Origin of the sequence: Actinosynnema sp. ALI-1.44 (assembly GCF_001984155.1) — a bacterium.
GTDB lineage: Bacteria > Actinomycetota > Actinomycetes > Mycobacteriales > Pseudonocardiaceae > Kibdelosporangium.
Genome location: NZ_MTQO01000033.1, coordinates 113,845 through 171,515, shown reverse-complemented (window position 1 = coordinate 171,515; position 57,671 = coordinate 113,845). Strand labels below are relative to the sequence as shown.

At 67.2% G+C, this 57,671-nt stretch carries 48 protein-coding genes and 3 pseudogenes (2 of these 51 only partly in view); 23 read left to right on the top strand and 28 right to left on the bottom strand.

Annotated elements, in window-relative coordinates; translation table 11 throughout:
* The 10 genes and pseudogenes from ALI144C_RS07560 to ALI144C_RS07515 all read right to left on the bottom strand — a co-directional run.
* Positions 1–305 carry the start of a non-ribosomal peptide synthetase gene (locus ALI144C_RS07560; protein WP_076986276.1) on the bottom strand. The gene continues 5,305 nt to the left of window position 1, outside the view, so 305 of the gene's 5,610 nt are visible here — the first part of the coding sequence; the start codon lies at positions 303–305; its stop codon lies off the left edge, out of view.
* 2 nt (positions 306–307) lie between these two features.
* Positions 308–520, bottom strand: coding sequence for an MbtH family protein (locus ALI144C_RS07555; RefSeq protein WP_076986275.1), 213 nt, complete (start codon positions 518–520; stop codon positions 308–310).
* Positions 521–540: 20 nt separating this feature from the next.
* A complete protein-coding gene (sbnB, locus tag ALI144C_RS07550) occupies positions 541–1,524 on the bottom strand; it encodes a 2,3-diaminopropionate biosynthesis protein SbnB (protein ID WP_076986274.1) in 984 nt (327 codons plus the stop codon).
* A complete protein-coding gene (gene sbnA / locus ALI144C_RS07545; protein WP_202818880.1) occupies positions 1,518–2,534 on the bottom strand; it encodes a 2,3-diaminopropionate biosynthesis protein SbnA in 1,017 nt (338 codons plus the stop codon). The genes sbnB and sbnA overlap by 7 nt, the downstream gene beginning before the upstream one ends.
* 39 nt (positions 2,535–2,573) lie before the next feature.
* Positions 2,574–3,602, bottom strand: coding sequence for an isocitrate/isopropylmalate dehydrogenase family protein (locus tag ALI144C_RS07540; RefSeq protein ID WP_076986273.1), 1,029 nt, complete (start codon positions 3,600–3,602; stop codon positions 2,574–2,576).
* Between the two features lie 13 nt (positions 3,603–3,615).
* On the bottom strand, positions 3,616–4,779 hold the full coding sequence (locus ALI144C_RS07535; RefSeq protein WP_202818879.1) for a pyridoxal phosphate-dependent aminotransferase: 1,164 nt from the start codon (positions 4,777–4,779) through the stop codon (positions 3,616–3,618).
* Positions 4,776–5,392: pseudogene (gene leuD, locus ALI144C_RS07530) on the bottom strand (3-isopropylmalate dehydratase small subunit). The gene ALI144C_RS07535 and the pseudogene leuD overlap by 4 nt, the downstream one beginning before the upstream one ends.
* Complete coding sequence (gene leuC, locus ALI144C_RS07525; protein WP_076986272.1) at positions 5,376–6,803, bottom strand: 3-isopropylmalate dehydratase large subunit; 1,428 nt, start codon at positions 6,801–6,803, stop codon at positions 5,376–5,378. Before leuC ends, leuD begins: the two are co-directional and overlap by 17 nt.
* A complete protein-coding gene (locus ALI144C_RS07520; RefSeq protein WP_076986271.1) occupies positions 6,803–7,987 on the bottom strand; it encodes a LeuA family protein in 1,185 nt (394 codons plus the stop codon). The genes leuC and ALI144C_RS07520 overlap by 1 nt, the downstream gene beginning before the upstream one ends.
* A gap of 281 nt (positions 7,988–8,268) precedes the next feature.
* Complete coding sequence (locus ALI144C_RS07515; RefSeq protein WP_076986270.1) at positions 8,269–9,192, bottom strand: ArsR/SmtB family transcription factor; 924 nt, start codon at positions 9,190–9,192, stop codon at positions 8,269–8,271.
* Between the two features lie 970 nt (positions 9,193–10,162).
* Here ALI144C_RS07515 and ALI144C_RS07510 point away from each other — a divergent pair.
* Positions 10,163–12,238, top strand: a complete 2,076-nt coding sequence (locus ALI144C_RS07510) for an AfsR/SARP family transcriptional regulator (protein ID WP_076986269.1) — start codon at positions 10,163–10,165, stop codon at positions 12,236–12,238.
* Positions 12,239–12,267: 29 nt separating this feature from the next.
* Here the strand turns inward: ALI144C_RS07510 and ALI144C_RS07505 are convergent, their stop codons facing one another.
* The 4 genes from ALI144C_RS07505 to ALI144C_RS07490 all read right to left on the bottom strand — a co-directional run bounded on the left by ALI144C_RS07505 (position 12,268) and on the right by ALI144C_RS07490 (position 17,182).
* On the bottom strand, positions 12,268–12,450 hold the full coding sequence (locus ALI144C_RS07505; RefSeq protein WP_076986268.1) for a hypothetical protein: 183 nt from the start codon (positions 12,448–12,450) through the stop codon (positions 12,268–12,270).
* Positions 12,451–12,485: 35 nt separating this feature from the next.
* A complete protein-coding gene (locus ALI144C_RS07500; RefSeq protein ID WP_083752821.1) occupies positions 12,486–15,086 on the bottom strand; it encodes an FtsX-like permease family protein in 2,601 nt (866 codons plus the stop codon).
* The gene (locus tag ALI144C_RS07495) at positions 15,083–15,859 is read right to left on the bottom strand and encodes an ABC transporter ATP-binding protein (protein ID WP_269086657.1); all 777 of its coding nucleotides are present in this window, start codon (positions 15,857–15,859) and stop codon (positions 15,083–15,085) included. The genes ALI144C_RS07500 and ALI144C_RS07495 overlap by 4 nt, the downstream gene beginning before the upstream one ends.
* A 387-nt stretch (positions 15,860–16,246) precedes the next feature.
* Positions 16,247–17,182, bottom strand: coding sequence for an ornithine carbamoyltransferase (locus tag ALI144C_RS07490; protein WP_076986267.1), 936 nt, complete (start codon positions 17,180–17,182; stop codon positions 16,247–16,249).
* Positions 17,183–17,481: 299 nt separating this feature from the next.
* Between ALI144C_RS07490 and ALI144C_RS07485 the strand changes: the two genes are divergently transcribed.
* Positions 17,482–17,781 (top strand): hypothetical protein, encoded by a 300-nt coding sequence (locus ALI144C_RS07485; RefSeq protein ID WP_143230485.1) that lies wholly within the window; start codon positions 17,482–17,484, stop codon positions 17,779–17,781.
* 329 nt (positions 17,782–18,110) lie between these two features.
* On the opposite strand, the gene ALI144C_RS07480 is transcribed toward ALI144C_RS07485, so the two are convergent.
* Complete coding sequence (locus ALI144C_RS07480; protein WP_076986306.1) at positions 18,111–18,827, bottom strand: PIG-L deacetylase family protein; 717 nt, start codon at positions 18,825–18,827, stop codon at positions 18,111–18,113.
* A gap of 39 nt (positions 18,828–18,866) precedes the next feature.
* Here ALI144C_RS07480 and ALI144C_RS54185 point away from each other — a divergent pair, with 39 nt between their 5' ends.
* The gene (locus ALI144C_RS54185) at positions 18,867–19,163 is read left to right on the top strand and encodes a hypothetical protein (RefSeq protein ID WP_143230484.1); all 297 of its coding nucleotides are present in this window, start codon (positions 18,867–18,869) and stop codon (positions 19,161–19,163) included.
* A 165-nt stretch (positions 19,164–19,328) separates the two neighbouring features.
* Here the strand turns inward: ALI144C_RS54185 and ALI144C_RS07475 are convergent, their stop codons facing one another.
* Positions 19,329–19,973 (bottom strand): maltokinase N-terminal cap-like domain-containing protein, encoded by a 645-nt coding sequence (locus ALI144C_RS07475; protein ID WP_202818878.1) that lies wholly within the window; start codon positions 19,971–19,973, stop codon positions 19,329–19,331.
* Between the two features lie 219 nt (positions 19,974–20,192).
* Here ALI144C_RS07475 and ALI144C_RS07470 point away from each other — a divergent pair, with 219 nt between their 5' ends.
* Genes ALI144C_RS07470 through ALI144C_RS07455 form a run of 4 tightly spaced genes read left to right on the top strand, consistent with a single transcriptional unit; the run spans position 20,193 to position 25,442 of the window.
* Complete coding sequence (locus tag ALI144C_RS07470) at positions 20,193–20,777, top strand: isochorismatase family cysteine hydrolase (RefSeq protein WP_143230483.1); 585 nt, start codon at positions 20,193–20,195, stop codon at positions 20,775–20,777.
* A 5-nt stretch (positions 20,778–20,782) separates the two neighbouring features.
* Positions 20,783–21,808 (top strand): hydrogenase expression/formation protein HypE, encoded by a 1,026-nt coding sequence (gene hypE / locus ALI144C_RS07465; protein WP_076986304.1) that lies wholly within the window; start codon positions 20,783–20,785, stop codon positions 21,806–21,808.
* A gap of 2 nt (positions 21,809–21,810) precedes the next feature.
* On the top strand, positions 21,811–24,111 hold the full coding sequence (hypF, locus tag ALI144C_RS07460; protein WP_076986303.1) for a carbamoyltransferase HypF: 2,301 nt from the start codon (positions 21,811–21,813) through the stop codon (positions 24,109–24,111).
* Positions 24,108–25,442 (top strand): diaminobutyrate--2-oxoglutarate transaminase family protein, encoded by a 1,335-nt coding sequence (locus ALI144C_RS07455; protein WP_076986264.1) that lies wholly within the window; start codon positions 24,108–24,110, stop codon positions 25,440–25,442. The genes hypF and ALI144C_RS07455 overlap by 4 nt, the downstream gene beginning before the upstream one ends.
* Before the next feature lie 124 nt (positions 25,443–25,566).
* Here the strand turns inward: ALI144C_RS07455 and ALI144C_RS07450 are convergent, their stop codons facing one another.
* Together ALI144C_RS07450 and ALI144C_RS07445 are read right to left on the bottom strand one after the other, a co-directional pair.
* On the bottom strand, positions 25,567–26,115 hold the full coding sequence (locus tag ALI144C_RS07450; protein WP_237774027.1) for a VOC family protein: 549 nt from the start codon (positions 26,113–26,115) through the stop codon (positions 25,567–25,569).
* Entirely contained in the window at positions 26,112–27,020 is a 909-nt protein-coding gene (locus ALI144C_RS07445) for a sigma-70 family RNA polymerase sigma factor (protein WP_076986262.1), read from the bottom strand. The genes ALI144C_RS07450 and ALI144C_RS07445 overlap by 4 nt, the downstream gene beginning before the upstream one ends.
* An 82-nt stretch (positions 27,021–27,102) precedes the next feature.
* On the opposite strand from ALI144C_RS07445, the gene ALI144C_RS07440 reads away from it, so the two are divergent.
* The 4 genes from ALI144C_RS07440 to ALI144C_RS07425 all read left to right on the top strand — a co-directional run bounded on the left by ALI144C_RS07440 (position 27,103) and on the right by ALI144C_RS07425 (position 29,157).
* Positions 27,103–27,516 (top strand): VOC family protein, encoded by a 414-nt coding sequence (locus tag ALI144C_RS07440; RefSeq protein ID WP_076986261.1) that lies wholly within the window; start codon positions 27,103–27,105, stop codon positions 27,514–27,516.
* Between the two features lie 86 nt (positions 27,517–27,602).
* On the top strand, positions 27,603–27,995 hold the full coding sequence (locus ALI144C_RS07435) for a VOC family protein (RefSeq protein ID WP_076986260.1): 393 nt from the start codon (positions 27,603–27,605) through the stop codon (positions 27,993–27,995).
* Positions 27,996–28,062: 67 nt separating this feature from the next.
* Positions 28,063–28,527: a YdeI/OmpD-associated family protein gene (locus ALI144C_RS07430; RefSeq protein ID WP_330359574.1), complete on the top strand. Its 465-nt coding sequence runs from the start codon at positions 28,063–28,065 to the stop codon at positions 28,525–28,527.
* Positions 28,528–28,731: 204 nt separating this feature from the next.
* A complete protein-coding gene (locus tag ALI144C_RS07425; RefSeq protein ID WP_076986258.1) occupies positions 28,732–29,157 on the top strand; it encodes a DoxX family protein in 426 nt (141 codons plus the stop codon).
* 85 nt (positions 29,158–29,242) lie between these two features.
* On the opposite strand, the gene ALI144C_RS55355 is transcribed toward ALI144C_RS07425, so the two are convergent.
* Positions 29,243–32,530, bottom strand: coding sequence for a glycosyltransferase family 2 protein (locus ALI144C_RS55355; RefSeq protein ID WP_083752820.1), 3,288 nt, complete (start codon positions 32,528–32,530; stop codon positions 29,243–29,245).
* A 1,737-nt stretch (positions 32,531–34,267) separates the two neighbouring features.
* Between ALI144C_RS55355 and ALI144C_RS58650 the strand changes: the two genes are divergently transcribed.
* Together ALI144C_RS58650 and ALI144C_RS07410 are read left to right on the top strand one after the other, a co-directional pair.
* On the top strand, positions 34,268–34,501 hold the full coding sequence (locus tag ALI144C_RS58650) for an IS3 family transposase (protein WP_330359573.1): 234 nt from the start codon (positions 34,268–34,270) through the stop codon (positions 34,499–34,501).
* A gap of 153 nt (positions 34,502–34,654) precedes the next feature.
* Entirely contained in the window at positions 34,655–34,906 is a 252-nt protein-coding gene (locus tag ALI144C_RS07410; RefSeq protein ID WP_143230482.1) for a GntR family transcriptional regulator, read from the top strand.
* A 204-nt stretch (positions 34,907–35,110) separates the two neighbouring features.
* Here the strand turns inward: ALI144C_RS07410 and ALI144C_RS07405 are convergent, their stop codons facing one another.
* Positions 35,111–35,782, bottom strand: a complete 672-nt coding sequence (locus tag ALI144C_RS07405; RefSeq protein ID WP_143230481.1) for a hypothetical protein — start codon at positions 35,780–35,782, stop codon at positions 35,111–35,113.
* A gap of 489 nt (positions 35,783–36,271) precedes the next feature.
* Complete coding sequence (locus ALI144C_RS07400) at positions 36,272–36,871, bottom strand: TetR/AcrR family transcriptional regulator (RefSeq protein ID WP_076986255.1); 600 nt, start codon at positions 36,869–36,871, stop codon at positions 36,272–36,274.
* Positions 36,872–36,981: 110 nt separating this feature from the next.
* Between ALI144C_RS07400 and ALI144C_RS07395 the strand changes: the two genes are divergently transcribed.
* From ALI144C_RS07395 to ALI144C_RS07360, 8 genes and pseudogenes are all read left to right on the top strand, one after another.
* Complete coding sequence (locus ALI144C_RS07395) at positions 36,982–37,752, top strand: ABC transporter ATP-binding protein (protein WP_076986254.1); 771 nt, start codon at positions 36,982–36,984, stop codon at positions 37,750–37,752.
* Positions 37,737–39,641 carry a hypothetical protein gene (locus tag ALI144C_RS07390; protein ID WP_076986253.1) on the top strand — a complete coding sequence of 635 codons (1,905 nt, stop codon included), beginning with the start codon at positions 37,737–37,739 and terminating at the stop codon, positions 39,639–39,641. The genes ALI144C_RS07395 and ALI144C_RS07390 overlap by 16 nt, the downstream gene beginning before the upstream one ends.
* A 306-nt stretch (positions 39,642–39,947) precedes the next feature.
* Positions 39,948–40,262, top strand: a complete 315-nt coding sequence (locus tag ALI144C_RS55350) for an STAS domain-containing protein (protein ID WP_168211203.1) — start codon at positions 39,948–39,950, stop codon at positions 40,260–40,262.
* Positions 40,259–41,194, top strand: coding sequence for a sensor histidine kinase (locus ALI144C_RS07380; protein ID WP_076986251.1), 936 nt, complete (start codon positions 40,259–40,261; stop codon positions 41,192–41,194). The genes ALI144C_RS55350 and ALI144C_RS07380 overlap by 4 nt, the downstream gene beginning before the upstream one ends.
* A gap of 1,105 nt (positions 41,195–42,299) precedes the next feature.
* Positions 42,300–42,887, top strand: a complete 588-nt coding sequence (locus ALI144C_RS56625) for a tyrosine-type recombinase/integrase (protein ID WP_202818877.1) — start codon at positions 42,300–42,302, stop codon at positions 42,885–42,887.
* Positions 42,888–43,967: 1,080 nt separating this feature from the next.
* A pseudogene (locus ALI144C_RS57320) lies at positions 43,968–44,894 on the top strand (tyrosine-type recombinase/integrase); the annotation flags it as partial.
* Between the two features lie 296 nt (positions 44,895–45,190).
* A complete protein-coding gene (locus ALI144C_RS57315; RefSeq protein WP_237774025.1) occupies positions 45,191–45,505 on the top strand; it encodes a hypothetical protein in 315 nt (104 codons plus the stop codon).
* The gene (locus tag ALI144C_RS07360) at positions 45,502–46,137 is read left to right on the top strand and encodes a DUF6262 family protein (protein WP_076986249.1); all 636 of its coding nucleotides are present in this window, start codon (positions 45,502–45,504) and stop codon (positions 46,135–46,137) included. Before ALI144C_RS57315 ends, ALI144C_RS07360 begins: the two co-directional genes overlap by 4 nt.
* 20 nt (positions 46,138–46,157) lie before the next feature.
* Here the strand turns inward: ALI144C_RS07360 and ALI144C_RS58965 are convergent, their stop codons facing one another.
* The gene (locus ALI144C_RS58965; RefSeq protein WP_441297542.1) at positions 46,158–46,649 is read right to left on the bottom strand and encodes a peptidase inhibitor family I36 protein; all 492 of its coding nucleotides are present in this window, start codon (positions 46,647–46,649) and stop codon (positions 46,158–46,160) included.
* A 1,393-nt stretch (positions 46,650–48,042) separates the two neighbouring features.
* Here ALI144C_RS58965 and ALI144C_RS58960 point away from each other — a divergent pair.
* Positions 48,043–48,324 (top strand): annotated as a pseudogene (locus ALI144C_RS58960) (DUF6192 family protein); the annotation flags it as partial.
* A gap of 83 nt (positions 48,325–48,407) precedes the next feature.
* On the top strand, positions 48,408–48,665 hold the full coding sequence (locus tag ALI144C_RS58955) for a DUF6192 family protein (RefSeq protein ID WP_441297540.1): 258 nt from the start codon (positions 48,408–48,410) through the stop codon (positions 48,663–48,665).
* Positions 48,666–48,757: 92 nt separating this feature from the next.
* Here the strand turns inward: ALI144C_RS58955 and ALI144C_RS07340 are convergent, their stop codons facing one another.
* The 6 genes in view from ALI144C_RS07340 to ALI144C_RS55345 are tightly spaced (at most 14 nt apart) and all read right to left on the bottom strand, a layout consistent with a single transcriptional unit that may run on beyond the window.
* Positions 48,758–52,900 (bottom strand): non-ribosomal peptide synthetase, encoded by a 4,143-nt coding sequence (locus tag ALI144C_RS07340; RefSeq protein WP_076986246.1) that lies wholly within the window; start codon positions 52,898–52,900, stop codon positions 48,758–48,760.
* Positions 52,900–54,330, bottom strand: coding sequence for an AMP-binding protein (locus ALI144C_RS07335; protein ID WP_076986245.1), 1,431 nt, complete (start codon positions 54,328–54,330; stop codon positions 52,900–52,902). Before ALI144C_RS07335 ends, ALI144C_RS07340 begins: the two co-directional genes overlap by 1 nt.
* Entirely contained in the window at positions 54,327–54,563 is a 237-nt protein-coding gene (locus ALI144C_RS07330) for a phosphopantetheine-binding protein (protein WP_076986244.1), read from the bottom strand. The genes ALI144C_RS07335 and ALI144C_RS07330 overlap by 4 nt, the downstream gene beginning before the upstream one ends.
* A gap of 14 nt (positions 54,564–54,577) precedes the next feature.
* Positions 54,578–55,084 (bottom strand): flavin reductase family protein, encoded by a 507-nt coding sequence (locus tag ALI144C_RS07325; protein WP_076986243.1) that lies wholly within the window; start codon positions 55,082–55,084, stop codon positions 54,578–54,580.
* A complete protein-coding gene (locus tag ALI144C_RS07320; RefSeq protein WP_076986242.1) occupies positions 55,081–57,180 on the bottom strand; it encodes a tetratricopeptide repeat protein in 2,100 nt (699 codons plus the stop codon). Before ALI144C_RS07320 ends, ALI144C_RS07325 begins: the two co-directional genes overlap by 4 nt.
* Positions 57,177–57,671, bottom strand: partial view of a hypothetical protein gene (locus ALI144C_RS55345; protein WP_076986241.1) — the 3' end only. 735 nt of this gene lie beyond the right edge of the window; 495 of the gene's 1,230 nt are visible here — the last part of the coding sequence; its start codon lies beyond the right edge, outside the window; it ends in the stop codon at positions 57,177–57,179. Before ALI144C_RS55345 ends, ALI144C_RS07320 begins: the two co-directional genes overlap by 4 nt.

The window sequence follows — 57,671 nt, the reverse complement described above, 5'->3', positions numbered from 1 at the left end:
CCGCCCATGAGTTCGGTGAAGGGCATATCGGGGCCGACCTCGCGGGTGGTGATCGCGACCGCGCCGGACCGCACCGTGCCCACCACGACAGCGGACTGCCCGGTGTGGCGGTTGACCAGTACCTCCAGCACCGTCAGCAGGACCTCCGACACCGTGGTGTCCTGGCGCGCCGCCAGCGCGGCCAGGCCGCCTGCCACTTTCGGCCGCACCGTGGTGCCCACCTCGCCGGTCGGGCCGGTGCCCGGCCAGTCCGCGGGTGAGCCGGCGGGATCATCCGTGACTGTGTCGATGCTGTCGACGCTCATCGTCAGTCCCGCCCCGCTGCCCGTAGGCTCAGCGGCCGCATGTCCGTCCACACGACCTCGATGTGCTCAAGGCATTCCTCGCGGCTCGCGACGGTGCCCTCCTCGCGCCAGCCCACGGGTAACGCCCGGCCGACCGGCCAGATCGAATACTGTTCCTCGTGGTTGACCACGACCCGGAACTGCTCTGTGTCGCCGACCACTTGGCTGATGTCCATTGGGGTACCCCTCTTGTCTGTCAGGACAGGAATCCGTCGATCCACGTGCCAAGGCCCTTCGCGCGGGCCTGTGCGCAGACCTCGGCGGCCAGCGCCACGTCCAGCGCGCCCAGCCCGAACGGCGAGACAACGGTCACCGCGGCCGGGTCCGCGTGCCGGGCACCGTCTGCCAGCAGCTCGCCGATGCTCGGGCCGATGAAGTCGCGGTTGTCCACCTGCTGCTCGGCCAGGTGGATCGACGTGCCGGCCCGGCACACGTGGTCGGCGTCGTCGACCACGTTGCGGCTGCCGAGGATCGAGTTCGCAGTGAGGTCGCGCAGTGATACGTGCAGCACCACGCTGCCGGGCCGGCAGGCACTGGCGTCCATGTGCGGACGGGTCGCGGTCGTGGCCAGCGACACCAGGTCGTGCCGGCCCATCGCGGCGCCGAGGTCGTCTTCGGTACGGCAACGCAGCCGGGGCCACGCCTGCTCCACCCGAACGCCGAACACCTCGGCACGGCCGGGGTCCTGGTCGTACAGCGCCACCTGGCGCAGGTCCGGGCACGTGCTGGTGAGGTACCGCAGCACCTCGAAGTTGATCACACCGCAGCCGACGAGCAGTACCCGGTCGACGCCGTCGGGCGCCAGTACCCCGGCGGCCAGCGCGGCGCTCGCCCCGGTCCGCCGTGCCGAGATCGCGCTCGCCGCCAGGAAGGCCTCCGGCTGGCCGGTCCGCGTCGAGTTGAGCGTCATCACCGCGGACGCTCGTGGCATGTTCCTCGCCAGGTTGCCGGGGAACGACGCCACCCACTTGAACCCGGCGGCCTGCTCCTCGCCGCCGACCCACGCGGGCAGGCCGATGATCCGGTTGCGGTCGTCGTCGCCGAACCGCAGGAACACCGAGTGCGGCACCACGGTCTTGCCCGCGGCGTGCCGGACATAGGTCTGCCGCACGACATCGAGGACGACGGAGTCGTCGTCATCCAGAAGGGACCGAACTTGCTTCTCGGTCAGGATCAGCACGGCACAGCCTCCGCCCAGTCGGTCACGCCCACCGCGGCGTCCACACCGAACTGGTACGACACCCAGTCGTCGGAGTAGACGGTGTCCAGGTACCGGTCGCCCCGATCGGGCAGCACCAGCACGCAGGTCGCCCCGGCCGGGATCCGTTCGGCCATCCCCAGCAAGGCCGACACGATCGCGCCGGACGACCCCCCGGCGAGGACGGCCTCACGCTGCACCAGCAGCCGGCAGCCGCGGACGCAGTCGAAGTCCGTCACGTGCACGACTTCGTCCGCCAGGCCGTCCCGGTAGAGCTTCGGCCGAACCGAGGCACCATGCCCGGGGATCAGCCGTGCGGCGGGCCTGCGGCCGAAGATCGCGCTGCCTTCCGCGTCCACCGCGACGATCCGGGTGGACAGGCCGTTGGCTTCGACGTACTGCGCGCAGCCGCGCAGCGTCCCGCAGGAGCTGGTGGCGCAGAACAGATAGCCGACCCCCTGGTCGAGCTGCGTCATGATCTCGCGCATGGTTCGCTCGTGCGCCAACGCGTTGAGCGGATTGCCGTACTGGTTGGGCCAGTAGGCGTGTGGGATCTCCTCAGCCAACTGCCGCACCTTGCGCAGCCGGGCTGGCAGGTACTCGCCGGTGGCCGGGTCGAGCTCGGTCACCACGTGCACCTCGGCCCCGTACGCCCGCAGCACCGCCAGGTTCTGCGGGGTGGTCCGGGCGTCCACGACGCAGACGAACGAGAGCCGGAAGTACCGGCACAGCTGGGCCAGGCCGATACCCAGGTTGCCGGAGCTGGACTCGACCACGACCGACACGCCGGGCACCAGCTCGCCGCTGTCGACGAGTCCGGACAGCATCTCGCGGGCCACCCGGTCCTTGATGCTCCCGCCCGGGTTGAGCGCCTCCAGCTTGCCGTACACCGAGAACTGGGCGTCCGGCACGAGGTTGCGTAACGCGACCAGCGGGGTGGAGCCGATGACGTCCACCACCCCGTTGGCTGGTACTTCCTTTCTGATGACCACTCCAGGTTCCTTCCGTGAGCCCACGGGATCGCCGCGGTGCTATACCAGTTCGGCGCGGATCGCGGCGCCGCTGTCCTTGGTGGTGAGTTCTCCGCCCACGTCCGGCGTGCACCGGCCTGCCGCGACCGCCGCCGACACGGCGTCCCGCACGGCGGCGGCCTCGCGGTGGTGGCCGAGGCGCTCGATGAGCAACGCACTGGTCAGAATCGCGCCGATCGGGTTGGCGATCCCCTTGCCCGCGATGTCCGGAGCGCTGCCGTGCACCGGCTCGTACAGCCCGAATCCGGTGGTGTCGTTGATGTTCGCCGACGCGGCCGTGCCCAGTCCCCCGGCCAGCTCCGCGGTGAGGTCGCTGAGGATGTCGCCGTAGGAGTTGTTGGTCACGATGACGTCGAACGCCGTGGGATCCGAGATCAGCTTCATCGCCGCGGCGTCCACGTACAGGTGTGAGGTGGCGACGTCCGGGTGCTCGGCCACTGCCGAACGCCAGCACCGCTGCCACAGCTGCCCGCCGGAGCGCACGGCGTTGGACTTGTCCACCATGCACACACCTGTACGGGCCGCCGAGAACGCGAAGTCGATCACCCGGGAGACGCCGAGGTGCGTGTTGACCTCGGCGTCGATCGCCACCTCATGGGGCGAGTGCGGGCGAAGTGTGCCACCTACGCCTGTGTACAGGCCTTCGGTGTTCTCCCGGACGATCACCAGATCGACGGCGCGACGGGTGGCGTCGCGCAGCGGGCTGAGCCGGTCGTGCAGCAGCTTCACCGGCCGGTAGTTGACGTACAGATCGAGGTCGAAACGCAGGCGCAGCAACACACCCCGGGCGTACTCGGACGAACGCACCCGTGGGTCGCCGACCGCGCCCAGCAGGGCGGCACAACTGGCGCCCACCCGCTGGAAGTCTTCATCGGACAGCGCTACACCGGTACGCAGGAACCGGTCCGCGTTCACGTGGTCCAGCACGTCGAACTCAAGGCCGATGCCCAGTTCGTCCACTGTGGTCAACGCCTCGCCGATGACCTCGGGCCCGATCCCGTCTCCGGGGATCACACTGATCGGTGGCAATGCGGGCTCCTTGTCAGGACGAACCGAGCAGCTTGCGCTCGGCTGCTTGGACGGTCTCGAGTGAACGGTTGAAGGCGATCCGCACGAACTGCCGTCCGTCGGCCTCGTCGGCGAAGAACGAGCACCCGGGCACGAGCAGCACACCCGACTCGCGTAGCAGCCGATGGACGTAGGTCTCGCAGTCGTCCCGCGTCACGGCGCTGATGCCGGCCAGGAAGAAGCAGCCGCCCTGGGCGGGCACGCAGTCCAGTCCCAGGCGAGTGAAGATGGACTGGACCGCGTCCCGCCGCGCGGCGAGCGTCCCGGCTGGATTCCACCGGTTGCCGGTGAACAACCCGGCCTGTGCCGCCGCGATCTGCAACGGTGCGGCGGTTCCGTTGGTGGTGATCTCGTGCACCCGCCGGAACACCTGGGTACGGGTCGCGTCGGCACGCAGGTAGCCCAGGCGCCAGCCGCTGACCGCGTGGCTCTTGGACAGCGACCCGATCACGACGTTGCGGTCGCGCAACCCCGGCACGTCCGCAGCCGAGACGTGTGGCCTGCCGTCGAAGGCGAACGACGAGTAGACCTCGTCGGACACCACGGTGACGTCCCACCGCTGGCAGAGCTCGGCGATCTCGGCCCACTCCCGCGCCTGCAGCATCTTGCCGGTCGGGTTGCTCGGGGTGTTGGTCAGGACCACCCTCGTGCGCGGGCCGAAGGCTGCGCGCAACTCCGCGGAGTCGTAGCTCCAGCCGGGTGGCCGCAGCCGGACGAACTTCGGGATGCCGCCTGCCATCGTGATGGCGCCGAGGAAGTTCTCGAAGAACGGCTCGAACACGACGACCTCGTCGCCGGGGTCCACAAGGGACAACAGTGCGACGCACAGCGCCTCGGTGCCACCCACGGTGATGGTGATCTCCGATTCCGGGTCGGCGGCCGCGGGCAGTGACCGCGCGATCCGGGTCCGCATCACCAGATCGCCGGAGGGATCCAGATACTGGTTGCGGCCCATACGCATCGCGTTGCACGCCTGGTCCACCATCGACACTGGTGTGTCCGGGAAACCGGGTGTGCCCACCGCGAGGTCGACAGCCTTCTCGGCGAATCCGAGGCGCAGCAGCCCGGCCAGCTTGCCACCGGTCAGCCCCGCCGCCCTCGCCGAGAACATCCCCCGGTCGGCGAGTGTCCCGGTCACCGTCCGGATCCAGCCGTGTCCACGGTCATCCTGACCACCGGAAGCCAGGGATGCCTGGTCTTTTCGTACAGCGAGATCAAGTCGTCCTTCTCCATCGTCACGCCGATGTCGTCCAGACCGTTGAGCAGCAACCACCTGGCGCGGTCGTCGACCGGAAAGGCCTGCCGCAGGCCGTCTCCACGCACCTCGCGGGCGACCACGTCGACGGTGAGCTCGGCCCGGACGCGGCGTCCGCGCGGTCGGCGAGGTCCGCGACCACGTCCTCGGGCAGCCGGACCGCGAGCAGCCCGTTCTTCCACGCGTTGCGCAGGAAGATGTCGCCGAAACTGGAAGCGATCACCGCCCGGAAACCCCAGTCCCGCAACGCCCATACCGCGTGCTCGCGGGAGCTGCCGGTGCCGAAGTTGTGCCCGGCGACCAGCACCGTGGCTCCGGCGTGCGCCGGGTCGTTGAGCACGAATCCCGGATCCTTGCGCCAGCCCGCGAACAGTGTGTCCTCGTAACCGGTCTTGGTCAGCCGCTTGCAGAACTCGGCGGGGATGATCTGGTCGGTGTCCACGTCGCTGCGGCGCAACGCGACGCACCGGCCGGTGTGCTCAGTGATCGGCTGCATCGGATTCCCTCCCGGGCAGGTCGGCGGGCGCGGCGAGATGACCGGCGACCGCGGTGGCCGCGGCGACAGCGGGCGACACCAGGTGCGTACGGGCCTGTGGACCCTGGCGGCCCTCGTAGTTGCGGTTGGACGTGGACGCGACACGTTCGCTGCCCGGCAGCCGGTCGGCGTTCATGCCCATGCACATCGAGCAGCCCGACAGCCGCCATTGCGCGCCCGCCGCGAGGAAGACCCGGTGCAGGCCCTGTTCCTCGGCCGCACGCCTGACCTCCATCGAGCCGGGCACGACGAGCATCCGGACATTCGGTGCCACCCGTCGGCCGGCGAGCACCGCCGCGGCCTCCCGCAGATCTTCCAACCGGCCGTTGGTGCAGGAGCCGATGAAGACCGTGTCGACGGCGATGTCCCGCATCGATGTGCCTGGCACGAGATCCATGTACGACAGGGCACGCTCCGCTGACGCCCGCTCCGCACCGTCCGAAACAGACGAAGGATCCGGCACGGCACCGGTCAACGGCACAGCCTGGCCGGGGTTGGTCCCCCAGGTGACGAACGGGGTGAGCGCGGAGACGTCGATCGTCACGATCCGGTCGAACACCGCGCCGGGATCGGTGCACATCGACCGCCAGAACTCGACCGCCGTGTCCCAGTCGGCACCTCGCGGCGAGTGGGGCCGGTCGGCCAGGTAGGCGAAGGTGGTGTCGTCCGGGGCGATCATCCCCGCCCGCGCGCCGGCCTCGACGCTCATGTTGCACATCGTCATGCGGCCCTCCATGGACAGCCGCCGCACGGCCGGGCCGCGGTACTCGATCACGTGGCCGTGCGCGCCGTTCGCCCCGATGTGCGCGATCAGTGCCAGGATCAGATCCTTGGCGGTGACGTCCGGCGACGGCTCGCCGGTGAACTCGACGGCCATCGTCTTCGGCCTGGCCAGCGCCAGTGTCTGAGTGGCCAGCACGTGCTCGACGTCGCTGGTGCCGACTCCGAACGCCAGCGCGCCGAACGCGCCGTGCGTCGAGGTGTGGCTGTCCCCGCAGATCACTGTCATCCCTGGCTGGACGAAACCGCGCTCCGGGCCGACCACGTGCACGATGCCCTGCCTGCTGTCGCCGAGCGGGAAGATCTCGATGCCCTGCTCCGCGCAGTTGCGGCGCAGCGTCTCGACCTGGTGGCGGCCCATCAGATCGGTGATCACGGTGGTGTCGGTCGGGACGTTGTGGTCCTCCACCGCCAGGGTCAGCTCCGGTCGGCGGACCCGGCGCCCGGCGGACCGCAGGCCGTCGAACGCCTGCGGCGAACTCGCCTCGTGCACCAGGTGCAGGTCCACGTAGAGCAGATCGGGCTCGTTCTCGGCCTCGTGCACCACGTGGGACTGCCACACCTTCTCGGCCAGTGTGTACCCGGTGGCCATCAGACGGCTGCCTCGGCGAGCGCCACCCTGGCGTCGAGGATCGACCGGAGTTCGGCCAGTTCGATGGACCGGCTCTCGGCACGGTTGGCGATGTACCGCTCGTAGAGTTCCTCGACCAGGTCGGAGTCACTCGGCAGGTTCATCTTCCGCATCAGGAAGCGCAGGATGTTGCGCCCGGAGTGCCTGCCCACGACCAGCGAGCGTTCCCGGCCGAACCTGGCAGGCTCGATGTACTCGTACGTCAACGGGTTGCGCAGCATGCCCGCCTGGTGGATGCCCGCCTCGGTGGCGAAGGCGTTGATGCCGAAGATGGCCTTGTTGCGCGGCGGGGTGACCGAGATGATCGATGCCAGCAGCTGGTACGCCTCGTAAAGGCCCTCACTGCGGATCCTGGTGGACGCCCCGATCTCCTCGCTCTTGTACGCGAGCACAGCCACGAACTCCTCCAGCGAGGTGTTCCCGGCGCGCTCGCCGATCCCGCCGAGGGTCACCTGGACCTCGTCGGCGCCGTTGCGCACACCGGCCAGGGTGTTCGCCAGACCGAGCCCGAGATCCTCGTGGCAGTGCGTGGACACCACCATTCCGGCGGGCACCCATTCCCGCACCGCGGCGATCAGACGGCCGTACTCCTCGGGAACCATGCAGCCGGTCGTGTCCGCGACGGCGAACGTGGTCGCCCCGGCCGCCATGCTCGCCTCGATCAGCTCACGCAGATAGCCGTGGCTGCCCCGGCTGGCGTCCTCGATGCCGACGGAGATGTCATCGACCCCCAGCGACGCGGTGAACTCCACGGCGTCCACCAGTTCCCGCACGCCTTCGGCACGGCTGATCCCCCGTTTGTGCTCCAGGTGCACCTCGCTGCCGGTGGCCATGATCTCCACCTGGTGGTTGTGCACGCCGCCTGCCTCGACCGCGACCCGGATGTCATTGCGGTCGGCCCGGCTGAGAGTGGAGATCCGTGCCGTGGTGACGGCCTCGGCGATCAGCCGCGTCGCCTTGAAGTCACTCGACGACGAGCTGGGGAAACCGGTCTCGATGACGTCGGCGCCGAGCGCCTCGAGATTCAGTGCGAGCTCCAGTTTCTGCTCCGGCTGCATCGAGTTGCCCGGCGCCTGCTCCCCGTCCCGGAGTGTGGTGTCGTAAATGGATATGACGCGCCGCGCTAAGTTCGGTTCTGATGACATGACAAGTGTGCCCTTCTCCAGACTTTCGACACTGGTCTTCCGTCCGCAGCCGTGTCGAAGTGCCGACGACCGCGTGCCGTCCAGTGAGTAACCCCAATAAGCAATGCCTTGGCGTTGTCGCCGCCACCCTGCCTGATACCAGGCTTTACCCGCGGCAGTGGTGGCACGCCAGACGTTTCCACGTTCCCTTGAGAAAGGGATGTTCTTGCTGAAATGACAGAACGAGGCATGACCGGCGAAGGCCATGAGATCGGTGAAAGATATCCGTGAAGAAAGCGGCCTCAACCGGCCAGTGACACCGGCCGCGCGACGGGCTCGGCGCCGTACCGTTGTTCACCGAGCAGCGCCACGCCCAACGGGGTGAGCGTGTGCAGCACGGTGTTGCAGCGGCGATGGCTGGTGATCAGCCCGGCGCCGCGCAGCACCGCCGCGTGCTGGCTCGCGCCGGCCGACGAGATCCGCAGACGCCGCGCCATCTCCCCCGTGGAGCAGCCATCGACGAGCGACTGCAGCACCGCCGCCCGGGTGCGCCCGACAAGAGCCGCGAGCGCCTGGCCGTTCGACTTGTGCACGTCCCACAGGTCGGCCGCGGTCGGCCTGTCCGGTGACGCCGCGAAGACCAGCGTGGGGATGCCGTCGCCACACCCGGCGTCGATCAGCGCGACCTGACGGTCCGTCAGGAACAACGACGGGCAGATCAGCAGACCGCGGCCGTCGAGCCGCACCTCACCGGACTGCTTGGCGGGGATCTCCAGCACGCCCTCCGCCCAGCTGACGTCCTCGGTGAAGCCGCGCAGCAGCCGATCGACCCCGCCCGAGATCATGAGCTGCCCGTTCGCCGCGTGCACGGTCGTCAGGTAGTGGTGGATCCGCCCCCAGTACGGTGCGATCGCAATCTGGTGGAACCGCCGCACAGTCGAGCTGATCTGGCGGCGGAGCAGAGCCGCGTTCGTGTCGTCCGCCCTGGTTTCGTCCCGCAGCATCCACAGCAGGTCCGGGACCGGGCGCACCGAGCGGATCAGGCGCAGGACCGTGTTCGCGTGCCCGCCCAGCCTGCCCCGCACCTGGCGGCGCCACTCGCGGAAGAGCACGTCATCGGGCCTGTGCAGCATGTCCAGTGCGAACAGCGTCTCCGCGACCGGGCCCAACGTCCCGCCCAACCTGACCTCGGCGATGTCCCGTGCCGTGAAATGGATCCGCAACATCTTTGGCTCCGCCTCCGTGACGTTTCCCAGACAAGAAGAACTGGGTCAGGCACGATCTCGCGCAACGGCCGGTGATCGGTGTGCTCCCCCGGCGGCGGCAGGTTCCTGCTGCTTCCGGCTCCCCGGCACACCGGTCCGGCGCGTTGCGTGACGCTGACTGATCCCTCGCCATGACCATGTCAAGACGCGCTATCGGCGGCCGTATTCGCGGAACATCGTGTGCCCATCGCGTGGTCGATCGAGTCGCCATCGAATTGCTATCGTCACCCAGCGCGCCTGCTCGACAATAAGGTGATCTCACCAAGCCGATCTTCGCGGAACACCGGGTGCGGGCCCGACACGCCGTGACGGCAGGGTGTTGAGCTGCGGAAAGCAGGCGTTGTTCGTGCTGGTGCGGGTCCGCGAGCGCGACGGATCCGACCGTTTCAGCGCCCGGTCTCAGCCAATTCGCGAAACGGCCGACTCATGTGAAATTCGGGGAGATTACCCAGTGACTCCGGGATAGGTCCCGGAGGTACTGATTACGGTTGTCATATGACTGTATTCCGCGCGAATCCCAGTTCTCCCAAGGGGCCCTCCGGCCCACCTTCCCCCAGTCCTCACCACTCTGCGGCACACAGGCGCGCGTTCATGCGAGCCGTCCCCAGGCTCACCATACGAGCCGCGATCTTGGTGAGATCACCCCACTGAGTCGTCGCAGGCAGCAAGCCGTGCCACAGGCGAATAGCGAGCGTTGGATCTTCTGCATGGACAACTGATTCGCCCGAATCACACCGACCGCGAAAGATCCGTTCCCCTCCGGCGGATGACGGTTCACGAAGCGACTGTACAATTGCGGCAGCAAATCGTGTAATGTGGTTACGAACTTTGCGTGACCTGCTGGGGGCATGGGGGGAAGGGAGTAGTTGGGGACTGCCTTCTGTTGAAGTGTCACGCCCGCGAATCGCGGATGACACACGCTGGGGGATTCATGGAGTTCCGCATCCTCGGCCCCGTGCAGGCGGAGCACGAGCAGCGCCTCCTTCCGTTGGGAGGAACAAGGCAACGGGCGGTGCTCGCCGCACTGCTGCTGGATGCGGGCCGCGTAGTCGGCATCGACAAGCTGACCAGCGCGGTCTGGGGCGACCGCCCGCCCGCGACCGTGCGGGCACAGATCCAGATCTGTGTCTCCGCGCTGCGCAGACTCGGCCTGCCGATCGAATCCACCCACACCGGCTATCTGCTGGCGGTCGATCCCGACGACATCGACGCCGTGCGGTTCGAGACGCTCGTTTCCGAGGCACGTGCCGCCACCAGCAGCAGCGGCTGGTACAGCAGCGAGGCGGTCGAGGCGTTGCGCACAGCGCTGGCTCTCTGGCGAGGGCCGGCACTCGACGGGCTGCCCGGTCTGGCCGCCGAGGCCACCTGGCTGGACGAGTCGCGGCTGGTGGCCACCGGTGACCTGATCGACGCCGAGATCCAGCACGGCCGCCACGTCCACCTCGTCGGCGAGTTGTCCGCGCTCGTACGTGAGCACCCGCTGCAGGAAAGGTTCCACGCCCAGCTGATGCTGGTGCTCTACCGGTCCTCGCGACAGGCCGACGCGCTGCAGGCCTACCGCGGGCTGCAGCGGATGATGCGACAGGAGCTCGGCCTTGAGCCCGGCCCGGAGCTGCAGTCGCTGGAGCGCCGGATCCTGGCTCGCGACCCGTCACTGGACCAGCCGGCCAAACCGGTCCAGCCGGTCACGGCCGAACGGCACCAGGCCGTCCTCACGAACCTGGTCGACGACATGACCGACCAGCCCACCGACGTCTCGTTCTGGCTGCCCCCGGACTCGACGGTCTTCACCGGACGGGTCGAAGAGATCGACGAGATCTCCGAGCTGCTGCTCGCACCCAGGGCCAAGGCCGCGTCGGTGGTCGTACTGACGGGGTTGGCCGGGGTGGGCAAGACGGCACTCGCGGTCCGCGTCGCGCACTGGCAGCGGCACGCCTTTCCCGACGGGACGCTGTTCGTGGATGTCGCCAGGTCCACCGGGCGCCCGGTGTCGGCGCAGGACTGCGTCGTGCAGCTGCTCAGGCAGCTGGGGACACGGCCGGAGGACCTGCCTGCCGGCCCGCAGGACCGGCTGTCGCTCTACATCCAGCGGACCGGTTCCTGCCGGGCCTTGCTGATCTTCGACGACGTCGACGACGAACGCCTGGTGCGGTCCCTGCTTCCGCGCGATCCCCGGTGTGCGGTGCTGATCACCAGCCGCCGCAGGCTGACCGCCCTCGAAGGCGCCCGGCTCAAGGAGGTCGACGTGCTGGCGACCAACACCGCCGTGGAGATGCTCGCCGAGATCGCCGGCCAGGAACGCGTCGGCCAGGACATCCCGGCGGCCGAACGGATCGCCGTCTACTGCGACGGGCTGCCGTTCGCGCTGCGCATCGCCGCGTCCCGATTACAGGCGAAGCCGCACTGGCCGGTCAGCAGGCTGGCGAGACGGCTGGCCGACGAGCGCACCCGCCTGGACGAGCTGCAGCACGCCGACCTCGACCTGCGGGACGTGCTGGATTCCAGCTACACCGCGTTGTCGCCCCGGCTGCGCCGGGCCTTCCGCCTGCTGGGCCTGCTGGCCACGCCGTACTTCCCGATCTGGTTCCCGGTGGTGCTGCTGGCCGAATCCGAGGATGAGGCCGAAGACCTGGTGGAGAGCCTGCTGGACGACCGGTTGCTGACCGTGGCCGTGCACGACCGCAGCAAGGAGATCAGGTACTCCTTTCCCTGTCTGGTCCGGCTTTACGCCAGGGAGCGGGCTGTGGCCGAGGACCCGGAGGCCGAACGGGAGGCCGCGCTGGAGCGGGTCCGGGCCACATGCGTCCGGCTGACCGACCTCTGCGGGTTCCTCCAGGACACGCGACGGGCGCGGTCCGACATGGACGAGGACGCCCTTGCGCCGCTCGATCCGGCCACGGCCGCCGACCTGCTGGCCGACCCGGGCAGGTGGCTGGCCGATCACCAGGACCTGCTGGATGCCGCGATGGCGGCGGACTCTTCCGGCTCCACCGCGGCGCGGCCGTGAGCAAGCCATCGCACCTGCCCGGGTTCGTCTCACGCCAGCAGACCGGCGACGCAGACAGCCGCACCGCGCGCGGCGAGCAGCATCTGTCGTAGCGCTTCCGGACTGCCCTCCCTGGCCTGGTCGATGGCTCCGGCCGCCTGATCCACACAGGCCAGCACCCGCCCCAGCATCTCGTCCAGGCGCTGGTTCGCCTGCTCGGTCCTCCCGGTCATGGCCACGGCCCTCCCTGTGCTCGGTCGCGTCGATGTCATTCGTGCACCCCGGCGACTTCCACCGGGCGTTGGCGCAGCACTCGGTGAGCGGGCAGCATCACCGAGAACAGGCCGATCACCGCGATACCCCCGAGGATGCCGAGATAGACCAAGGGCGGCGTGTACGGGAACCCGAGCTGTGCCCGGCCGAGGCTGAACGGCACCAGCGTGGTGACGGCGACGACCGAACCGAACACGATCGCCGTGACGATCAGCATCACCGACTCCCACCGGGCCATCCGCAGAACCTGCTGCCGCGTCGCCCCGATCAGCTGCAGCAGCGCGAACTCCCGGGTCCGCGCGCTCGTGGTCATGGCCAGTGTGTTGATCACCGCGATCGCCGTGTAGACCACGATCACGCCGGTGACCAGGAACGCGCCCCACTGGTTGGCTCGCTGGTCCTCGTCACGCGCGGCCAGCGCCTCGTGCGGTTCGGTCACGGTCAGACCGGGGAACCGGGCGGCCAGGCCAGCGAGCTCGGTGCGAACCCGCTGCTGGTCCGCACCCGGTTGCGCGCGAACCAGCACCTGCTGGGTCAGCCCGTCCGTGGTGTGACCGGCGACCAGTGCCGCAGGCAGGGTGACGTCGCCGTAACCCAGGCCACGGCCGTACGTCGCGACGATCTTGACCTTGAGCAGGGTGCCGTCGCCGAGCCGGACAGGCATCAGGTCACCCACCGCCAGCCCGAGCACGGTCGCCTCGGACTGGGACAACGCGACCGACTCACCCCGCAGCGCACCGAGGTCGCCGGACCGCACGTCCAGGTCGACCGCCGCGGCCAGATCGTCCGTGTCGACGGCCTGCGCGGGGACAGCCGACATGTCCAGGTCGTCGAAGGTGCCGGTGAGCACCTTGGTGTAGGTGATCCCGGTGGCCGCGTCGACCCCGTCGACCTGCCGGACCGCCGCCACGACCTCAGGCGACAACCGGGTGTCCCCACCGACCACGACGTGGTCCGCGACGCTGCCCCCGGCAGCCTGCGTGGCGGCCGCGTACAACAACGTTGTCTGCAGGAAGATCTCGGTGCACGCGAACCCGACGGCCAGCACCATCGTGCTCACGGCCGGAGCCAGCCTGCGGGCGTTGGCCCGGCTGTTGGCCGCGGCCAGGTAGCCGGAGCCGGGCGAGAACCGGCTGATCACCATGCCCAGCACGGCCGCGGCGACGCGAACCAGCAGCGGGGACAGCACAACCACGGTCAGGATCAGGGCGAACAACAGGCCGAGCGACACCGCGGGCGCACCGTCACCGGTGGCCGACCGGGAAACCGTGACCAGGGTGATGCTGCCGGCCAGCAGCAGCAGCCCGAGTGACAGCCGGAAGCCTCCGATCAGCCGCCGGGGTGCGGCGGCCTCGCCGAGCGCCTCGGTGGGTGACGCCTTGGACGCCTGCCGACCAGCGACGTACGTGGCGGCGAGCGCGACCAGCACGGTCGAACCGACGCCGACCACGGCGGGCAGCACGCCGATGTGCAGGGCGAGGGTGTCGGGGATCATGTCCCCGGCGACCAGCATCTTCCGCAGCCACGTCGCCAGCGGGATGCCCAGCACCGCACCGGCCAGCGCGGCCGGTACCGAGATCATCAGCGCCTCGGCCGCCACCATCCGCCGGATCTGGCCAGGGGTCGCACCCACCGCCCGCAGCAGGGCGATCTCCCGACGACGCTGGTGAACCGACAAGGCGAACGTGGCCGCCACGACGAACAGCACGATCGCCAAGCCGACACCGCCGAACGAACCCGACAACGCGACCAGGTTGGAGGCGCTGTTGCCAAGGTCGAGGAACTCGGTGTAGCCGCGTTGGCCGCCGGTGAGCGCCGTGATCTGGTCCTCGCCGATCGTGCCGGTGATCCGGGCGGCGAGTTCGTCGACGCCGGTACCGGGCGCGGCCAGCACGCCGATGGTGTCGATCTTGCCGGTGGGGTTGCCGGACAGCCGGGCAGCCTCGTCGGGGGCGAAGAACAGCGCCGCCTGCTTGGTCAGCGGGCTGCCGCCTGCTGCCGTGCCGACCAGGCGAAAGGTCTCCGGCCTTCCGTGGATCGAGATCTGCACGTCCTGCCCGACGGCCACCCTGGCCCGCGCGGCAAGCTGGGCGTCGACCAGAACCTCGCCGCCGGCCCGCGGCGGGCGGCCCGCCGACACGGTGAACGGCATCAGCCGGGCGGAGTCCCAGCCGTGACCCCAGGACCTCGTACCGTTCGGCCCGGTCAACGGCTGGCCCTTGACCAGCAGGTTCGCCGGGAACGACAGGTCGGGCACGGCCTCGAGCACGCCATCGATCCGGGCGATCCGGTCGACCATGCCGCGGTCCAGCCGGACCCGCTCGGGCAGCACCACCGACTCGCCCGTGCCCGCGTCGGGATTCCCGACGTCGGCAGGGGGGTCGTAGCTCTGCTTGCCGCCGACGACCACGGCGGCGCCGGCGTACCGCTCTGGCGGTGACTCGGCCCGCGCCCCCGATTCCAGCAGGATGCCCGCCGAGGTGGCCGTGGCGGCCGCGAAGAACAGGGCGATGAAGGCTCCGACGAAGCCACTGCGGCGGCTGCGCCGCGTGCGCCAGACGGTACCGATCATGGGGCCGGACAGCAGGCGGGTCACGGCATGACCTCGATGCCCTCGACCCAGGCGCCGAGCCCGGCCATCCGGCTGGCCACCGTGCGGAGCGTCGGCTGCTCCAACTCCCCGACCAACCTGCCGTCGGCCAGGAACACGACCCGGTCGGCCATGGCCGCGGCCGACGGGTCGTGGGTCACCATCACCACGGTGTGTCCCGACCTGGCGGCGTCTCGCAGCAGCGTCAGCACCTGACGGCCACTGGTGGTGTCCAGCGCGCCGGTCGGCTCGTCACCGAACACCACGTCCGGCTTCATGACCAGGGCCCGCGCGATCGCGACCCGTTGCTGCTGGCCGCCGGAGAGCTCCGGCGGGCGGTGCCGCATCCGGTCCTGCAGGCCGACCTGGGCTGCGACCTGCCGGATCCACGCCGGGTCCACGCGCTTGCCCGCCAGGCGCAGCGGCAACGCGATGTTCTCGGCCACGTCCAGAGCGGGCACGAGGTTGAACGCCTGGAACACGAACCCGGCCCGTTCCCGGCGAAGCTTGGTCAGCTCGGCCTCCTTCAGCCCGGACAGTTCGACCCCGCCGAGCACCACCGAGCCACGGGTCGGCCGGTCCAGACCGGCCGCGCAGTGCAGGAAGGTGCTCTTGCCGGAACCGGAAGGTCCCATGACCGCGGTGAAGCTGCCCCGGGGGCATCCGACGGTCACGTCCCGCAGTGCGGTCACAGCGCTCTGGCCCTTGCCGTAGACCCTGCTCACCGATTTGAGCAGGATGGCGTAATCCGTCACCGCAGCCGCTTGGAATGTGCTCACACGTGTCACGACAGCTCCATTTCTTTTCGTCTGCCATCGTGTCAACAGTGACGGCTGCACCCATTGAAGATAATGCGGCGAACTGCCGGAAGCGGGGTGAAGGTAGCCCTACCGCCACTTCAGTTTCCGCCACGCCGCCGACGGGTCGGTAAACGCAGAGCGCGAATCGGGCAGGAATTGTCGCCGGATACGGAAGCATACTGCAACCGCCCGTACCGAATCGCATCACACCAGCCTTCGGCAAAGGATCACCCGCCATTCCCACCAGCACACGGCCGGACCGCCGAAGCACCCCGCCCGCGCTCGCGCGTTGACGGAGCATAACCCAAATCGGGCCGGTAGGTATTGCCCTGAAAGCGGCACATGGGCAACAGTCCGCGCGAATGACTATCCGTCCCGCAGGCACCACTCCAGCACCGCCATGGCGGCGTAGACCTTGTTCTCCGCCTGGTCGAACGCGATCGAGCGGGGACCGTCGAGCACATCGGCGGTGACCTCGTCGCCGCGATGCGCGGGAAGGTCGTGCATGAAAGCAGCCTCCGGGTACCGGTCGAACAGTGCGGAGTGCACGCGAAAAGGCACGAACGCCGACCGCCAGTGCGGATCGGGTTTCGTGGTGCCCGTCGTCTGCCAGCGGGTGGTGTAGACCGCGTCGATCCCGTCGGGCAGATGGTCCAGATCGTGCCGCTCCTCGACGAACGCACCGGTCTCGGCCGCGTACTCCCGGCTCCTGGCCAGTACGTCGCCGTCCAGGCCGTAACCCTGGGGAGTGCGCAGGTGCAACTCCGTGCCCGGAAACCGGGCCAGGCCGAGGGCCAGCGCGGCGGCGGTGTTGTTGCCCTCGCCGAGGTACAGCACACGGCGGCCGGTCACCCCGCCGAACCGGCGGTGCAGGGTGATCAGGTCCGTCACCGCCTGCGTCGGGTGCTCGGCCGCGCTCATCGCGTTGATGACGGACATCGACTCCTGTCGCGCCCAGGCACGTAACTCTTCAGTGCTGCCGGCGGTGCGGGCGACCAGGGCGTCGAGCATCCGGGCCAGGACCCGGCCGGTGTCGGCCGAACTCTCCCCCGTCTTCTCCTGCAGGTCGTCGGGGCCGAAGCTGATGATCCGGGCGCCCAGCCGCAGAGCGGCGGCGGAGAAGGAGGTCCGTGTCCGGGTGGAGGTCTTGCGGAAGTAGACGCCGACCACGGTGCCGCTGAGCGGCTCGCCGTGCGTGCGGCGCTCGGCGAAGTCCACGCCGAGCCGCACCACGCGGTCCAGCTCACCGGGACCGAGATCGTCCAGGGAGATCAGGTGGTACCGCCTGGCTGTCGCGGTCATCGGGTACTCCTTGTCCGTTCGCCGAGTCGGCGACAAGCGTCGCCGCGAATACCGATCCCGCCGCGGCGTTCGCTGGCCCGTCTGCCGCCCGTGGCCCGAAGTTAGTGCCTGCGATGCGTACCCGAAAGCGTGTTTCACGCCTGAACGAATGTCCTAGGACAAGGTGGCCTGCCGCCGTGGCCGCACCTAGCATGAAGGGTGCCCGTCCGCCCGCTCCGGCAAGGATTGTTCCGATGTTCCGGCGGAATTCGGCACGGATTTTCGCCCGGCGACGTCGCGCACCGGTTTTGGGAGGCCTCATGTCAGATTTGCGTGAATTACCCGCGACGACCGTCGGCACGGTGGTCGAGAACGAGTCGGCGCTGCTGGCCCTCCGGCTGGCCAGGGAACTGGCGATGCTGCGCGCGACGGCCGACCGTTCCGATCCGGTCGACGAGACCATGTTGTGCCTTGCCGAGTGCGTGACGCTCACCGCGGGAGCCGTCGAGCAGATTCGCCGCGGCACCCCGGAGGAGAAGATGTGGCCGATGTTCGCCGAGGCGGCGGCCGCGGCCAGGGCGGCGGTGCTCTGCGCGACCTACGCCCTGGCCGAGGACTGAACGTCTCCGGTGATGATGGTGGACACGCGTAACCACGCTGGAAAGCAGGCACAACTCGCGGTGCCGGAACGCACAACACGGGGTGTCTGAACGAGGGACACGGGGAAGTCAGTACGCCGTGTCAACCGGATCGAGCAACTCCGGCGCCAGGACAAGCACCCCGGCCCGCCGGATCGTGCTGGACCTCGCGACCGAGGGCATCAGCATCTCCGCGCCACGAGTACCCACACGCTGTCATGACTCGACCGTGCGGATCACACGGCTGAAATGTGCACGCTACGGTAGCTCAACCCCAAGCCGCCCCGACCTCGGCCGGGGCGGCTTTCTGCTTACGCCGGGCGCAGGTCGAACGGGACTGCCAGCTTTCCGCCGAACCGCTCACCCGCCTGCGTCGCCGCCTGCCTCAGGAAGGTGTCCGCATCGGACATCGGACCCTCGCCCAGGCCATGGAGGTAGGCGCGGTGCGCCTCAAGGGAAGCGACTCCTCTGTCCAAGCTGGACTCCACGTTCACCGCGTGTGTCGCGTCCGGTGTCTCGGCCACCGCCACCCAGCGGACGCCGTTCCACGGTTCCAGGCCCAGCTCGGGGAAGATCCAGCGGTTGCCCGCGTCGCCGACCGCGTCGAGCAGGGCTTCGCCGACGTTGCGGTGGTCCGGGGAGTTGCGGGCGCCGCCCGACCACGACGGGCCGTAGTGCAGGGTGACCACCAGGTCCGGCCGGTGTCTGCGGATCGCCGCCGCCAGGTCCCTGCGCAGCGGGATGCCGTACTCGATCACGCCGTCCCTGTGGTCCAGGAACTCCACTTCGGACACACCGACGATCCGCGCCGCCTCGATCTGCTCGCGCTCCCGCAACGGACCGCAGTCCTGCGGGGATATTCCGTCGATCCCGGCCTCACCCCGGCTGGCGAGGACGTAGGAAAACGTCTTGCCCTCGTCCACCCACTGGGCGATCGCCGCCGAGGCGCCGTATTCCAGGTCGTCCGGGTGTGCCACGACCGCGAGGCCGCGTTCCCAGTCGGTGGGCATCGGCTCCAAGTCCGCCATGGTCAGCTGCTCCGGCCGGCGCGCTGAGCCTGCGGGCGCGTGGTCTTCTTCGCCGTGGATCTCATACACGTCGCAGCCGTGACCCGTTGGGATTTCTCGGGTTCCTCGGCCGGTTTTTCCTCAGTCGTGACCGCGACCGAGCGGTTGGCTTCCGCGCGCCAACTGGACCGGCTGCGGGCTGCCGGGCGGATCTTGCCCGCGCGTACCGCACCGCCGATCACGAACTGGGTGTGTATCAGTTCCAAGAAAAACGGACAGGTCAAGATCAATACCCTCTTAGTAACGGTTTTGGCGCATTGGCGGGTTCCCGGCGAGTGTGAGCAACCAGTCGAGTAGCGCGGCATCTGCGACGCTTGGGCGGGTCGGTTCCGGCGTCGGCGAGCCCGGTTCTGTGCCGACCGGATTTTCGGGCCGGAACGCCGCGCGATCCTCGCCGCCGACCCACATAAGCGAGCGAGTGATCAAAAGTGCGGACACCAGGCCACTACCGATGGCTGCTGGTCACGGCGCGCGCAGCACTGCGAGCAGTCCCCAAACGCGGGTGCCGTTCGGCAGTTGCCATGAGGTGGAGACGTGCCCGGTGGCTCCCTGCGAATCCAGGGTGGGCCGCAGGACTCGGCACACCTGGAGAAGCGTGCCATCCGCTGCGCGTAGCTCGGTGCCCTCTTGGTTGTCGGTGGCGGCGAGGTCTGTGGATATGCGGCCGCCGGTGTGCGAGCAGACGACCTCGCGGTCGGGGGTGTCGCTGACGTCCTGGTCCTGAGCCTGCGCCTCGCCCTGGATCAGGGCGAGCAACTGGGCCACCAGAACCGGGTCGTGGCAACCGTCGTAGACCCAGCGACGCCCGAGTGTCTCGTGGTCCGTCGTGCCCACCAGTGCGTGGTCCGCTCCATCGAGCGCAGCGCCTCGGTAGGTGAGCGGCAGCAGGTAGACGGTCACGCTGTCGCCGGATGTGTCGGCGACCACCATGAACTCGATCCCGACCTCGCCCCGCGGGTCGTCGAGCCGGAAGCCGCCCGCCCTGGCCAACTTCGGTTCACCACCCCGGTACCACGGCCGGGAGGGGAGCCACGCGGTGAGCAGTTCCAGTTTGCCCGGTTTGAGGGAAACCTGGTGCACGACGGCCATGAAGTACATTTCCTCCATTGAGCAGAAACACCTTTGAAAGCGAAAATATCAGCTGGCCGGGAGTTCGCCGATGGAATTGCCTGCAACATCGTTGCCGGGGAGGGAAGATTTCCGTGCCGAGCGGATGAAACATGGCGTGATCATGTCATCCCGCAGGTCGGGAGTTGTTTGACAGATACCTTCGGCGGCTAGCATCCGACTGTTGGAATTCCAGGGGAAATGACCGGGGAGCAACCTGTGTCCACAGTCGCGGTACTTACGAACGACCTCCAGTACGACCTCGTGCAGAAGAATCCGGAACGGATCGCCGCCGTCGACGCGGCGACACCGCATTTCACCCGGTTCCTCGCCGAAATGCGCCGTCGTGGGCACTCCGTCGTGCACCTCCAACTGGTGAACCTGCCCGACGATCCGAACGCCGAGCGCTACGACGGACACCTGCCGGTCGAGCGGGGAACGCGCGGGGCCGAGATCATCGAGGCGTTCCTCGATCCGCGGGATGTCGTGCTGGAGAAGAACAAGGACAGCGGCTTCTACGAGACGGACCTGCACACGCGGTTGCAGGAACGCGGCGTGGAGACCGTCGTGATCACCGGCATGCAGACTCAGATCTGCGTGCAGACCACGGCGGCCGACGCGTTCTTCCGTGGCTACAACGTCTGGGTGCCGCGTGACTGCGTGGTGTCGGCCCGGACCGAGGATCGCGACCGAGCGCTGGAGTGGCTGGCCGGTTACTGCGCCACCGTGGCCGACTCGACGGAGATCCTGAGCGTCCTGGACAGCCAGGGCGTCCTGCCGCGTCGCGAGATCAAGACACCGTGACCACCGTGGCGAAAGCAACCGACCTCGACGGACGCGTCCTGCTCGATCACGGCACTGGCGCCGCGCTCAGCCAGGAACTGGTGCGGCTCATCGCGGACACCCTCGGCGAGGCGTATGTCGGTGAGATGGAGGACAGCGCGACCTTGACCGTGCCGGGCAACCGGATCGCGATGACGACCGACAGCTTCGTCGTCGACCCGCCGTTCTTCGGCAACGGCGACATCGGCAAGATCGCGGTCTGCGGTACCGTCAACGACCTCGCCGTGTCCGGCGCGACGCCGATGTACCTGACACTGGGCCTGATCCTGGAAACCGGGCTGCCGATCAAGTGGCTGGTGCGGGCGCTGGAGTCGATCCGGGACACCGCGATCGAGGCCGGTGTGCTGATCGTCGGCGGCGACACCAAGGTCGTGCGCGCCGGTGAGGCCGACGGTCTTTACGTCAACACGGCCGGTATCGGGGCGTTCCGCCGCGACCCGCTGCGGATGGACGCCGTCCAGCCCGGCGACAGCGTCATCCTGTCCGGCCACATCGGAAACCACACCGTGCACCTGTTGTCCATCCGGGAAGGTCTCGGCTTCGAACAGCGCGTCCTCAGCGACTGCGCGCCGTTGAACGGCCTGATCGACGACGTCTTCGCCAAGGCGCCCGCGGGATCGGTCCGCTCGATGCGGGACGTGACCCGAGGCGGCCTGTCAGCCGTGCTGCACGAGTACGCGACCCGGCTGTGCCGTGTCGTCACCGTCGACCTGCCCGCATTGCCCATCCAGACGGAGACCGCGATGGCGGCGGACATGCTCGGGATCAACCCGCTCCACTGCGCCAACGAAGGGTGTCTCGCACTGTTCGTCTCCCCGGCCGCGGAGGCCGATGTCCTGACGGCGCTGCGGAACCATCCCTACGGCGTGAACGCCGCGGTGATCGGCACTGTCACCGACCGTCCCGGCACCGACGTCCTCCTGCGGGACGGGGACGGGCGGGAGTCGGTACTGGAGGAACTGGTCGGCGCCGAACTGCCCAGGCTGTGCTGACCGTGGACGACACGGCAACGCAGCGTTGGCAGATCAGGGTCACCGGTGTCGTGCAAGGCGTGGGCTACCGGCCGTTCGTGTACCGGCACGCGCGCCGGTACGGCCTGTCCGGCTGGGTTCGCAACGATCCGGGTGGAGTGTTGATCGAGGCGAGCGGGCCCCTGGCCGTGCTGGAACGGTTCGCCGCCGAGTTGGCGAGCGAGGCCCCGGAGCTGGCCCGCGTGCACGAGGTCACGGCGACCAGGATGCCGCCGGGTGACGTCGGTGCCGGGTTCTCGATCGTTCACAGTGACCAGGGTGGTGAACGGACCGCCCTGGTGCCGACCGACACGCACGTGTGCGCGGACTGTCTGGCCGAATTGCGCGATCCGGCCGACCGGCGTCACCGGTATCCGTTCATCAACTGCACCAACTGCGGTCCCCGGTACTCCATCGTGCAGGCGCTGCCCTACGACCGGTCGCACACCACGATGTCCGGCTTCGTGATGTGCGACCAGTGCGCCAGTGAGTACGTGGACCCCGCCGACCGGCGTTATCACGCGCAGCCCAACGCGTGCCCGGATTGCGGGCCGCGGTTGCTGCTGGCCGACGCCGAGGGAGCAACGGCCGAGGGCGACGACGCGCTGAGCCGCTGTGCCTCGGCGTTGGCAGCCGGGCAGATCGCGGCGATCAAGAGCGTCGGCGGCTTCCACCTGGCGGTGGACGCCACAAACGCCGACTCGGTTGCGTTGCTGCGCAAACGCAAGAGGCGAGACTGGAAGCCGTTCGCGGTGATGGCAGCGGACATGACGACCGCGCACAGGCTCGTCGTGCTGTCCGATGCCGAGGCGGACCTGCTCGCGTCACCCGCTCGCCCGATCCTGTTGGCGCGCAAGCAGCCCGGCTCGCTGCCGGAGAACATCGCGCCGCGCAACCCCAATCTCGGCGTGATGCTGCCGTCGGCGCCGCACCACCACCTGCTGCTGGACGAGCCGGGCTTGGACACGCTTGTCATGACCAGTGGCAACATCTCCGGCTACCCGATCGCGTATCGCAACGATGAGGCGCTATCGCAACTGTTCGAGATCGCTGACGTGATCCTCTACCACGACCGCGACATCGAGATCCGCGTCGACGACTCGGTGGTCAGGTGCTCGACGCACCCGGAACTGCCGTCGCCACTGCTCACCTTCTTCCGGCGCGCCCGCGGTTACGCGCCCTACCCGGTCGAGCTGGGCCGCCCGATCGCGCCGTTGGTCGCCTACGGCGCCGAGCTGAAAACCACAGTCGCGCTGTCGTCCGGCACCAGAGTGCACCTGAGCCAGCACATCGGCGACCTGAAGAACGACGACACCTTCGAATCACACCGCAAGGCCGCCGAGCACATCGCCGGGCTGTACGACCTGTCACCCGAGGTCGGCGCCTACGACCTGCACCCGCAGTTCCGTTCCGTCCGTGCAGCCGGGAACGGTCGAATCGTGCACGTGCAACACCATCACGCACATATGGCCGCCTGTATGGCGGAGAACCAGTTGCACGGCCGGACACTCGGCGTGGTGTTCGACGGTGCCGGATACGGCACGGACGACACCATCTGGGGTGGCGAGTTCCTCCTCGGCGACTACGCCGACGCCGACCGGGTCGCCCACTTGCGTTACGTGCCACTGATCGGCGGCGACAAGGCGGTGCGGGAGCCGATCCGCACCGGACTGGCGCTTGCTCTGGACGCCATGGGCGACGCCGCGGTCGACGCCTTCCCCGCGCTGGCCACCCTGACCCCGGATGAACGGCACGTGTTCACCACAATGGCACTACGCGGACTGAACTCGCCCTCCGTGGCCAGCATGGGCAGGCTGTTCGACGGTGTCGCGGCGCTGGTGGGCTTGTGCGGGCGAGCCGAATACGAGGCACAGGGCCCGATCGAACTGGAAGGCCTGCTGGCCCGTGACCTCGCACTGGAACCCGGTTACGCGTTCGAGTTCGCCGATGGCGAAGTCGATCCCCGGCCGGTGGTCAGGGCCATCGCCCGTGACCTGGCAACGGGCGTCGCCGTGCCGGCGATCAGCAGGCGGTTCCACACGGCCGTCGTCACGATGGTCCGCGACCGCTGCCGTCACATCGCCGAGACGACCGGCGTACGCCAGGTCGTGTTGTCCGGCGGTGTGTTCCTGAACGAGTTCCTGCTGATCAACTGCTTGACCGGCCTGGCAGTGGACGGGATCGACGCCTACTGCCACCGCCAGGTGCCCGCCAACGACGGAGGGATCGCGCTCGGCCAGATCGTGGTCGCCGACACCCGCCTCGCACGTGAGGACCACCGATGAACACGACCATTGTGGACGACGTCTACACCTTCGTACGGGACAAGGAATCCAACGCGCGCACGTACGCCGCTGTGATCGACCGAGTGTTCACGGCAGGCGACGCGGCCAGGCTGACCGACACGGAGGGCCGCCAGTACCTGGACTGCCTGTCCGCCGCGGGAACGCTTGCCCTTGGTCACAACCATGCCGCCGTGGCGGCGCGGGTGCGGGAATTCCTCGACTCCGGACAAGTGCAGCAGGCGCTGGACCTCACCACACCAGCCAAGTACGAGTTCCTGCGGTCGCTCTACGGCGTGTTGCCGCCGGACTTCGCGGCACACGCGAAAACGCACTTCTGCGGACCGACCGGAGCGGACGCCGTCGAAGCGGCGGTGAAACTGTTCAAGACGGCGACAGGCCGGCGTACCGTGCTGGCGTTCCACGGTGCCTACCACGGCATGACATCGGGTGCGCTAAGTCTCACCGGCAACCTGGCCGCCAAGCACCGCGTCGCGTCGCTCATGCCGGACGTGCACTTCCTGCCCTATCCGTACAGCTACCGCTGCGCGTTCGGTATTGGTGGCGATGAGGGCGCACGCGTGGGCCTGCGCTACATCGAACGGGTTCTCACCGACCCCGAAAGCGGCATCAGCACACCGGCCGCGATCATCGTGGAGCCGGTGCAGGGCGAAGGCGGTGTCGTCCCGGCGCCGCCGGAGTGGTTGCGTGGCCTGCGGGAAATCACGTCCGCACTGGATATCCCGCTGGTGTGCGACGAGATACAGACCGGGCTCGGCCGCACCGGAACGATGTTCGCGTTCGAGGCCGCGGGCATCGAACCAGACGCTGTGCTCCTGTCCAAAGCGGTCGGTGGTGGCTATCCGCTGGCAGTACTCGTCTACCACTCCCGCTACGACACGTGGACGCCCGGCGCGCACGCGGGCACGTTCCGCGGCAACCAGGTGGCGATGGTCGCCGGTGCCGCGACGATGGACGTGATCACCGCGGAGGGCCTGGCCGACCAAGCCGAAGCCAAGGGACGTCTGATCGAGGAGGCACTGACCTCGCTCGCAGGCGAGCACCCGGAGATCGGCGACATCCGCGGCCGGGGACTGATGTGGGGCATGGAGATCGTCGACCCCGACGGCCCGGCCGACGCCCTTGGTTCCCGGCCCGCCGACGGAAACCGGGCCAGGGCCATCAAACGCCGTTGCCTCGACCACGGGCTCCTGATCGAGAGCGGCGGTCGCCACAGCGCCGTACTGCGCCTGCTGCCACCACTGGTCATCACTCCCGCGGAAATCACCGAGATGGCCACGAAGGTCGAGAAGGCACTCGTCGATCGAGGCTGAGCGCAACCAGGCACCAGATCCACGCCGTGGTCGGTGATCCGGCTGGCTGGCTTGTCTCGCCGCGGTCGATGCACGGTTGCGGTGGCCGGTTGTTGCTCGGTGTGGCAGCGCGGCGGCTTGGCCGTCATTCAGTGCTTGGTGGTGTCTGGCGGGGTGTGCTTGCCGTGAGGCGGGTGTCGGGTCTGTTGGTTGTGGGGTTGGTGAAGCGCAGCACGTTTCCGGAGGGGTCGAGGAAGGCGCAGTCGCGGACGCCGTCGGGGTGGTTGATGGGTTCTTGCATCACCTCGGCGCCGGTGGCCTCGATGCGCTCGAAGGTGGCGTCGCAGTTGTCGGTCTCGAAGACGAGTCTGCCCAGCAGTCCTTTGGCTATGAGGTCTTCGATCGCATGTCGGTCTGCTGGTGAGGCTCCGTGGTGCATGTCGGGTGGTGCGAGGACGATCTGCATGTCCGGCTGGGACGGTGGGCTGATGCTCACCCACCGCGTCTCCGCGAATCCGGCGTGCTCGCGTACCGTGAAGCCGAGTACGTCACGGTAGAAGCCGAGGGCCTCGTCCAGGTCGTGGACGGCGAGCGTGCAGCACGAGAGCTTGAAATTCATGCGGTCACGCTCCGTTCTCACATGGGGTCGAGTGGGCTGTGCCCGGCCCAGAATCTCGTCCTGCCCCGGGATCATGACGGCTCCTTGTCGCTGGTGCCGAGGTAGACGATGTCGAGGTCACGGAGCTGGTCCGGGTCGGCTTGCAGGTCGATGCCGGTGATCTTCTCGTCGGTGATGGTGAAACCGAAGACGACCTGCGGTTGGCCGCGGTGTGCCCAGACCGCGGCCGGAACGCCGTTGACCAGGGCGAGTCGGGCGGCTTCGGCTCGTCCGGCGAAGACGGCCGCCACCGCGTCGGCGCCGCGGGCCTCGGCGGTCGCACCCATCCGCACGGCGGCCGGGTCGGCCACGAGCACGGCGTTCGCATCGAGCAGCGAGAGCAGGGCGGCGAAGTCCCCGTTCCGGGAGGCTGCCAGGAAAGCGGCGACGACCTCTCGTTTCCGGGATCTCGCGGCGTCGGACGCGTCGGCTGCTCCTTGCACTCGCCGCCGGGCCCGGCTGGCGAGTTGCCGGGCCGCCGCTGGGGAGCGGTCGATGATGGCGCCGATCTCGCCGAACGAGACAGCGAAGATGTCGTGCAGGACGAACGCGAGCCGCTCGGCGGGGTTCAGTGTGTCCAGCACCACCATCAGCGCGACGCCGACCGAGTCGGCCAGCAGCGCGTCGTCCTCGGGATCAACCGGGCTGGCTGGGTGGGTGCTCGGGTGTGGCGCGGCTGGTTCCGGTGGCAGTGCCCCAGCCGGCTCCTCACGCCGGGTTTGGCGTGCTTCGAGCATGTTCAGGCAGACCCGGGCGACGACCGTGGTCAGCCACCCGCCCGGGTTCTCCACCTGGTCGGTGTCGGCGCGGCTGACCCGCAGCCACGCCTCCTGCACCGCGTCCTCGGCGTCGCTGGGTGAGCGGAGCATCCGGTAAGCAAGCGCTCGCAAGCGGTCCTGGTGCTCGGCGAACCGTTCGCTCAGCCAGTCGTGTTCGACCATCGGTCACATTCCTCCGTCCGGGCCTGTCATACCGATTGACCGGCGACGCCAAGCCGATGTGACAGTACAAAGGAGACAATGCATGAAAGCGCACGTCAGCTCGATCCTCCTCGCCGTCGGGGACATGGACCGGGCCAAGAAGTTCTACGCAGAGGGGCTCGGCTGGAAGATCAAGAACGACTACGGCGTCTCGGTGTTCTTCGAAGCGGACGGCGCCTCGCCTGTCGGCTTCTACCGGCGTGACGGCCTGGCCGAGCAGGTGGGCACCAGCGCCGAGGGCAGCGGCTTCAGCGGTCTGGTTCTCACCTACGTCGTCCGTAGTGAGGCACGGGTCGACGAGATCATCGCGGAGGCTGAGAAGGCCGGCGCGACGGTTCTCAAGCCCGCCGGTGCCCTGCCGTGGGGCGGGTACGGCGGCTCCTTCGCCGACCCGGACGGCTACATCTGGAGCCTCGGCTACAGCGCCGAGGGAACCGACCAGCCCTACGCGGAATAACCACCCCCCGGCACCGACGAGAGGTTCGGCGTCGACACGAGTTCAGTGCCGACGCCGAACCACACCGAGACCAGCAGGAGAGAACCATGTCACCGCAGGTGAGCGCCATCATGCTCGGAGTCGAGGACCTGGCCCGCGCCAAGAAGTTCTACGCCGAGGGCCTCGGCTTCACGATCGACAAGGACACCCGCAACTTCGTCTCGTTCAGCCTGGGCGAGGGATCCCCGCAGCTGGCTCTCTACGAATGGGAGGCAGCGGCACGCGACGCCGGCGTGTCCGCGGAGGGATCGGGCTTCCGCGGCGCCTCGTTCCACATCAACCCCGACTCCAGGGAACTGGTGGACGAGACCATACGCAACGCCGTGGCTGCCGGCGGCAGCGTGGTCAAGGAGGCGGCCGCCGCCCGGTGGGGCGGCTACTACGGCTACTTCAGCGATCCAGACGGCTACCTGTGGAAAGTCACCACCTCCGCCTCCTGACCCCACAAGACTCACCCAAGGGTCCGCCAATCCCCACACGACGAGGATCCCCAAGCTAGTTGGCAATATGGCGGGAGCACACATGAAGTTTCGCGCCCATGTCGAGCCTCCGGAGCCCATGAGGGGGCTCGAAGTTCCACCGGAGGTCGTGGAGGCGCTCGGTGCGGGCAAGCGACCGGGCGTGACCATCACCATCAACGGGCATTCGTGGAAGAGCAGAGTCGCGATCATGCGCGGCCGCTACCTGCTCGGCCTGAGCAACGCCAACCGGCAAGCCGCAGGTGTCGTGACCGGCGAGCAGATCGAGGTCGAGGTCGAGCTTGATACCGAGCCCCGTGTCGTGATCGAGCCCGCGGACTTCGCCCGTGCCCTGGACGCCGACCCGATCGCCCGCGCCGCCTACGACAACCTGGCATACAGCCACAAGCGCCAGCACGTGCTCGCCATCGAGAGCGCGAAGAGGCCCGAGACACGCACACGGCGGATCGAGAAGGCCATCACAACCCTGCGGGCCACAGGTCCCGCCCGGTGAGGTCTACACCGTCCCACGCCGACGGGGAGGACACCGACACCGCAACCTGCCCCAGCATCAACGGCACACCGAAACACTCAACTCTGCCAGCCCGATCTGAGGCATCCCATGCCAGACATGGCGTTGCCCCATCGACATCGGCTGTCGACATCATTCGCGAAAGGACAGACGGATATGTCCGCCCGAACGTGGCCACGGCACGCAATGACCGGCCTGTACTGGTTCCTAGCCCTCGAGTTCGCGTTGGGCGCCATCACCAAGTACTGGCCGGGCGAAACGTTCTTCGGCCCGCCATACTCGACGCAGTTCGTCGAATGGGGTTACCCCTCCTGGATGCGCTTCCCGGTCGGGACTCTGGAAGGCCTCGCCGCCATTCTGCTCGTGATCCCCAGCAGACGAACACGCTTCCTGGGCGCCACCACACTGATGTTCGTGCTCACCGGCGCGGTCACCACCCACATCATCAACCACGACGGGCTGACCGAAAGCTGGGCCGCGCCGACACACCTCATCATCACCGGCATCCTCGCACTAACCAACTGGCCCGCCGACTGGCGAGACCTCCTCCTGCGGGCTCCCACTCCGCCCACAGCCCGAGCACTACATCCAACGAAACAACAACACGCCTAACATGGTGTTGACCGCTGTCGCGACAGCACCATGATCGCGGCGATAGCTGGGTTCACCTGCCCTACACGCCTTACACTCCCCTATCTCAGGGCGTGGGTCGTACACGCCAAAGTGTCCATTCATGAGTTTTCGGGTGGTTGCGAGATGGGAAGACAACCTCGACCTCGGCCCAGGGCGGACTCGCCGAGCTTTGCGTGAGGTCGGGCCACGCGGCCGCGACTTCGTCATGTTGTGAGTGCCCGCGGCTAACGAGAAGATATTCGACATCGTGTCCGATCGGGTCGGTGACGGCGCCTTCGAAGTCGCGGTCCGACGTGATGACGAACTGGCGTAGGTTGGCGCTGGCCACGAGGACGGCGAAGCCGGGGCCGGAGTCGACCACCACGCTGCCTGGTGGCAGCCGGCGCCCGTCCAGGTATGCCGCAACCTCTCGATCGATCTCAAACGCTCCGTTGTAGCTGCCCACGACAGGTTGCGCATGACCCAGCGAGGCCAGCACCGCCGGGCGCACGTGACTCCACTCCTCAGTGGCGAATTCAGGTTTCGTCATGGCCGCGTATCCCGAGGTGAAGCCTCCCGGGATGATCAAAACCACGGCCGTCACCACGGCGATCCATTCCTTGCGACGCCTGTGGAGAACAACGGCGATCAGCCCGCTCCCTCGGAACAAGTAGCCGACCAGCACGACCAACAGGGGCACGACGACGATCTGGTAACGCAGAAACCCGAACAGTGAACCGGCGAAGTACGCGGCACATTGAAACGCGAGGATGGCGGAGAACAGGCCGACCGGCACGATCATAGAGACGTTCCGTTCTCGCACAGCAAAAAATGCTGTCAAGACAAGAACAGGAACAAGCAGTGGCGCCAGCACGAGCCACTGCATCGTCAACAATGACGGGTCAACGGACGCGATCCCACCACCCTTCTGAACGAGCGCCGAGTTTCCGTAGGCGGAGCTGAACTGCTCGAACGGATGACCGACGATGACCCAGCTGGCGACTGCCCATAGAAAGAACGCCGCCGCTAGCGGCCCTCCAGCAAGGAGGGCGTCCGCCAGAGCCACGCGCCTTCGATGGGCACGTCCTCCGGGCGAGCGGTACCACGACAGCGCGACCACGAAGGCTATAGCAGCGCAACCCGACGCCAGAACTTCGTATCGAGCCAGATAACCCAGCGCGAGGAACCCGCCCGCCGCCATCAAGTGTCGCGGGTTCGTATCAGCGGTCCAGCGGACAAGACGACGAATGGCGAGCAGCAGGAAGACAATAAGGAGCGCCTCGGTCATCCCGTTGGCTCCGAACCAGATGATCAACGGCTGCAGCCCGAAGGCCACCGTCAGCCAGATCCGAACCCGCCGAGACACGTGCAGATCGCCGAGTAGTCCATAGAGGACCTTCACCGAGCCCGCCATGGCGACGGCAGAGACGATGTTGGCCAGCAGGCCTTGTTCGACCAACGGTGGCCACAAATGCTTGAGTGGCAAGAGCGGCAGATACAACAGCGACGGCAGAGGTGTCCAGACGAATCCTATGTTCGCCAGCTTCGGCTCACGACTGTAGATCACATAGTTGGCATTGGCGACCCGAGAGAGCGCGTCTCCCATGACACTGTGCTGTTCCAAGACCAGCCAGCAACCGACGACGAGATACAAGGTGAGGAACCCGAAGAAGATGCCGAGCCCCGCGCGCGCCTCAACTGAATCCGGCAATCGCACTGCCGCAATCCGCCGCAGCCGGGACTGGTACCGCCCGGCGGAACCGGACACAGTCTCGGCGGTCGGGGCCTGCTCGGCTCCTTGGCCGTGAGGATGTGATCTCTTCGGTGCGACAACCGGCCGATGTGGCCGGTCGCTGTGAACTGAACCAGCGTGGACAAGGCCGTGGGTGGTTTTCTCCCAGTAGGAGGGTTGTACTACGAGTTGCACGAACGCCTTGATAGCGGCCAACGACATCATCGGCCAGTAGAGCGGAACTATCAGGCCGCTGAGCGCCAACTGCGGCTTGCCGCTGGTACGGGCATTCGCCACGCCGAAGTACACCAGGCTGAAGCCACCGAGCACCCAGCACACCATGCCCAGGTAGTACACAGCGGGCGGGAACAGCTCCGCCACGAACGAGGGCTGGCTCAGCCACCACAATCCTGTCAAACCCCAGAAGAGTGGATTCACCATCGCAAGCAACGGAGTACCGCCGACGAACAGGAGAAACCCCATCACGCCCTTGGCACCGAGATCGTCGACCAGCCGGCGCGGTGACCGCGTGTGCACCAGGACCGTCTGCAGGTAGCCTTTGTACCAACGGGATCTTTGTTTTATCCAGTTGACGAAGTCGCTGTTGGCTTCCTCGTGCGTCGTGGAGTTGAGCATGGCCACGCTCCAGCCGTAACGCGCGAGGCGCACCCCGAGGTCTGCGTCCTCGGTGACGTTGTAGGGGTCCCAACCGCCTACGTCCCATAGCACTTCCCGCCGGATGTGGTTCGAGGTGCCGCCCAACGGAATCGGTGCGCCCGTGGCCACCAGCCCTGGCAGCAACCATTGGAACCAGGTGTCGTACTCAGTGGTGAACCAGCGGGTGATGAGGTTCTGTTCAGCGTTGTGATAGGAGAGACGGGCCTGCAGGCAGGCGACGTCCGTGCTGCTGCGACGGAAAGCCACGACCGCTCTGCGCAGTTGCAGGGCCTCTGGACGGTCCTCGACGTCATATATGGTGACGAACTCGCCTGATGACAACATGAGACCGTAGTTGCACGCCCTCGGCTTCGTGCGCGGATCCCCGGCAGGAACCAGGACGATGTCAACCGGTGCTCCGGCACACGCCGCGCGCGCTGCGGCGATGGTCATCGCATCGTCCTCTTCGAGGAGCAGCAGCACTTCGAGGCGGTTGGCCGGATATTCCAGCGACGCCATGCACGCAACGACAGCCGCGATCACCTCCGGTTCGCGGTAGGCGGGCACCAGAACTGTGTAGACCGGTAATTCCTCGTCGGGTACTGCGCGAGCCTCTTCGTCCGAGACATGAATCGTCCTGTCGTTCGTCAAGGCGCGACGCATCAGCTGTACTCGGTGCAACAGAGTCGCAGCATACAGCGTGATAACGATGGCGATGACGATCAGAGCCACTGCCCTGGGCTGTAGTACGACGGCCAATGTCCCAACAGTCAGTACACATCCGGCCACCACGAGGCCGTCACGGCTCCGCCGGCCCCGACGCGCCGAGAGCTCGGGGGCTGCCTCTGCCAAGGCATCGGCGGCGAGTTCCACGCGCAGCCGCCGTGCCGCTTCGTTTCCGGAGTCAGCCAATACTGCCCTCGGATACCGGTTCAGCACATTCAGGCCGCTGGCTCGGCCGCGGCCGCCCGAAACTCCTTTCATGGAGCGATCATCGGATCAGCAGATGTGGCGGGATGGCCATACGGCGGACGGCAACGTCGACGTGGGCGCCGCCCAGCGAGGGTCTCGAAGATCAGCCCACGGGTGGGGCGGGCCATTGCCGACCTCTGCCAGATGCGCACTCCGCAACCAGAGGTCATCGGTTCACCACACCGAGCACAAGAAAGGCAACCGCAAGAACACCGACGACTACCGTGCCAAGACGTGCATCTGGCACTGCGGCCGTCAGACGGTGGGCCAATCCTGGCTCTGTTCCACCGTTTCTGTCCGATCGTCGCCGGTCACGCACCCTACGCAGCAAACGAACGCTGAGGGCAACGAGCACGATCCCGGCTATGGCCGCCACGGTGAAACGGTGGACCCCACCCGATGACCACTCAACAGCCGCAGGGGCGCCGACGGATCGAGCACGCCACATCGTGCACATCCACTCCACAGCGGCGAGAACGGTTCCAATCGCTATACCACCCGCAATGGCGCCTAACCGTCGCACAGCGCCAACAACACAGAAGGACCAACCAACACCACACAGCATGCCGACATACAGAAGCATTGGCATTCCCGCACCAGCCGCCGGATCCAGCGTCACGAAGTCACCGGAGTGCGGCACCCGGACCGTGCGATCACTGGCGCCCAACGACGCGCTGGGCATGAGCAGGACACTGAGGTGGAGCCCGATTGCCGTCGCGTGTGGTGACACCTGATCCGACAGCACCGCCCAAGGTTCTCGCCAGGTCAGAACCAGCAGCCCAGCAGCCCATCGCACCCGCCATAACGCTCGCGATCCATAGCCGGCCGCGATGATGGCCACTGCCATCAGGCACGGCACCAGTGCGGTGTTCACCCCGCTGGCAGCGTCCTGCGGAGTGAGCACAAGCAGCGTCACGGCCGCCGAGCTCGCCAAGAAACAGATGATGAGATCGAGTTGCCGGTCGTGGATCTGCGGTTCCCGACGGGCAGACCGAAGGCCGTGCCAAGCCACCACGGCAGCGAGTAGTGGCACAAGCGCCAACACACCGAGGGGCTCCACCTGCGGCCAAGCATCCACGCCCGACCACCACCATGGCGCACAGCTCAGCGCGATCGCAGCGGGAACCGCGGCCAGCCGCGCACAAGTCGCGACGCCTGCCACGTCCACGTGAGATGATTGAAAAGGGCGTGGTGATGCGTGGACATCAACCTTCGTGACCACATCAGATCCATGCATACGAAAAGCACTCCGTAGAGGGAGATAGCCCGTGACGTGGGCCTGTCAACGAACTGGTAACTGTGAAGCGCCGAGCTCGCGTGTACCGAAGCAGGCCGGGAACCCGATTGTTCCTGGCCCGACCAGCAGGTCGTAGAAGCAGGTTCGTCGCCCAATACTCGCGCGACTGACCCACCGCGTCAAGGCGGACCACTCACAAACGGGTTTCCTGTCCCCGTCGCGTGAAAAGCAGCGCCGCACCAGCCCTTTTGCCAGGATCACGTGGGACTGCAGGGTGAATACCGGGGTTGACCAGGGGAATCGGAGATCGTCACGGACGCGTCCACCTCATCTGCCGAAGCCCCAGCCACATCCGCCGCCAGAACGAGAAACACAACGCGGGTTCCGAACCCCACCTCCTGACCATTCTACTCCAATTTGGACATACAGGTGCGGGAACTCATAGACTATGATTGCGAGCTATACCGAACTCGTGCAGCGTGCATTAGTCCTCATAGGTATTCGGTCTTCCCTTGGAACTCGGCCTGGTCCGGTGCCGGTTCACGACGGCCTGGGTATCGAACTGTTCGACGTGCCGTGGTTCACCGCCGATCAGCGATGAACTAACCACCGTGATCGTGCGCCTGGCGCGCGAGAACCGGACCTGGGGTGTGGTTCGCATTCAGGGCGAGCTGCGCCGCCTTGGCCAACGAGTCGCTGCGTCGACCATCCGCAAGATCCTGCGTGCCAAGGGGATAACGCGATAATGATCATTGCCCCCGAAGCAGTTCTCACGTCGGCCCAAGTCGTTGCGATCCTTGCCCCACATTAGAGGTTCCTAGATCAGACGGCATCGTGCGTGTCCCACTGACCGGTCGGGCTCCCACAGGGGCCTCGAGCCGGTGGAACAGGAGGTACGCATGCCGTCCGAGGCCCAGCCGGAGCCGCTCTACCGGCGCATCGCCGGGGAGTTCGAAGCCAGGATCCGCTCCGGTGATCTCCAGCCGGGGCAGCGGCTGCCGTCCATCCGCCAGATCGCGGACCGGTGGAGGATCGCGACCGCGACCAGGGTGCTCGCCAGCCTGCGCGAAGCCGGACTGGTCGAATACAGCCTCGCCCGGCACCTCGACGGGTTCGCGATCCTGGTGGACGAGCGGCCGCACAAGGAGTAAGTGGCTGCAGGGCGCCGTGCGTGTCAGGGTCTGTAGTGGACACGAGTCGAGTGATCCGCCCCGGCTGCACGTGCATGTACTGCTCGCCCCGCCGTATCCGAGCCGGAACATGAGATCGGCTTCGTTCCAGTCTCCACGGTCCTGGATCAGGCGCGACAACCCGCGTGGCGGCTCCCCCATGACGGCGACACCTGCGTGTAGTCGCTAACGCGACTGCCCGATCGCGGCCAGGACGGACGTGGCGCCGGCGCTGGCTGTGTTGTCGATGGCCTCGATGGGCATCGCAGCGTGGCTGTAGTGGAACAAGACCACCACAGTCTCGCGCCGCGCGGCCACCTTGGTGTTTCCCACGGGGGCATTGTTCGCGTCGAATGCCCCGTGTTGCAGACATGCTTCGTCGGCGCCCTCCACCGATATCCGTTTGCTCGCACGGCCGTCGCACTCCACGGAGTTCTGAAACACGGTCCTGGCGACGTCCTCGGTATTGGCCGCGGTAGCCGTCACGATCACGGTCACCGCTGGGAACCGCTGACCGTTCACGGACGGAACGTTTGCCCAACTGCACCGGGTGGCGATCTGTCCTTGCCCGCTGGGCTCGGGATCATTGCCGAACGGTTCTTTGACCTTTCCCGGCACGATCGCGGCCAGGTGGGCAGGTGACAGCAGTTCGCACGCACGAGGCGGCGCCTGCACAGGCTTCGCGGCCGGTGGTTCCGGTGCCGCACCACTGGATCCACCGGCCGCGGTGCCGCCACCAGAGTCCTCACCCGAGACCGCGATCACGAACGCGACGGCTGCTCCCACCAACACCAGACAACCGCACACGATGGTCGCCACCAGCCCGGCCCGCCGCCGGGGCGGTTGCGGTGGTGGCACGAACGTCTGCCTGGGGTATCCAGGTTCGGGATACGACTGGGGAGGTTGCATGTGGCGGTTTTACCGCATTCTCGGGACCAATTCGTGTGATACGCGCAAAAGACGTGAGGTGACAGTCGAATGTAGGTGGCGAGAACCCCTCGAGTAAACTTCCGCGGTACACGCCTCTCAACTTCGGCGGTATTTCCGACCTCGTCTATTGTGATTTGCGGGGACTTCCCTTATGCCCCAGTGCTCGCTGTCCGGCCCGGTCTCTCCCGGTCGACCGACAGCCGCACGTGTGAGCCGGGCGACTGGTCCGAGGTGTGCTGAAGCTGCTGCCTGAACTGCAGCGATGAGTTCTTGAGACACACGGTGGCTCAGCGGTGACCTACGCCGTTCCGGTCACAGCCTTGCGAGACTGCGGCCGTTTCTCACGGGTTCGACCTCGAGCGGCAACTTCACGCAACTCGACACTGTTGAACGTCACCGGCGACGACGGCCGCGGTCCTAGCCACCAGCAGTCTTCGGGGCCTTCGGCCCGATCCCGGCGAAGACTGCCTCGATCACGCGGTCGACGTACTCTCGCGTCAGCGGTTGCCGGGCGATCAACACCTGGAAATAGAAGGGGCCGGACAGGAGGGCCATTGCCAGGCTCAGGTCGAAGTCGCTGGACAGTTGCCCCTGGTCGCGAGCCTTCCGCAAGCGAGCGATCGTCTTCTCCTCTTGAGGGCCGATGAAACGTTCGTTCAACGCCTCCGCGACTTGAGGATCTTGCTGGGCCTCGACCAGCAAAGCTTGATACAGCGGCCCGAGCGGCGGTTTGCTCAGCAGATCGACGGCCGCGTGGATCTGCTCGCGCAGGTCGGCTTCGATGTCGCCGGTGTCCGGATAGTTCAGTTCGGGCTCGTTCAGCGACAGCAGGGAGTCGAGGAACAAAGCGCCCTTGGACGGCCATCGGCGATAGATCGTGTGTTTGCCGGCTCCGGCGCGTGCCGCGACCGCCTCGATGCTGAGTTTGGCATATCCCACCTCCTGCCCAAGCTCCAGCGTGGTCCGCATGATGGCATCTGTCCGGTCGGCGACACGGCTACCGCGTTTGTCGGCCATTTCACCAGCATAGCGGAACGGCACGTGCCGTGTTGACTTCGCCCGAATACTCCAGCATGCTCACTCCGGAAGCGGTACGACACGTGCCGTTCCGCAACTGGAGGAACCCCATGGAGTCATCGGGTACAGCTCCGGCGCTTCGGCTCGCCGGGCTGACCAAGACCTTCGGCGACAGACCGGCGGTCGACCATATCGATCTGGAAGTGCCCCCGGGGTCCTTCTTCGGCCTGATCGGCCCCAACGGCGCAGGCAAGACGACGTCGTTGTCGATGGCGGTGGGACTGCTGCGTCCCGACAGCGGGCGCTCCCAGATCTTCGGCGTCGACGTCTGGGCCGACCCCGCACGGGCCAAGGAACTCATCGGCGTGCTGCCCGACGGGCTGTCCATGCCCGAGCGGCTGACCGGCCGCGAACTGCTGCGTTTCACCGGTCTGCTGCGCGGTATGGAGGTGCCCGAGGTCGAGCGGCGATCGGGTGAGCTGCTGGAGATACTGGAGCTGGCCGATACCGGGCGCACCCTGGTGATGGAGTACTCGACGGGCATGCGCAAGAAGATCGGCCTGGCCACCGCACTGCTGCACGCGCCGAAGCTGCTGGTGCTGGACGAACCGCTGGAGGCCGTCGATCCCGCCTCGGCCGCCACCATCAAGGTCATCTTGCGGCGGTTCGTCCGGGATGGCGGTTCCGTGGTGTTCTCCAGCCACGTGATGGCCGTCGTCGAGCAGTTGTGCGACCACGTGGCGGTGATCGCCTCCGGCCGGGTCGTGGCCTCGGGCCCGCTGGAGATTGTGCGATCGGGCCGAAGCCTGGAAGAGCGGTTCATGGACCTGGTCGGCGGCCAGGCCCCCGAGATGGGAGAGCTGGCGTGGCTGTCCTCCTGATCCGGATGAAATTGGCCGTGCTGCGGAATTCCATGAACGGCCAGCGCGCCGTCCGGCTGGTCACGGGCGCCGTGGCCGGGCTGACGCTCGCGGCGGGCCTGATCTTGCTCGCCGGACGCGACTACCCGGTCACGTCACTGCGCTTCGATGTGCTGGGAGCAGGATTCGCACTCTGGACGGCCGGGTGGCTGCTGGGCCCGGCGCTTTTCGGCGGCGGTGACGAGACGTTGCGGCCCGAACAGTTCTCGCTGTTGCCGTTGACACCACGCCGTCTGGCGGCCGGGATGGCGGCGTCGTCGTTCGTCGGCGTGGGCCCGCTGGTCACGCTCGTCGCCTTTTCCGCGCTGGTGGTTGCGTCGGTCAAGACAGGGCTTGGTGCCGCGGCCACGGTGGTCGGCGTGCTCGCGGTCGTCCTCCAGCTGTCGGTGTGCGTGCTGGCCTCCCGATTGATCACCGCGGTGCTCGGCCAGGTCATGCGCTCCAAGGTGGGTGCGGCGCTAGCCGCTCTCGTCAGCGCCGCGATCTTGGCCGGGTTGCATTCGAGCTGGGTGCTCTCGCCGCTGGCACAGTCCGCTCTGCGCACCGGCTTCCCGGATTCTTTCTCCGCGTGGTTGACGGCATTGCCTTCAAGCTGGGGACTGCTGGCCGTGCGCGCCGCCGCGCAGGGGAATTGGCCGACCGTGGCCGCCGTTCTGGCGGGGTTGGTGGCGCTCGGATTGCTTTGCTGGTATGGCTGGGCAGGTCTGTTGAAGCGACGGCTGGCCACCCGTCGCGCGAGCGGACGTCCGGTCCGGATGTCCTCCGGCGACTGGGCCAGGGGCCCGGTGACCGCGGTCGTCGCCCGGGAGCTGCGAACCTGGTCTCGAGACCTGCTTCGCTTTCATTACCTGGTTTTCGCCCTGTGCTACGCCCTGGTGTTCTGCCTGCTGCCGCTGGCCGTCGGCGCGTCGATCTTCCTGCCGTGGACCGGCCTGGTGTTCGCGCTGTGGGTCGCGGCGATCTCCGCCAACCTCTATGGCGAGGACGGCACCGAGCTGTGGGGCAGACTGATGATCCCCGGTTCCGCCCGCCACGATGTACGCGGCCGCCAGCTCGCCTGGTTGCTGGTCACCGCGCCGGCGACACTCGTCCTGACCATCGCGATGGTCGTCTTCACCGGCGAATACGGCCTTTGGCCCTGGCTGGCCACGGTACTTCCCGCGCTGCTGGGCGGCGGTGCGGGCGTGACCGTGCTGGTGTCGGTGCTGAGGCCGGTACCCATGACCGATCCGCGGCTCCGGGGCGGCAACCTGCTGGAGAACGGTACCGACTTCGCGCAGGTCCTGATGGTGCTGATCCTCAGCGCGGCGACCACCGCCCCCGCCTATTTCACGGCACGGCTGGGGCCGGTCTGGGCGGGGCCGGTCGTGGGCTTGGCCGGCGGCACTTTGCTGGCCTGGCTACTGGGACGGTGGGCCGCGGCCAAGCTCGAATCGAGCGCGCCGGAGTTGCTCCAGTATCTGCGTACCGGCGTCTCGCCCCGACGAAAGCGACCGGCCCCGGCCTGGAAACCGCAAAAGTCTTCCCTGCCGAAGCCTGAACCGCACCTGGAGAAACTCGGCCTCCACCTGGCTCCGAACGGCCAGCGTGTCTACGTCGTCGCGAGCCTGGTCCTGTGCTGGGTACCCCTGGCCGCCCAGGGCATCGTGCCCGCGCTCATGCTGACCACCGGCCAGATCACGCCATCCTGGTTTCTGGCGCTGCACCTGCCCCAGCATCTCCAGTGGCCCGCGATCACCGCCATGATCTGCCTCGGGCTCACCATGCTGATCACCGGCCTTGGCATCGGCCTTCACTACCGGGCCAAGTCACGACGCGCAGGGGGCGAACTCGAGCCCACGACACGATGAGCGCGGCAGTGTGGCCCAAAGGACCATTACCAGCAGAAATCAAGAAACCCCAGCACAAACCGGTTCCATTCACTGCCGTTGACTGCAGTTCGACACCGTTCAACGCACATCAGTTCTCCCTCTCGGTACGAGAAGAAGCCCATACTCAAGCGTGCAGAATATTTGCATCAGCCATCGCAGATTTTATGTAACGTCGGGCATGAGAAGTTTGAAGGTGCTTCCTCAGCGCCCCTCGCGAACGGCGCGCCGCGCCGCGTCCACACGAGCCGCTCCGGCAAACGGTTGGGGGTTCTTTATGATGAGACCGTGTCCGATCTGTCATTGCGCGTCATCACGGTCGATGATCCAGCCGGTCTGAAAGTCTCCGGCGCGGTCGACCTGACCACTCGTGGCGAATGGCGGCAGGCTTTGCGGGTGATGACCGACATCGACGGTGACATCCACCTGGACGTCGCCGAGTTGGACTTCATCGACTGCGGTGGGGTGTCCGAACTCGTGCACGCGTCCCGCAGCCTGCCGGCGGGACGGCATGTCGTGGTACACGGCCAATCACCGCTCTTCCAGCGCGTTCTGCGGCTATTCTGGCCGAACGTCCCCACTATCAAGGTTGTTGCCGCATGAGCACCGCGACCCGCCCCGTGGCCGAACCTTTCGCGCACCCAGCCTTGTTCTACCGGGATGACAGCGAGTACCTCGCCGGGACGATCCCGTTCATCACCGGCGGGCTCGCCGCGGGCGAGCCGGTGGCGGTGGCCGTGCCCGGACCTCAACTGGACCTGCTGCGTGCCGAGCTCGGTGATGCCGCCCGGCAGGTTGACTTCCTCGACATGACGATCGTCGGCCGCAACCCCGGCCGGATCATCCCTGGCGTGCTCCGTGCCTTCGCCGACCAGCACAGCGGCAGCCGGGTGCGGATCATCGGCGAACCGATCTGGGACGGACGATCGGCCACCGAGTATCCGGCTTGCGTCCAACACGAAGCCCTGATCAACCTCGCCTTCACCGGCCGGGCAGTGTCCATCCTGTGCCCGTACGACAGCGATGCGCTCCCACCCGAAGTCATCGCCGACGCGGCGGCCACCCACCCCGTCCTCATCGACGCCTCCGGCCAACGAGACAGCGACGCCTACGCCCCTGATCACATCGTGGCCTCCTACAACCAGCCGCTCCTGGCACCACCGAACAGCATCGGCCAGGATTTTGACGTGGCCACGCTCGCGATGCTGCGGCCATTCGCCGTCCAGCACGCCCAGCGACTCGGACTCGCCGGTCCCCGTGTCGACGACCTGGTGCTCGTCGTGATGGAGTTGGCCACCAACAGTGTCGAACACGGTGCTGGCACTGGGATCGTTCACCTGTGGGCCGCCGACGGCGACCTCGTCTGTCAGGTCTTCGACGAAGGACAGGTCACCGACCCCCTCATCGGCCGCCGGCCCGCGGCGCCGGACCAGTTCCGTGGCAGGGGTGTCCTGATGGTCAACCTCCTGGCCGATCTGGTGCGGATGCACACGTCCCCGCACGGCACCACTATCCAGGTACGTTTCGCCCTCTGAACCTCTCAGCAGGATCCTGCTCGGCTGGCGGCTTGCCCGACTTCCGGCCGTCTGTGTCCCGATCAAACCCTCGATGGCGGTCTCCACCACCACGAGGCTTTGGTCCCTCAGAGCGTGCTCAGCGGAACTGGAGCGTAGGACGACCCATCGATGACGACTGCGGCGGGCCGGTATACCAGCCGACACCTCGCCGAAGCCATCCTGATCGGGTGTGTAGCCCGACCAGGCCAGGGCTCGGTGCAGGAACTCGCTGTATCCGCTGTCGCGGGCCGCTGGCTTCATGGCGTCGACCTGGCCCTGGACTGGCGCGGGCCGGTCGTCGCAAGATGCCCTGGTCTTCGCAGAAAGGGCAGCCATTCGGGACGCGACCGAGTCCTCCACAGTTGCGGCAGTTTACCGACCTACTGCCGCGGTGTTCGCGACGTTTGTGGGCCGTCTGCATGTGCGTTAGCTTGCCCGCCTAACCGATCTTGAACGTCCTGTGCGGGATGTTCGTAGCAAGGCGGAGGGCGCGTGGCTGGGCGGCTGGTTGTGGGCGATATCCGGGTGCAGGAGATCATTCGGGGCAACGGCCGCCGGGAGTACACGATCGTGTGGCCGGACGGCTCGCTGTACCGGATGCCGGACGGGTTCTTGCGTACGTGCGCGGGCGGGACGGACCGGACGTACGCGTATCTGCTGGTGGATCACTTGCGGTGGCTGGAGTTTGAGGGCCTGAGCGCGGACACGGCGGCGTTGCGGGACGTGCAGCGGTACATGGCGGCGGTCGGCGCGGAGTACGCCGGTCCGTTCGGCCGGCCGTGGCGACTGGGCAAGCGCCCCTACGGCGAGCGCAGCCTGCAAACGGCGGCCGCGTGCTTGAAGGGGTTCTACCTCTATCAGGGCTCTCGGGAGGTCAACCAGGACCTGGCGGAGGCGTTTAAGAAAGACCGGCTGCCCACGAAAGCCGACCGCCGCCGCGCGTTCCTGGGCCACACGTTGACCAGGATGCCGTCCAATCCGCTGACCCCGGCCCGGACGGTGCGTCGACGGCATCCGAAGTTGCCGCCCGAAGGCGCCCGCGGGCAGTTAGTGGCCACGTTGCCGACCGCCCCGGGACCGGATGGTGGTGACCTGGCTGGGCGACGGCGGCTTCCGCATCGGCGAACTCTGCGGACTGCACCTGATCGACCTGCACCTGCGCGAGGGATCCGCCTGCGGCGAGTGCCGGACGGCGCACGTGCACCTCTGCCACCGCGAGCTCAACCCGAACCGGGCGCGAGCCAAGGTGAAACACCCATGGACGATTGAGCACGGCGTGCTGCACGGCGGTTTGGTCCGTCGCGTCAGCCCCGCGATGATCCACACCTACTTCGAGTACATGACCACCGAGTACCCGCGCGACGCCGAGCACGGCATGCTCCTGGTCCAGATGCACGGGCCGCGCCGCGGCCAACCGTGGGCCACCGCGGCGGCGCGCGGCATGCTGCGCCGCGCCGGGATTCGGCTGGATCTCGGCAGAATCCACCCGCACCAGTGGCGTCACGGGTTCGCAACCAGCGTGCTGGACGCCTCCGGCGGCAACACGGTCATGGCGCGTGATGCTGGTGGTTGGGCATCGGCGACCACGGTCGATGTGATCTACGGCCACGTCGACGTCCACGACCCCGCGTTCGTCGCGGCCCTGAACACGGTGTGGGGTGAGCAGGCGTGATCCCCTTGACGGTGCTGCCCAACGATGGCGGCAGCCGGATCAAACGTGACCGGCTGGAACTGATGGCCGCGCTGATCGAGGCTCCCGGGTTCGACCCGATCTACCGGGCCGACCTCATCAAGATCCCGAGAGACCACCCGGTGTACGGCTGGGGCTGCACCGTGGCGGGCTGCACGCGGGTCCGGCGAGTAGGTGTTCTGCTCTGCGAGAGCCACACCGCGCAGTGGACGATTGCCAAGGCGACGAACGCGACGACCATGGCGGAGTTCTGCCGCACAGCCACACCGCTGACTCCCGCGCTCGGACTTGACGTGGGAACGTGTCGGATCTGCCCGGACCGCCCGGTGAGCCACCACCCCACCGGACTCTGTGAATATCACCGGAGCACCTGGGAGCATCTCAAGACAAGCAAGCCGGCCGTCGCGGACTTCACCTCCTGGCTGAGCGACCAGACTCCGCTCGCCGGGTTCGGCCCGTGCACCGTCACGGTCTGCCGTGACCTGGCCTGTTCGCCGCTGCGCCTGTGTGACATGCACCGAGACCGGTATCGACGAGAAGGGAGTCCTGGCGGGGCGCGACTGCCAGTCCGTTGGTCACGGCGCCGGGACCTGCGCGGCCTGCCTATCCCCATCGTCTGTGACGACGAGGCCGCGTTCCAGCACTGGCGCGTGAACGCCGATCCGGTCTATCGCCTCGGCGTGCTGAATCTCGTCGCGTTGCCTCCGCTGCTACGCGCAGAGTTCCAGTGGGGCCTGCACGCCCACGCCCAGATGGCAAGCCGATCAGCCTGGGACCTGGCAAGCCTGCAACGACTGGTCAACCAAGTCCGACGACTCCGGCTGACGTCGCTGATCGAACTGGACACCACCAACAGCAGCAACGCCGCCGTCCGCAAGCAGATCGACTCACACGGCCGCTCGATCAGCTACCAGATCATCTGCGGGCTGCGATGTATTTACTACAGCCCGCACGACACCAGGGAAGCCGGCTACATCGAAACCGACCACTTTGGCCGACGATTTCCCGCCAGGCAAAGCCACTTTGACCTGACCAAACGTCTCCCAACGGTGGCTGCGCGACATGCTCTGGGACAACCTCGCCGAGCGGCTGAGTTCCGAGAACTGTCCACGCAGCGTCAGCCCGCTGGAGTACCTGCGCCGGGCCTGCACCGAGCTGAGCGCCTTCCTGGAGACCGACGCGCCCCTCGGCGGACACGATCCCACGCTGCTGCGCGAGGAGCACGCCCAGCGCTTCGTCGTCGACCAGCGACACCGAGCGCGACACGGCATCAACTCCCTCGGCGTGACCCACCGCGACGGCTCCACCAGCACCGTCACCGACGGCACCCTCCGGGTCGTCTTCCAGTACGCGCGGAAGCTGCTCTACACCGCGCTGGAGTCCGGTCGCGCCGCACAGATCGGCCTGGACCCCGCGTTCATCACCGCGATCCCGTTCGGCACGGTACGGCCCGCGCGTTCACGAAACCCTTTTCCCGACGAACTGGCGCACGCACTCGCAGACGAGGCCAACCTCCGCCAGTTCGCCGACACCTACGACCCGAAAGACCGAGGCCTGCGGGATATCTGGGAAGCCATCGTGCTCACCGGCCGTCGCTGCAATGAGGTTCTCCGGCTTCGCCTCGACTGCATCGGCCGCTACCGCGGCCTGCCGATGCTCTGGCACGACCAGACCAAGGTCGGCAACTACAACGAAGGCATCCGCATCCCCGAGACCCTCTACAGCCGACTCGACGAGCGCCGCCGCAAAACCCTGGTTCGCTTCGAGCACCGCCACGGCCGGATGCCCACTCCCGACGAACGATCCGCCATCGCCTTGTTCCCGACCGATATCCGCAACTCCAACGAGCGCAAATCCATCAGCTACACGTTCTTCTACAGCAACTTCACCGACTGGGTGGACACACTCGACCTCGGCAAGGCCGTGCCCCACCAAGCCCGTCACACGCTCGCGACCAACCTGCTCCGCGCCGGTGCCAGCCTGGCCCACATCCGCCGCTACCTTGGACAGATCAGCGATCGCATGGCCGAGCACTACGTCAAGCTCGCACACTCCGACCTGGAAGACGTCCTGCACGCCGTCTGGGCCGCCGGCCCCGGCGCCCCCAATCCCGGCGAACTGCTCTCCGGCGACTCCACCCCGCTCACCCGCGAGGAAGCCATGGCGCTGGCCTTGGATGTCTCCCGGCGCAGCACACCGGCCGACGGCGGGTTCTGCACCTTCCAACCCGTGGTCCAGGGCGCGCGTGTCCGTGGAAGCTGGACTGCGGTGACTGCGACAAGTTCGTGCTGTCCGGCGCGGATCTGTTGTATTGGCGCCGCAAACAGGAACAGTGGCGGTCCATCGCCGAACGCGCCCCGGATGACGCCACCGCCGACTACCTGCACCAGGTCTTCGAACCCACCGCCCGCGCGATCGCCGGGCTGGAGAAGGCGCTGGCCGGGCTCGGCCTTATCGACGAGGCCCTGGCGATGGACCTCCGCCGTCCGCAGGACTACTTCCACCGGGTCTGGAGCACCAACTTCCGCGCCGCCGACCTGGCCAGTATCGCCACCGACGACTGCGACAATGACCCTGCTGTCGAGGAGCAGACCCTATGAGCACCCCGCCTGCCACCACCCGCACCGCAGCTGCCCTCGACGCCCGCCGGAGCGCTGTCGAGAAGATGCTCGACCGCATCCGCGACACTCTGCGCCGGATGCAACAGGAACGCGCGAAGATCACCGTCGCCGCCGTCGCACGCGGGGCCGACGTTTCCCGGACCTTTCTCTACCAGAATCCCGCTGCCCGCCAACTTGTGGACGAGGCCGCCACCGCAGCCAGAGGGCAACGCGTCCAGGACCAGGCCGAGCACGCCGCGGGAATCGCGGCGTCCTGGCGGGAACGGGCGCTCAACGCCGAGGACGCCCTCCGACGCGCGAACGACGAGATCTCCTTGCAACGCACCACTATCGGCCAGCACTTGGGCAAGATTCGCGACTTGGAGCAGGACCTGCCTGAGGACGGCATCCAACGCATCGTCACCGAGAACACCACCCTCAAACAGAAGTTCCGCCAGCTCACGCAGGACAACAGGCGACTTCAGGAACGACTGCAAGGAGCCCGGAACAACACCCGGTTCCTCGACAAACGAGTCGCTGACCTGGAGACCCAACTTCTCCCGGAAACCGGGCTACCGGTGGCTGCTGAAGCTGATACCAGCCGCGAAATTAGCCGTTCGAACGGTCAATGAGGTTGTCTGGCTCGATTTGCCTAGGGAATGTTGCAGGTATAGCTCGGATCGTAGACCATCAGGTCGGCGTATTTGCCCGGCGGAAAGTTTCCAGAGTACGCGCCGGGCACCAGGTCGTAGAGCCATTCATAGTGCTCCCCGCTGACAGGTCGACGGTTCCAGACAGAAACTCCTCCGGTAGCATTGTTCTTTAGAGAACGAACACTGTTCTCCCAAACAGTGCCCTGCCAGCTCCAACCTTCGCAGCGATCCCAGATACCACCGATCGACAATCCGTGCCCAGTGTATTCACCGCCTGTCCATACGCAAAATCTATGCATTGGACAGCTGGTAACACCCTCGCCTATTTTATCGGTGACCCACGTCCCCTGGGATCCGATTGGGTGATGTTCTTTTTTTCGTGCGAGACGCAAAACGTCTCCCGTCGTCGATATCGATGTTGCCGTAGCGGCGGTTGTACGCGCGTTGCTGGCGGCTACCGTAGGTGCGGACACTGTCCCCGAACTTGCCATTAGCACGACTAACCCAGCCACGAAGATGCGATGCTTCCATCGTTTCACGCTAGTTCTCCAATTTCTCCGACCTTCCCAATCCGGCTCACGCTAGACACAGGAGACACCACAAAGATGATCTCGATATCCAGCCTCTGTGAGACGGTCTCGAATACAGGGTCTCGCCGCCCGCCGTAGTGCTGTACCGCTCTTCGGGGTAATCCATTTGGTCTACTCAATACAACATTAGCGCAGTGTGATCTTGAGATAGCGGGTCGCGTGCCCAGTCACCGCGTGATCAAGTTCGAAGTATGATTGGACTCAATGCAGACGCGACGGCCGCGTTGTAAATGAGGCGCTGGCCAATGACGACGCCATCGAGGACGACACCCCGCCAGTTGTGACCAGCGTCGACGTGTTTCGACCATCGAAGACGTTGCATCTGGTGACACCGCAGCCGAGTGGCTCTTGGAGCCATCAACGCCACGAGGTCGAGGTGGCGCTGGGTCCAGCGCCTGGCGTACTGCTAGATAATCTTGTCTAGTTGATTTGCCAGTTCATAATCACACGCTGTGCACGAACGGGAGTTGCCCACCGCGAAGCAGCCACCCTTGACCCGAAGAATGATCGTCCGAACGGGTGATCTTCAGAAGGAAGATCACGGCTTCGACGCCCACATCGCACACATATGTTAAGGACGTAACGGCCCAGCTCAGAACCCACAAGAGGAACTCGTTGCCCGGTTAAGCGCAGTAGCCCTTCCGGTTGGGTGCCAGCCATCCGAACATGCCAGCACGCTATACCCCCATACGGCCTCGGTATCTGGATCGAGTGGCTGTAGGTGCGGTTGGGTTACACGTGTGTGGTGGGCAGGTTCCAGCACACAGGGTGTGGAGCATCGGCGGTCGGCGCAGGCGTGTAGCCGTTCGTTCTACCGTCACCGTGACGGTAACCCGTACGGCTCGCGATCCCCTTGAAGATCGGCTCTGACCTGCGAGAATCAGGCCTTGAATGGCGGCTTTTGCCACCGGCGGGTCGGGTTCGACGCTGGCCGGGCCAGCGTCGGGGTTCGAGTCGGCGTAGACGCGCCGTGCCCTGGCCCAGCAGGGAGTGATCACCGTGCCGACGAAGATCGGGAACGTGACGCAGCGTCGCTATGACCAGTTGGTCGCCGAGAGCCGGGAAGCGGTCGAGCTGAAGACGGTCAGCCAGTTCCGGGTGGGCGACGCGGCGCTGGAGATCGAGCCGCTGCGTGGTCACGGCGGGCACAGCAGTCCCGGTGACGAGGTGATGGGCGTGTCGGAGACGTTGGGGTGGTTCGCTGAGGACATCGGGCTCTCACCCGCGACGGTGAAGGACTACCGCTGGGTGTCGGCCCGGTGGCCGGACAAGAAGATCCGCCGCCATCATCGCGGTGTCGCGTTCACCGTGTTCCGGATCCTGGGCCTCGATTCCCGATCCGAACGAGCGGGTCCGGCGGATCGCGGACCCACCGCGCAACGACCGCACCGGCGAGCACCGCTGGACCCCGGACGCGGCGAAACGGGTGGTGGGCTGGACGGTCGACACCCCGGAAACACCCCAGGACAAGATCAACAAGGTTCACGACCTGGCCGCCGATGACGAGGTCGCGGCGGTGGTGGCGACCGACTTCCTGCGCCGCCGCCCGGAGGTGGCCAGCCGGGCGATGACCGACCAGATCGCCCGCTACGTCGTCAACCGGGCCCAGATCGATCATTCCCACCAGGCCGGTGAGATTCGTCCGGCAACGCACCCCCGGTGCTGGAAACCCTCGCCCACGCCGGGGAGTTCGTGGACCTGGTCGGGGCGTGCGCGGTGTTCGTGGCGTCGGTCGGCCGGGTGTTGCCGACGTTGCGCGGCCACCGGTTGGAAACGGCGGTCGAGACCTGTCTTTGCTGTACAAGGCGACTTGGAACTTGCTGTCCGCCGCGTCGGTGCTGCTCCACGGGGAGACGGAGAAGGACGCGGAGCTTCTCGTGCTGCGGCATGAGAACGCCGTGCTCCGCCGACAGCTGACTGGCCAATTCCGCTACGAGCCACCAGACCGATTCCGGTTCGCCGCGCTATCCAAGCTGACACATCGTTCGCGATGGACCGAAGGGCCGCGGTCAGGTACTTGTGACGGGAGGAAGGAATTCGGTTCGCTGAAGGTAGGACACGGCGGCCCGAAGTCCTGCCCGGCCGAATGGGAGCGGCTCGATCCCTGTCCCCCGAAGCGCCATGCGGGTCTCGTGGGCGCTCACCAGCACAGTGCCTTCCGAGCCCGCCGACGTGAGCTCGGTGCTCAGCAGACCCAGCAGCGGGAAGGCCGCGTTGGCCGGGTCGGCGGCGACCATCTGCAGCCAGTCGGCCGATGCGACGTCCGTAATCTGGTACCCGATGGCCCGAAGCTCGTCCACCAGAGCCGTCAACCGGACGAGCCGTTCGCTCGCGAGGTGGTATGTCCCAGGTTCCCGGCGTGACAGCCCGACGATCGCGGCGCTGACATAGTCCACGGCGACAAGGTCGAACGCGAGGCCGACGCCTGCCGGTGCGGCGGCGGCCTGCACGCACGCCTTGAGCACCAGCCACAGGAAGTCCTTGTGACCGCAGGCACCCGAGGTCGAGTCCGGCGCGATCCTCGTCGGCCGGTAGACCGACACCGGAAGGCCACGCGCGCGGGCTTGTGCGAGCAACTGCTCGGCTTGCCACTTGCTCAGCGCGTACCCATTGTCCAGCTTCTCCATGGGCGGCAGCGGATCCGACGCGCACACTCGGCCGGGACCGACGTGCACGCCCGCGGTTGACACGTGGTGCACGGGCACAGTCCTGCGGTGCGCGGCCAGCCTCAGTACCTCTTCCGTACCATCCACATTGGACTTCATGAGGCGCTCGAACGGCCACGTGAGGTTGACGACGGCTCCGGCGTGGTAGATGACGTCGACGGTGCTCGCGAGCTCGTCGAACGTGGCCGTGGACAGGCCGAGCAACGGCCGCGCGAGGTCGCCGCGGTGCACGACGACCCTGTTTTCCCAGCTGGATTCCCACAGGCCAAGCCGGATCATGTTGACGTGCGGGCCCGCCCCGCGAACCAGACAGTGCACCCTCGCCTCGGTACGGGTGAGGAGCTCGCGGAGCAGATATCCGCCAAGGAAGCCGGTGGAACCGGTCAGCAGGACTTCGCGCGGTTCGATGACAGCGTTCGACGGCACCGGCCCGATGTCGTCGGCCAGTTCGCGCACCGCCACGTGTGCTGTGTCCTGGCCTCCGGAGATCAGCGTTGTCAGGCGGGCGACCGTCGAGTGGGTGAAGATCGCGGCGACCGGAATGGGCGCCGCTAGCTCGGCACGCAGTCGCAATGCGACACGCGTTGCCGACAGCGAGTTCCCGCCGAGAGCGAAGAAGTCGTCATCGGCGCCAACATCATCGACACCAAGAAGCTCCGCCCAGATGTCGGCGATCCGTTGTTGCCGCGGTGAAAGGACCGTAGTGTGGGACCGCCTGGCCGGGACAGGGCGGAGTGCGGCCCTGTCGGGCTTTCCGCTCGTGGTCAGCGGGAAGTGGTCGACCGCAACGAACTGGAACGGCACCGCGTGGCCAGGAAGGCGGCGCGCCATGGCTTCCCGCAGCCGCTGGGGTTCGTGGTCACCGATGTAGTACGCGACGAGTGCGCCGTCGTGCGCGACGACCACGGCGTCACGAATGCCCGCGATCTCCTTGAGCACCGATTCGACCTCACCGAGTTCCACCCGGAAGCCGCGGACCTTGACCTGGTGGTCGGTCCGGCCGACGAACTCGATCCGTCCGTCAGGCAGCAGCCTGCCGAGGTCCCCCGTCCGGTACAGCGGCACATCGGCATGGCGCTCGAACCGTTCCCTGGTCAGCTCAGGATGGCCGATGTAGCCGTCAGCGACCGGCACGCCGGCGACGTAGATCTCACCGATGACCCCGGCAGGCTGCGGACGGAGCCGATCGTCCAGCACTCGCACTTCGGCGCCGTCGACGGGTCGACCGATCGGTGGCCGCGTCGGCCAGGACGCCGGTGGGCCGGCGAGCCGCTCGGCGGTCACCACATGTGTCTCGGAAGGCCCGTACTGGTTTTCCAGCGAGGCGCCGATACGCTGGAAGAACACCCGAATCGCCGGGGTGACGTGCACCTGTTCTCCCGAACTGATCACCTCGCGGAGGCTGGGCACCGCACGGTTCGTCGCAACCGCGTATTCGGCGACCTGTTGCAGCGCGAAGAAGCCGAGGAAGACGCGGTTCACCCGATGGCGCTCGACCAGGTCGAGCAGTCGTTCCGCGTCCCGCCGCCCCTCCGCGACGACCAGCGTGCCACCAGCCGCCCACGTGGCGAAGACTTCCTGAAAGACAACGTCGAAGCCCGGGGTGGCGGCCTGCATCGTCCGCGTGCCCGCACCGCAGCCGGAGGTACGCACCTGCCACGCGACGAGGTTCGCCAACGACCTGTGCGGCATGGCGACCCCTTTGGGCAGCCCTGTCGAACCGGAGGTGTAGACCACGTAAGCGAGGTCCTCGGGGCTGATCTCGGGCGGATGGGTCGTCCCGTCGGTGGGGTCGTCGATCAGTACCAGTCGCCACGGTCCGTGCGCAATGGCCTTCGATTGGCGGGTGATCACGGTTGTCGCCCCGCTGTCCCCCAGCATGAACGCGATCCGCTCGGCCGGGAGGTCAGGGTCAATGACCACACAACACGCACCTGCCCTCATGATCGCGAGCATCGCGAGCGGTAGTTCTGCTGAACGTCGCAACAGGACCGCGACGCGTCGCCCTGGCGGTCCCGGTCCCAACCGTGCGGCGAGCGCATCAGACCGTGCTGCCAGTTCACCGTACGAGAGGCTGCGGCGATCATCGATGACGGCCACGCGGTCCGGCGCGGCACGTGCCTGATCGAGGAACGCCTCGTGCGCCAGCGGTCGCACCACAGCCGGTCGAGTCGTGGACCACCAGCCAAGCTGGACACGTTCGCCTACAAGGAGAATGTCGAGATCGCCGATCGGCTGCCGCGGCTCGGCCAGCGCGGCGACCAGCACGGTCTGCCACCGCGAGACGAACCGCTCGGCGGTCGAGCGGTCAAACAGCTCGGTCGAGTACTCCAGCCCACCGGAGAACCCGCCCGCGACGGCTGCCAGGTCAAGGAACAGGTCGTACTTGGCTGTCCCGTTGTGCACCGGCAACTGCTCAGCGGTCACCCCGGGGAGCACGAGGCCGGACGGCGGAGCGTCGTCGAGCGTCAACACGATCTGGAAAAGCGGTGACCCGCTCAATGACCAGTCGGCAACGCACTCGCGCACCAGATCGCGATAGGACACGTGCCGATGAGCGATCATGTCCCGCACAGCCTGCGCGACGGACGCGACGAACTCGGCGAAAGATGTCTCCGGCGCCGGACGGGCCCGTACCGGCATGACATCGGTGAGACACGCGATCAGCGGCTCCAGTTCGGTGGTGTCCCTGCGAGACACGGGAGTCCCGATGACTGTGTCCTGCTGCCCGCTCAACCTCCCCACCAGAACCGAGAGAGCACTCATCAGCACCGCGAACGGCGTTACTCTGGCCTGCCGCGCGAACCGGCGTACAACGGCGCCGATCCGTCCGTCCATCACAACGGGAACCCAGCCACCCGCCACACCCAGTGTGGCTGGCCGTTGCCGGTCCGGCGGCACCGTCGTCTGCGCCGGAACACCGTGCAGGGTCGCGCGCCAGAACTGGAGGTCACGGCTTGTGACGACAGCGCGGCGCGTGTGCTCTCCGTACCGCAAGGCGATGTGCGGGACCCGTGCCGGAGCCGCGCCGACCGCCTCCGCGTAGTACTCGCTGATCTCGTGGTTGAGTAAGCCGAGCGACCAGCCGTCGAGCACCGCGTGGTGGATGGCGAGACAGAGTACGGCCTCCTCGGCACCGACGCGCAGCAACGTCGCATGCAGCAGAGGCGACCGGTCGAGCGGAAGCGGTTGTCGCACAACCTGATGCAACACCGCGTCCAGGTCCGCCTCGCCCACGTCCATGATCCGTAGCCGGACCGGCTCTGCGGCGCACACCACCTGAACCGGGCGCCCAGCCAGGACCGTGAGTCTGCTGCGCAGCGGCTCGTGCCGCCGGACGACGGCGGACAGCGCATACGTCAGCGCAGCGGAGTCGACCCTGCCACGCAACCGGTGCACCCAGGGCACGACGAAACGTGAGGCTTTCTCCTGAAGTTGGTCGCTGAGCCAGATGCCCTCCTGTTCGGCCGACATGGGGTAGTGCATCAGAGCTCCAGCAGTGCTTCGGTGTCGATCTTGCCTGTCGCGCTGAAAGGGAAGGCGTCGATCCGGCGGACGGTGTGCGGCACGAGGTAGGACGGCAGCCGCGACGCCAGATACCTGCGCAGCGCCGCCGGAGCCGGTGCACCGGGATCCGCCGTGTAGTACAGTGCCAGCCCATTCCGACCGCCGCCTTCCGCCAGCACCGGCATCACCCGAGAGGTGCGTACGCCGGGCACGCTCATCGACACCGCCTCCAGCTCCGCCGGTTCGACCCGGTGGCCCGCGATCTTGACCTGCCGGTCCAGCCGCCCCCTGAAATGCAGCACCCCCTGGTCGGTCACCTGGCCGAGGTCACCGGTTCGGTACACCCGGCGTGGCAGTCCGTCCACCTCCACGGTGACGAACCGTTCTCGTGTCAGAGCGGGTGCGTTCAGGTACCCCAGCGCCAAGCCGTGCCCGGACACACCGATTTCGCCGATCGCACCGACGGCGGCCATGCCGGTCCGGGTGAGAACATGCACCTCCGTATGCGGCATCGGGAGGCCGACCGGTACGCCCCCGGCGGCGGCGCAGTCCTCGGGACGAACACGGTGCGCGGTCACGAACACGCACGTCTCCACCGGGCCGTAGCAGTTGATCAGAGTCGAGGTCGGGAACCGCCGGAGGAATCGCCGCGCGTGGTCCTGCGACATCCGCTCTCCGCCGGTCAGGACCGTTGCGATGCCGGCGAAACAGTCGATGTCCTCGTCCACGGCCACCTCGAACAACGCCGAGGTGAGAAAGATGGTGTCAACGGTCAGCGCGCGCAGGTGCTGTGGCAGCAGAAAATCGGTCTCGACGATGACCGATGTGCCGCCCGTGGCCAGCATTCCCCACAACTCCAGGCTGAAGGCGTCCCAACAGCCGGGCGCGACCTGCGGCATCGTCCGGCCGATCGGCAACCGCACAGACGGTTGCGCGAACAGCCGCATGGTGGCGCGGTGCGGGGAGATGACACCTTTCGCGCGACCGGTCGTGCCGGAGGTGAAGAAGACCGTCGCCGCCGCGTCCTCGTCGTCGGGTGCCGGCCTGATGTGGTCAACCCGGCCGGGATCCCACATCGGTGGGCGTGTGATCACCAGCGGCGGGTCCAGCTGGTCGATCACGTCCTGGACCCGTACGTGCGGCCAGCGGAGGTCCGGCACCGCATAGGCCGCCCCGCATTTGAGGACGGCGAGCAGTGCCACGACCAGGTCCACCGACCTGGGCAGCAGAACCGGCACCATGCCGCCGGGCCGCACGCCGGAACTGATGAGCTCCGCCGCGTAGGCGTCGGCGCGCCGGTCCAGTTCGGCGTAGCTAACGCGATCGGCACCGCACACGACCGCCGTCGCTTGTGGCCGCAGTCGTGCCTGCCGCGCCACTGCGCCGTGAACAGTTCCGGTGCCGTTCATCCACGTCCCCGCACGGTCGCGACGAAACCGGCGACCGTCGCACTGCCCAGCAGGCATTCGGGCGCCGGATCGAGGCTGAGGTCATGCCGGATCCGCGCGCAGATCCGGATGGCCTGAATGGAGGTCAGCCCGAGATCGAACGGATTGTCGGACATCGACACCGACTCCACACCGAGAACGTCGGCGATCACCTGCCTGATCGTGCTGTCATCCTGGCGGCGACCCACTCCCATGTCAGTAGCACCTCCTACGGAGCCGGCACCGCGTTGTGCCGACGGTCGGTCAGACCGCGGTAGCTGCGGTCGCAGTACAACAGCGGATGCCCCTGCCGCAGTTCGGCCTCGTGCACCAGACCCACGACGATGCCGTGGTCGCCGGCGCGCATCACCCGGTAGCGCGTGCACAGAACTGTCACTAGCGCGTCAGGGATGATCGGCAGCCCGTATGCGCCGCGGGTGATGGCAGCTCCATCGGCGAACCGGTCGACCCCGCTGGTGGCGAACCGGCGGGCAAGCGGAGCCTGGCCCTCGCTCAACACGTTCACCACGAACCGGGTGGTTTCCGCGAACACGGCATGTGACCGGCTGCGTCGGTCCAGGGAGAACATCACGAGCTGGGGATCGAGGGAAAGCGAGCACAGCGAACCGATAGTTACCCCGTACGGGTGCCGGTCCCCGGTCACGGTGGTCACCACCGCGACCGAGGTCGGCACCCGGGCCAGGGCGTCACGGAATCGCCGTGCGTCGACGGTCATTGGGTGCCTGCCGGGGTGAGCGGCGTGCCCATGGCCGTCCGGCAAAGGTCGCTTTGCCGCTGCAACTCCGCGCGGTCGGCGCCCGGCAGGGCCAGCGCGGCGGTGTAGTCGTCAATCGCCGCCGCGTACCGCTCAGCGGCCTGGTGCGCGACACCACGGTTGAACCACAGGTCGGGGTCATCGTTTACGTGGTCCAGCGCGCCGGTGAGCTTCTCGACCGCGGCGTCGAAGTCGCCCTCCTCGTAGTCGAGTACGGCGTGGTTGACCAAGGCGGCGTGCATGGCCGGATCTACGGCGAGCGCGGCCTGGAAGGAGGTCCTGGCAGCTGGGTGATCACCGGTCTCCAGTGCGATCAGACCTTGGGCACACAGCAGATGTGCGCTGTCGGGTGCGAGCCCGAGACCGCGCTGGACATCTGCCGCCGCCCGGTCCACGTCGCCGGATTCGAGCAGCAGCGCGGCCCGGTTGATCAGCGCGTCGACGTGATCCGGCTCGAGCTCGAGCACGTAGTCGAAGTCGGCGAGCGCGCCCGTGGTGTCGCCGTTGCTCGCCCGGGTGTCGCCGCGGCTGTAATACGCCTCCGGATACGGAGCACTCAGGCTCATCGCCTTCTCGTAGTCCGCGATGGCCGCGTCGGCGTCGCCGCGCAACCGGGCGAGGCTGCCGCGGTCGTACAGGTATTCGGAGAAGTTCGGGTCGAGCTCGATCGCGCGGTCGAAGTCGCGCTTTGCTTCGTCGAACATACCGAGTGCCTGGTGCAGGCGTGCCCTGTTGTGGAACAGCACCGAGTGATGCAGCTGGTGTTTGTCCGCGGGCAACTCCTGTTCCAACAGCTCGATCCCGGAGGTGACCAGTCGAAGCGCTTCGGTGAGGTTACCCGTGTTGAGCTCGATGAGGGCCAAGCCGTTACGGTGGAAAGCCGTGTAGAACGCCCGATCCTGTGGGTTCGGCGTGCTCGACGCGATGGCGATCCCGTTCTGCGCGAACGCCTTGGCCACAGCGTGGTCCCTGCGCGCGGGCGGATAGAACTTGGTGTACAGCATGGCAATCGAGTAGCTGGTCGACATGTGCACTTTCGGATACGGATAACGCCTGCGGAGGTCGTTGAGCATCTTCTCCGCCTGATCCGGCTCCGTGGGACTGATACTCAACGCCATTTTCGCCACGAACAGGCAGTACTCCCGGTGCTGGCGCACCGGGTCGGTGATCGCACACGCCCGGGTGGCCAGCTCACGGGCCGCCTCGTAGAGCCCGTTTCCGATGCAGTGGTTCACCGCGACCTCGAACGCGGCGACACCGGCTCCGCCGGGGTCGCTGCCGTGTTCGAGGTGGTATGGAACAGCGCCAAGCCGATGACCGAAGTCCCCTGTCCGTATGAGCCTGTCAGCCTGCGCGTCGTGCAGTGCCGCGCGGCGTCCGGCGTCCGCGCGCAACCAGGCGTCGCGCTCGGCGGGATCGTCGCTGGTGCCGCCTGATTCGATGAAGGCATGCAGCAATTCGTCGTCGCCGCGTACCGGCGGCGGTTCCGCACCGGGCACGTGCTTGGGGTCGGTGTGCGCCTGTAGCGCGGAAACCAGCTCGTCTGGCAGCGTGCTCGGCGCCGCGCCAATCCGCACGTGGACCTGATCAGGAGCGGCCCGGCGAAGCAGGATCGCCAAAAACTCCTGGTCGGTGAAGTCGGCCGCGTCGACGGCATCGAAGTTCAGGACGAGCGGTCCCTGGTCCCGCCGGACGGCATAGGAGACAAGCAGTTCGGTGACTCCGTGCGAGGCGCGCCTGCCAAGACCGCCCTGGTAGCGCGTGCGCTCCTCCCCGGTCGACGACATGGTCAGGTTCTTCTCTACCGGGCCGATCACGTCCTCAAGCTGAGGCGCCACAGTCAGGATCGCGAACCTGTGCGCCCACACCAGGTCCGGCCACTGCCGCTGGATGCGCGGCACCAGGTCGGCGAGTACCGAACTCACGCCGGTGTACGGACCCCGCAGCAGCCGGTGGCAGCTCACCGAGACGTCTGCCGGTGGCAAGGCCGCCATCGCCTGCAGGCGAACCGCCGCACACTCGCCGGTGACCCAAACGTGTTTGGTCGAGGTGTTCATGGATTTCCCTTCTGTGCCAGGCCCTGTGCGGAGTTCGACCGCCTTCGGTTGAGACGGCGCAGCCACGCCCGGACGTGGATGCCGAGCGCGACCGTGACCGGGGCGAACCCCAGGATCAGGAAGGCGACCGCGTCCAAGACCCGTGCTACCGCACCGCTGCCGAACAGGCCTTCGGCGAGCATGTCGAGCGCCTTCAGCGCGGCAGGCAGCATCGCAACGGCCGCCATGCCGAGCAGCACCACCACCCCGCCGATCATCAGTGGTCCGTACACGGGGACGAATCGTCTGTCGCGCTCCGTCCACGCTGTCTCGTCCACTTCGGACCATCGACGGAACACGAAACGGCGCAGCCGGTTGTGCAGGTACGCGCGGGTAGCCCCGTGCAGATCCTGACAACCCAGTGCGGTGGTGACGACATAGTAGAGGTCGGTTCTGAGGAAGAAGTAGAACTGCCAGGCGAACCGCAGCATCGTCAGAAACGCGAGCGCGAG

Excerpts from the sequence above, each read along its gene's own strand:
- ALI144C_RS07450 (WP_237774027.1), bottom strand. The coding sequence starts at position 26,115 with ATGATCCCGGGGCAGGACGAGATTCTGGGCCGGGCACAGCCCACTCGA.
- ALI144C_RS07435 (WP_076986260.1), top strand. The coding sequence starts at position 27,603 with ATGTCACCGCAGGTGAGCGCCATCATGCTCGGAGTCGAGGACCTGGCC.
- ALI144C_RS07445 (WP_076986262.1), bottom strand. The coding sequence starts at position 27,020 with ATGGTCGAACACGACTGGCTGAGCGAACGGTTCGCCGAGCACCAGGAC.
- ALI144C_RS07340 (WP_076986246.1), bottom strand. The coding sequence starts at position 52,900 with ATGCACTACCCCATGTCGGCCGAACAGGAGGGCATCTGGCTCAGCGAC.
- ALI144C_RS07475 (WP_202818878.1), bottom strand. The coding sequence starts at position 19,973 with ATGGAGGAAATGTACTTCATGGCCGTCGTGCACCAGGTTTCCCTCAAA.
- ALI144C_RS07505 (WP_076986268.1), bottom strand. The coding sequence starts at position 12,450 with ATGACCGGGAGGACCGAGCAGGCGAACCAGCGCCTGGACGAGATGCTG.
- ALI144C_RS07425 (WP_076986258.1), top strand. The coding sequence starts at position 28,732 with ATGACCGGCCTGTACTGGTTCCTAGCCCTCGAGTTCGCGTTGGGCGCC.
- ALI144C_RS07400 (WP_076986255.1), bottom strand. The coding sequence starts at position 36,871 with ATGGCCGACAAACGCGGTAGCCGTGTCGCCGACCGGACAGATGCCATC.
- ALI144C_RS07360 (WP_076986249.1), top strand. The coding sequence starts at position 45,502 with ATGAGCACCCCGCCTGCCACCACCCGCACCGCAGCTGCCCTCGACGCC.
- ALI144C_RS07325 (WP_076986243.1), bottom strand. The coding sequence starts at position 55,084 with ATGACCGTCGACGCACGGCGATTCCGTGACGCCCTGGCCCGGGTGCCG.
- ALI144C_RS07510 (WP_076986269.1), top strand. The coding sequence starts at position 10,163 with ATGGAGTTCCGCATCCTCGGCCCCGTGCAGGCGGAGCACGAGCAGCGC.
- ALI144C_RS07555 (WP_076986275.1), bottom strand. The coding sequence starts at position 520 with ATGGACATCAGCCAAGTGGTCGGCGACACAGAGCAGTTCCGGGTCGTG.
- ALI144C_RS07430 (WP_330359574.1), top strand. The coding sequence starts at position 28,063 with ATGGCGGGAGCACACATGAAGTTTCGCGCCCATGTCGAGCCTCCGGAG.
- ALI144C_RS07515 (WP_076986270.1), bottom strand. The coding sequence starts at position 9,192 with ATGTTGCGGATCCATTTCACGGCACGGGACATCGCCGAGGTCAGGTTG.
- ALI144C_RS07320 (WP_076986242.1), bottom strand. The coding sequence starts at position 57,180 with ATGAACACCTCGACCAAACACGTTTGGGTCACCGGCGAGTGTGCGGCG.
- leuC (WP_076986272.1), bottom strand. The coding sequence starts at position 6,803 with ATGGCCACCGGGTACACACTGGCCGAGAAGGTGTGGCAGTCCCACGTG.
- ALI144C_RS07395 (WP_076986254.1), top strand. The coding sequence starts at position 36,982 with ATGGAGTCATCGGGTACAGCTCCGGCGCTTCGGCTCGCCGGGCTGACC.
- ALI144C_RS07335 (WP_076986245.1), bottom strand. The coding sequence starts at position 54,330 with ATGAACGGCACCGGAACTGTTCACGGCGCAGTGGCGCGGCAGGCACGA.
- ALI144C_RS07485 (WP_143230485.1), top strand. The coding sequence starts at position 17,482 with ATGTCAGATTTGCGTGAATTACCCGCGACGACCGTCGGCACGGTGGTC.
- ALI144C_RS07440 (WP_076986261.1), top strand. The coding sequence starts at position 27,103 with ATGAAAGCGCACGTCAGCTCGATCCTCCTCGCCGTCGGGGACATGGAC.
- ALI144C_RS55355 (WP_083752820.1), bottom strand. The coding sequence starts at position 32,530 with ATGAAAGGAGTTTCGGGCGGCCGCGGCCGAGCCAGCGGCCTGAATGTG.
- ALI144C_RS58965 (WP_441297542.1), bottom strand. The coding sequence starts at position 46,649 with ATGGCAAGTTCGGGGACAGTGTCCGCACCTACGGTAGCCGCCAGCAAC.
- ALI144C_RS07520 (WP_076986271.1), bottom strand. The coding sequence starts at position 7,987 with ATGTCATCAGAACCGAACTTAGCGCGGCGCGTCATATCCATTTACGAC.
- ALI144C_RS07490 (WP_076986267.1), bottom strand. The coding sequence starts at position 17,182 with ATGACCGCGACAGCCAGGCGGTACCACCTGATCTCCCTGGACGATCTC.
- ALI144C_RS07330 (WP_076986244.1), bottom strand. The coding sequence starts at position 54,563 with ATGGGAGTGGGTCGCCGCCAGGATGACAGCACGATCAGGCAGGTGATC.
- ALI144C_RS07455 (WP_076986264.1), top strand. The coding sequence starts at position 24,108 with ATGAACACGACCATTGTGGACGACGTCTACACCTTCGTACGGGACAAG.
- ALI144C_RS07480 (WP_076986306.1), bottom strand. The coding sequence starts at position 18,827 with ATGGCGGACTTGGAGCCGATGCCCACCGACTGGGAACGCGGCCTCGCG.
- ALI144C_RS07380 (WP_076986251.1), top strand. The coding sequence starts at position 40,259 with ATGAGCACCGCGACCCGCCCCGTGGCCGAACCTTTCGCGCACCCAGCC.
- ALI144C_RS07410 (WP_143230482.1), top strand. The coding sequence starts at position 34,655 with ATGCCGTCCGAGGCCCAGCCGGAGCCGCTCTACCGGCGCATCGCCGGG.